Here is a 56,511-nt window from a genome sequence, read left to right as displayed (position 1 = left end):
GCCCGATCGCCAGGTCGGAGGCCCCGCCCTGCACGATGCTGCCGCCGCCCAGACCGATCGAGAACACGTCGGGCATGCGGAAGTTGGTGCGCACGCCGCCCACGTCGACGACCGTCGAGGCCTGCCGCGGGAAGCCGTGCTGCAGCGCGCCGACATCGGTGGTGGTGCCGCCGATGTCGATCACGATCGCCTCCTTCACGCCGGTGAGGAAGGCGGCGCCGCGCATCGAGTTGGTCGGCCCCGAGGCGAAGGTGAGCACCGGGAAGCGGCGCACCATCTCGGCGCCCATCAGGGTGCCGTCGTTCTGGGTCACGAAGAAGGGGCAGGTCAGCCCGGCCTCGGCCAGCGCCGCGCCGAAGGCGTCGACGGTGCGGTCCGACAGGCCCAGAAGGGCCGCGTTCATGATCGCCGCGCTCTCGCGCTCGAGCAGGCCGATCCGGCCGATCTCGCTCGACAGCACCACCGGCAGCTCCGGGCAATGCGCCTGCAGGATCTCGCGGGCGCGCTCCTCCATGCCGCGGTTGATCGGCGAGAACACCGAGGAGATCGCGGCGGCGCGGATGCCCTTCTCGGCGATCTCGCCGGCGATGCGCACCAGCTCGTCCTCGTCGAGCGCGGCGATCTCGCGGCCGTCGAACTCGTAGCCGCCGCGCAACAGGTAGCGGTGGCCGCCGACCATCTCGACCAGGTCCTCGGGCCAGTCGACCATCGGCGGCAGGCAGGCGGTGGCCGGCAGGCCCAGCCGGATCGCCGCCACCGGGTCGAGCCCGCGCCGCTCGATCACGGCGTTGGTGAAATGCGTGGTGCCGATCATCGTCACGTCGATCTCGTCGCGCCCGATGCCGGCCTTGGCGATCACCGCCTCCAGCGCCGCGCTGATGCCGCCGATCACGTCCTCCGTGGTCGAGGCCTTGACCCCCGCCAGCACCTCGCGGTCGCGCAGGATCACCGCGTCGGTGTTGGTGCCTCCCACGTCGATGCCGAGTCTCACCACCATGTCTCTCTCCTTCCAGCTCATGCCGCCGAGGGCACGAGAAAGCGTTGTTTCTCTTCGAGTGTGACGCGCGGCTTAGCGGCCTCCTCGGCGTCGGTGACGACCGGGATCGCCGCGATCAGCGCGCGGGTATAGGGATGGGCGGGCGCGCCGAAGACCTCCGAAGGCGTGCCCTGCTCGACCAGCTCGCCGCGCAGCATCACCGCGATGCGCGAGCAGAAATTTCGCATCAGCGACAGGTCGTGGCTGATGAAGAGATAGGTCAGCCCCAGCTCGTCGCGCAGCTCCTCCAGAAGCGCGATCACCCGCTTCTGCACCGCCACGTCGAGCGCCGATGTCGGCTCGTCGAGCACGATCAGCTTCGGGTCGGCCGCCAGCGCCCGGGCGATCGCCACGCGCTGCTTCTGCCCGCCCGACAGCTCGTGCGGGTAGCGGCTGGCGAAGTGGCGCGGCAGCCCGACCCGCTCGAGCAGCGCCTCCGAGCGGCGCGACCCCGCGCGCCCGTCATGCCCGGCGAAGCGCAAGGGCACCTCCAGCGTCTGCGCCACGGTGCGCTTGGGGTTCAGCGAGGTGCCGGGGTTCTGGTAGACGATCTGCGCCATCGCGCGGTCGGCCCGCCCGCCCTGCATCTGGTCGAGCGGCACGCCGTCGATCGTGACCCGCCCCGCGCTCGGGCGCATGATCCCCATGACGATCCGCGCCAGCGTGGTCTTGCCCGACCCGCTCTCCCCCGCGAGACCCATGATCTCGCCCTTCGCGATGTCGAGATCGACCCCCTTCACCGCCGCCACCTCGCGGTCGGGGCGCAGAAGCCGCTTCTCGGTGAAGCTCTTGGAGATGCCCTCGAGCCGGACCAGAGACCCGCCGCCCGAGACCGGCTGGTCCTTGACGCCTTCGCCGTAAAGCGGCGGAATCGCCCCGATCAGCTCGCGCGTGTAGTCGGTCTTCGGCGCCTCGAAGATCTCGGCGATCGGCCCGTGCTCGACCACCTCGCCGCGGTTCATCACGTAGACGTAGTCGGCCGTCAGCCGCACCACCCCGAGATTGTGGGTGATCATCAGAAGCGACAGCCCCTCCTCGCGCACCAGCCGGTTGATCAGCGCCAGGATCTCGTCCTGCGTGGTGACATCCAGCGCGGTGCCCGGCTCGTCGGCGATCAGAAGCGCCGGCCGGTTCATCAGCGCCAGCGCGATCAGCACCCGCTGGCGCATCCCGCCCGAAAGCTGCGCCGGGTAGGCCCGCATCACGCGCTCGGGCTCGGCCAACTGCACCTTGCGCAGCACCTCGGCGATGCGCCGCGCCCGGTCGGCCCGGCTCGCGCGGCGCCCGGCGCGGCGGTCGGCCCAGTAGAGCACGTCCTGCAGGTGCCGGCCGATGGTGAAGACCGGGTTGAAGGAGGAGAGCGGGTCCTGCATGACCACCGACATCTCGATGCCCTTGAGCCCCTCGCGCGCCGCCTCGCTCTTCTGCAGCAGGTCCTCGCCGCGCCACAGGATCTCGCCGCCGGTGACGCGGGCATTGCCGGGCAGCGTGTTCAGCACCGCCTTCGACGTCACCGACTTGCCCGAGCCGGTCTCGCCGATCAGCGCCACGCGCTGGCCCTCGGCGATCTTCAGCGACACGTCGCGCAGCACGCTCTGGGTGCGGCCGTAGCTGGTGAAGGAGAGGTCGAGATTGCGGATTTCCAGTAGGCTCATCGCTCAGACCTCCACGTCGAACATGTCGCGCAGCCCGTCGCCGAGCAGGTTGAAGCCGAGCGTCGCGAAGAAGATCGCGAAGCCCGGGGCGAGCACGCCCCACCAGTGCTCGGGCAGGAACTGCCGTCCGTCGGCGACCATGGTGCCGAGATCGGGCGTCGGCGGCTGCACCCCGAGCCCGAGGAAGGACAGCGTCGCGCCGAACAGGATGATGAAGGCCGCGTCCAGCGTGGTCTTGACCGAGATCACCGCGATGCAGTTGGGCAGGATCTCACGGCACAGCACGTGCAGATGCGAAGCGCCGGCCAGCCGCGCCGCCTCGACATAGTCCTCGGCGGCCACGGACTTGGCGACCCGGTAGACCAGCCGCGCGTGCCAGGTCCACCACAGCAGCGCGATGGCGATCATCGCGTTGGTCAGGCTCGGGGTAAGCACGTTGCCCACCGCGAGCGCCATGACCAAGGGCGGGATCGCCAGCATGACATTGGTGAAGCCGGTGATCAGCGTCTCGACCCAGCCGGTGAAGTAGCCGGCCAGAAGGCCCAGTATGCCGCCCAGCGGCACCGCGATGGCCAGCACGCCGCCGACCAAGAGGAGCGAGACCCGGAAGCCGTAGATCACCCGGCTCAGCACGTCGCGCCCGACCTTGTCGGCGCCCAGCAGGTAGGTGCCGTCCGGGGCGGCGTGCTTGTTGCGGAAGTCGATCACCGCGCCGGCATGGTCGGGAAAGGGCGCGATCAGCGGCGCGAAGATCGCCGCCAGCACCACGGTCGCGACCATCAGCGCGCCGATCACCGCCACCGGGTTGGCGCGGAAGCGCAGCCAGGCCATGCGGCGCGCCGAGAGGATCTCGACCTGTTCCTCGACGATGGCGGCCATCAGCGGCTCTCCTTGATGCGGATGCGGGGGTCGATCAGGCCGATCACCACGTCGATCACGAGGTTGGCCACGACGAAGAAGCCGCCCGAGACCAGCACCACCGCCATCACCGTGTTGAGGTCCTTCTGCAGGATCGCCTCGAGCCCGGCCGAGGCGAAGCCGCCCCAGGAGAACACCATCTCGACCACGAAGGCGTTGCCGATCAGCGAGGCGAACTCGAGCCCCATGATCGTCAGCGGCGCGATCGCCGAGAGCTTCAGAAGGTAGCGGAAGGTGACCACCCGCGCCGGCACGCCGAAGCTGCGCAGCGTCTGGACGTGGTCGCGGCGGCGATGCTCGATCATCGCCGAGCGGGTGATGCGCATGATCTGCCCGATGCCGGACATGGCCAGCGCGATGGCCGGGAAGGCGAGGTGGCGCAGCGCGTCGGCGGCGATGTCGAACCGGCCGGTCAGCACGCCGTCCAGCACAAGAAGCCCGGTCGGCCCCTCGAAGCCCGCGAAGTCGCGCGACAGCCGCCCGAGGATCGGCCAGTCGGTCAGCCAGTAGGCGGCGCCCAGTTGCAGCAGGATCGCGAAGAGAAAGCTCGGCATGGTGACGCCCACCAGCGACACGATCCGCAGCACCGCGTCGAAGGCGCTGTTGCGGTAGCGCGCCGCCAGCACGCCGAGCGGCACGCCCAGTGTCAGCATGATCACCAGCGTGACCAGCACCAACTCCAGCGTCGCGGGCAGCAGCGCCGCGATCTCCTGCGCCACCGGCTGGCCCGAGATCAGCGAGTTGCCGAAATCGCCGCGGATCGCGCCGCCGAGGAAATCGACGAACTGCATCGGCAGCGGGTCGTCGAGCCCCATCTCGTCGCGCAGCTGTTCCACCTGCTCGGCCGAGGCGGTCGGCCCCAGCGCGATCCGCGCCGGATCGCCGGGCACCACCCGCGCCAGCACGAAGATCATCAGCGCCAGCACCAGCAGCACCCCGGCAAAGCCGGCCACGCGCCTGAGCATGAACTCCAGAAATCCCGCCGCCATGCAGCCCTCCTCGTGTTGGACGCAGGCTGCCGCAAGGTCGCCCTGCCGCGACAGCCGGCAGGGGGATAGGTTTTCGACGAAGAGGGATAGGTTTCTACCCGGGCAGGTGCCCCAGCCGCCGCGCCTCGGCCACCGCCGCCTGCCGCCCGCCGACCCCGAGCCGGGCATAGAGGTTGCGCAGGTGGAACTTCACTGTCGGCAGGCTGACCCGCAGCTGCCGGGCGATCTCCTTGTTGGGGCAGCCCTCGGCCAGCAGCAGCAGGCAGCGCCACTCCTGCCCCGAGAAGCCGCCCGAGGGTGCCGCCGGCACCGCGCCGCGCCGCACCGCCTCGGGCACCCGCACCCGCCACGCCGCCGCGCCGCCCAGCCGCCGGTCCTCGATCAGCGGCATCAGGAAGCCGCGCTCCTCCAGCGCCGGGGCCCAGTGACGCCGCCGTTCGCTGGTCTCCAGCATCTCCGCGATCGTGGACCTGGCGGCGGCCAGCGCGCCGGTCCGCCGCGCCGCGAAGCCCGCCCAGATGTCGAGGCAGAGCCGGTCGCGCGCCGACAGCGTCGGGTTGTCGCGCAGCGCCGCGAGCCGCGGCATCAGCGCCGGGTCGCGCGGCCGCTCATAGACCTGCTGGCGCATCCAGATCGTCGCCTGCCGCAGGTCCTCCAGCGCGCGCAGATCGGCGAGGTTCTCGCCCGAGCTGTCCATCCACAGCCGGCCGATCCGCATCGCCATCCCCTCCAGCCGCAGCCGCGCCTCGCGCCAGCGCCCCGCGCCCTGCAGCAGCGCCACCTCGCGCTGCTCGATCAGGATCTGGAACCGCCGGGTGCGCCAGGCCTGCACGCGCCAGCGCTCGAGGTAGCCCGTCGCCGCCTCCAGCCCGCGCAGCTGCATCAGCGCCTCCGCGCCATAGGCCAGCGCCATCGCGGCGATCGAGGGCCAGATCTCCCCGAAGGCGAAATCCCGCGCCCGCCGCTCGGCGAACCGCGCCATCGGCCCCGGATCGCCGGTCTCGTAATCCGCCACCGCGCGCAGCAGCTCGAGAAAGCGCCGGTCCTGCGGCACGTCGAAGCGTAGCTCCGCCAGCGCCGCCGCCGCCCGGTCGAGATGCGGCGCCGCCTCACCCGGCCGGCCGTCGCGCAGCACGATCACCGCGCGGTGCACGTGGATGTAGAAGCTGAGGTAAGGCGCCCCCGCCTGCTCGTAATGCGCCAGCGCCCGCGCCGCCATCTCCACCGCCTCGCGATGCGCGCCGGCGCGGATCTGCAGCTCCAGCACCGCGTTGTAGATGCCGCCGCGCAGCAGCAGTTGATCGGGGGCCACCGCCCCCAGAAGCGCCGAGGCCTCCGAGAGGATATGCTGGCGCACCGTGTCGCTGCGGTAGATCGCCAGCATGATCCGACAGAAGCCCAGCTGCGGCGCCACCGGCGGCCCGCTCAGCGGCCGCGACAGGTCGATCAGCCCCGGCGGCCCGGCCTCCGCCAGAAGATGCGCCGCCCGCTCGACATGCCCGGCCTTGGCGGCGGCGAGGAAGGCGAGCCCGACGAGGTCCGGGTCCGGCCGGTCGCCGCCGCCCAACCCCGCCAGCACCCGCTCGGCCGCCTCCGGCCCGTGCAGGTGCAGAAAGAACAGCCCGCCCTCGGCCCTGAGCTGCGCCAGCGCCGCGCCCGGCCCGCCGATGGCGAGCGCGGCCAGCACCGTCTCGGCCGCGCCGCCGCCCTCGGCCGGCGCGTCCGGCCGCCCGGCCAGCGCCGCGGCCAGCAGCCGCCGCAGCGTCGCGGTCCGGACCATCCAGCGCCCGCCGCGCGGCTCCGCGAGCGGGTCGAGCCAGGCCAGCACGGCGCGCGCCGCCACCCCCTGCCCCGCATCCTCGAGCCCGGCTTGCGCCCGCGCCAGCCGCCCCAGCACCGCCCGCACCGGCCCGGGCAGCGGCGCCAGAAGATCGCGCAAGAGCGCCACCGCCCCCGCCTCGTCGCCCGGCGCGGCGGCGAAGTGCCGCGACAGCGCCGGCCAGCCGCCGCTCTGCTCGAAATGCGGGTCCTGCTCCACCCGCAGGAACAGGTCGCGATTGCCGATCTCGGCCACCCGGCCGTCGCGGCGCAGAAGGTCGAGATCGGCGATCTGCTCGGGCCGCGCCCGCAGGATCCCGGTCGCCTCGCCGACGCGCAGCGGCGGATGCGCGTCCGGCAGGTCGACCGGCCCGGCCGAGGGCCAGACCGTCCCGACCGCCTGCCCGCCCGCGAAGGCCCGCATCAGCCGCCCTGCCCCGCTGCCCGGCAGCGCATGCACCCAGATCAGCTGCGCCGGCGCGCGCAGCAGATGCGCGACCAGCCGGCGATGCGGGCGGTCCGGGTCGAGGCTGTCGGCATCGAGGCTCTGGCACATGCCTTGTTGTGCCGCCCGCCCGGCCGGGTTTCCAGCCCCGGCCGCGCACTGGACCGCCCTGCCCGCGCCCCGGCAAGCGAAACGGCCGGCGCCATCGCTGGCGCCGGCCGCGGGCAAGGCCCCGGAAGAGGCCCCCGGCCTTACCGGTCGAGCAGGTTCGACAGCCGCGCGCGCGCCTCGTCGTTCAGCCACTCGGCCCAGACGTCCTTGTTGTTGGCGAGGAAGTAGGCGGCGGTCTCCTCGGTGGTGGCGTTGGTCTCGCCCTTCCACGCCAGCAGCGCGCTCATCTCGTCGGTCTCGAAGCTGATGTTGCTCATCAGCTCGGCGACCTCGGGGTTCTCCTCGACGAAGCGCGTGGTGGCGACGGTGTAGACCAGGCTCGGCGGGTAGGCGCTGGGTTCGGGGTTGGCGACGCCCTCGTCGAGATTGGCCTCGTGCGCCTCGAGATCGACGCCGCCGATATCGACCTTGGTCATGTCGAAGCGCCCCATGATCGCGGTCGGCTCCCAGTAGTAGCCGAACCACGGCTCGCGCGCCTCGTAGGCGGCCGAGAGGGAGGCCGCCAGCGTCTCGCCGCCGCCATGGTCGAACACCTCGATCCCGGCCTCCTCGAGCCCGTAGGCGCGCGCGATGTTGCGGTTGATGGTGCTGCAGACCCAGCCGCCGCTGGGGCAGTTGTTGAAGCGGTTGCCCACCAGCTCGGGGTTCTCGAGGATGCCCTCGATCGTGGCCAGCTCGGGGTGCTCCTCGACGAGGTAGGTGGGGATCCACCACGCCTCGATGCCGCCCGGCTTCAGCACCTCGGTCAGGTCGGTGATCACGCCGTCGGCCTTGAGCTTGTCATAGGCCGCGCCGGCCGAGTTCACCCACAGCTCGGTGACGATGTCGGGCTCGCCGTTCTCGGCCAGAGAGGTCAGCGCCGGGATGGTGTCGGAGGGCACGCGCGTCACCTCGCAGCCATAGCCCTGCTCCATCAGGAAGGTCGCGATCTCGGTGGTGATGATGGCCGAGGAGAAGCTCATCTCGGTGATGCTCACCTCGCCGCACTCCGCGGCCGCGACGCCGGGGGCGGCGGCAATGGTGGCGAAGGCCGTGGCGGACAACATGCGCTTGATCATGGTCGTGTCTCTCCCTGTCGAAACATTATTGCTGTTGGCTGCGTGACATAGCGCAAACCCGCCCCGGATTGAAACCGCCGCACCCGGCGGCCCGGCCCGCCGTTGGTTCTCCGGGTCGCGCCCCCCGCCCGCCGTGCACCCGGCCCGCGCGCAAAACGGGCGGCACAGCCCCCTGCCCTGCCCGACCTGTTGCGCAGCATCCGGCGATGCATCCGGGCCACCCACCGGTCCCACCCGCCCCACGTCCCGGCCGTGCCCATTGACTTGCGGTGACATGTAGATAGACCGGTCTACCTATACTCAGGGTGCCCGACATGACCGATAGCGCGACACCACGCGACCGCAGCGCGCGCGACCGGCTGCTGCACGCCGCGGCCGAGCTGTTCTACGACGACGGCATCACCGCCACCGGCATCGACGCCATCATCCGCCACGCCGGCGTGGCGCGGCAGAGCCTCTACAACAACTTCGCCTCGAAGTCCGATCTGGTGGCCCGCTATGTCGAGATGCGCCTTGCCGAATGGCGCGCCCTCCACGCCGCCCGCGACGCGGCGGCCGAGGGCCCGGCGCAGAAGATCCTCGCCGTCTTCGACGCCCATGCCGACCACGCCGCCCGCCTCGGCCAGCGCGGCTATCGCGGCTGCGCCCTGCTGAACGCCGCGACCGAGCTGGCCACCGACGAGCCCGCCCGCGCGGTGGTGCTGCGCCACAAAGCGGAGGTCGAGGCGATCATCGCACACCAGCTTCAGGAGATGCTGCCCGAAACCCCCGACCGCGCCGCGTCCCTCGCTGCGCATCTGGCCATGCTGCTGGAGGGCGCCCTGGCCCGCGCCGGTCTCGAAGCCGACCCCGCGCGCCTGCGCCACGCCCGCGCGCTGGCCGCCGGGATGCTGGCCGCGCCCTGACGGCCAGTCGTCGGTCTCGCGCTGCCGCGCTGCCAAGCCGTGGCGGGTTGCCGACCATTCGCTCCGGAGTGCCGACCTTTCCGGTCGTCACCGGTTCGCCCGGTCTTCTCGGTCTCGCGGCTTCAAGAACGCGATCTCTTCAATGCACCTCATCAGTGCTGCACTGATCCGGCCAACGATGTCGAATGCGCTCTGTCCGGCGCTCGACCTTCGACCTTGCTCGGAACCGGAGCCTGATGCGCTGGCCCGCAACCTCGCTCAGCGTGCGTGTGACGCCATCGCGAATTTCATGCTGCGCGCCACTCGGCCGATAGGACCGTCGCCGTCTCTGCCGGCGCGAGGAAGCTGCCCTCCGCGACATCCGGCTCAATTTGGCGTCCGGCGATTTGAGGCTGCCGGGTCGGCGGAGGTCTTGTAGGACCGCGTTCCGTCCCGGAGTGGAAGCAATGTCTCGGAGGTCGTCGCGATAAAGGCGCCTCAGCATGCCGCCCTGTTTCAGGTTCCTAGCCGAGCGTGTTTCCGAGGCATTCCTCGCGCGCTCGCCCGGTTAACCGCTTCTTCGTCGAGACAGGCGATAAATGTGCTTCGATCAAAGCCGAGGGGGTTATCTTGGGACGAAGCGGGATGTCGCTGCGCAGAATTACTTGTTTCAGGGGAGACCGGGCATCAAGTGTCGCAAGTCCTGCCGTCCTAGCGTTCCATTCAGAGCATATGCTCTAGTCCGACGACCGCATCCCGTCAGACTTTCTCCCCGAGTTCACAGTTGTGAACTTCTGATTTCCGAGCCGCGAAGACCTGCGGCGAACCAAAAACCGCGATCTCCGGAGAACCATCGGCGCGGTTCGGCACTGCCGCACGACCCAGCCAGCCACACCCCGAGTTCACAACTGTGAACTCTCAAGTCGGCGATGGAGTGAGGGCCATGATCATGCGGGTCGGCGAGAACTTCCCATCCCGCGCACAGGCGACGAGCTTGCGCAGGTAACCGCCCGGATTGCGGATCTCCGAGAACCGCTGTAGCATCGCGGAAAGCGCCGCCGCAGCCTGACCCGCACCCATGATGCTCTTGGCCTCGTGCCACATGGCATCCGAAATCCCGGTCATCGGACGTATCTTGTCCGTCGCCCGGATCAGGCTCGGCCAGTCGTGGATCGGGTCCGGGGTGAATACTGCGATCTCGGTGCAGGCATTCTGCACGAGGCGGAACGGCGGAAGAGGCGCTTCGATCTTCTTCGCATCTTCCTGCGGACCGGAGATGTCAGAGACCGGCGAAGGCGTCTCTTCGAGCATGGCCACCTGGTCCGATTCAGAATCCAGAGATTCTTTTTTTGATTTCTGTTGGTGCTGCTCATTTTGGGCGTCGCTGGTGCTCGGATCGTCTGACTCGAAGCCGAGCATCTGGCGCGCCGTGGCGATCGCGTCGCTCAGAACGGCCTCGATCCGGGCGAGCGTTTCGCGGTCCAGCCTGCGGCGCAGCGCGCGGGCGGTGGAGGTGGCGAGGTCGGCGAGGGGGGACCAGGCGGGGTCCGAGGGGGCCTCCTGCGCGGCCAGGTCGAGCAGGGCGACGAGGTCGCGGCGCTGCAGGCTGACGGTCTCGCGAAGGGCCGCGCGTTCGGCGGCCTCGGCACGGCAGGCTTCGGCGGCGCCGGCGATCTCGGCGGCGCGTTGGGCCAGCGGGCGGAGGTCGAAGCCGAAGGCGATCTTGGTGCCGGCGAGGCGGCGGGCGTAGCGCTTGCCGTTCGGGCTGTCGCGGCGGGCGATGAGGCCGGCGGCGACCAGCTTGGCGAGGTGGCGGCGCATGGTGGAGCAGGGCATGCCGTTGGCGCGGGCGCAGATCGTCTCGTTCGAGGGGTGGACGATCAGCGGGCCGGATGCGGCGTCGAGACGGGTCTCGGGGTGGCAGCTCAGCAGCGCCTGCAGCACCGTCATGTCGCGGTCCGACAGCTCGAATCGCGCGCGGCCGGCGGTGAGGTCGCGCAGCAGCTGCCACTTGTCGACCGGGGCCTGCATTTCGGCCGGCCGGGCAGGGGTGCGCAGCGCGGCGCGGACAGCCTCGGCCGTTCGCCCGAAAGGCGTGAGAGATTGATAACCCATGTCTTTTCACGAAGACAAAGACGTCCCGCTCCGCAAATCGATATCGACTTGCAGAGGACGATCCGGGAGACTAACTTGAAGGTGCTAAGATCAAGTGAGGGTCTCGTGGAGCTTCGGCTTTGCGGGGCTCTTTCTTTGTCGGGCTCGTGCCTCCTTCAGTTGCGGTTTGCGGTGTTCAGTCCTTCGCGCGGGCGGTCCAGCGCGCGTGAAGCTCCTCGATGACCGATTGCGCCTCGGCCTCGAGCCAGTCGGCGAAACCCTGATCCTCCAGTTGCAGATCGACCCCCCTGGCGGTGCGCTTGAGCGAGCCGGCCTTGCGGCCGCCGATCTCGAGCCGTTGCCGCGACGGCGCGGCGGCGGGCTTGCGCCTCGGGGCAGGGGCGGGGGCCACGCGCTTCATCACCGCCTCGAAGGCGGCGGCGGAGACGTCGTCGCCGGGGTCCTCGCCGCGGGTCATCGCGACCTGCGCGGCGGTGTGCACGTCCTCGGCCAGGTCGGCCAGGGCGGTGCGGTCGGCGCCGCTGGCCTCGATGGCGCGGGCCAGCGCCTCCCAGCGGGGGCGGCCGATGCCATGCGCCGGCCCGATCGCGAGGGCGAGGTCGCGGCCGATGATCTCGGCCACGGAAAGCGCCATGGAGACCGAGGATTTCGACACGGTCAGCACCTCGGCCACGCGGCTCTGGTTTCCGAAACCGGTCTCGATCAGCTCCTGCGCGAAGAGCGCCTTCTCGATGTAGGAGAGGTCGCGCCGCGCCATGTTCTCGGAGATCTGCGCGGTCATCGCGTCGCGCTCGTCGAGCGTGGCGATCAGCGCGCGGACCTTCTCGACCTTGTCGGAGCCGCGCACCGCCTCGAGCCGGCGGCGGCCATAGACCAGCAGGTAGCGGCCGGGCTTCTCGGGGTGGCGGCGCACCAGGATCGGCACCGCCTGGCCGTTGGCCTCGATCGCGTCGCGCAGGTCGATCACGTCGGTCGGGTCGAGCCGGTCGCGGGTGCGCAGGTCGTCGACCATCTCGGGGTCGAGCTCCCAGACGCGGTGGCTGTCGACGGCGTCGCGCGCCGAGCGCAGCGCCCGGTTGCCCGACATCGCCGGCGTGCCGTTCTGGGCCCCGGCCGAAGCGAGGCTGTCGAGCATCGACATGCGTTTCTTGCGGGTGTCGCTCATCGTCTCTTTCTTCTCAACGGCCCCAGGTGGTCTGGATCAGCTTGGCGATCTCGTCGTTGACCGCGTTCATGCTTTCGAGCGCGCGGTCGTAGGTGGAGCGGGTGAAGGCGCTGCGGTCGACCTCGTAGAGCGTCTGCTTGGTCAGGCCGGCATCCGAGATCGCGGTGGATTTCAGCATCGGCGCGTTCAGCACCGTGTCGCCATACATGGTGCGCAAAAAGGCCACGACGCGGTTCTGCGGCGCGTCGGTCGGCTCGTAGCGGGTGAGCAGGTAGCGCATCCAGTCGTGTTTCATGTCGGCGCCGCTTTCGGCGATCACGTCCATCAGGTCGGCGGTCATGCGCAGGAACTGCGACATCGACATCACGTCGAGCATCTCGGGATGGATCGTGACCAGCACGCCGGTCGCGGCGGAGAGCGCCGACATGGTCAGGAAGCCCAGCTGCGGCGGGCAGTCGATCACCACCACGTCGTAGCGGTCGTCGACCTGCGACAGCGCCTCCTTGACGCGGAAGAAGAACAGGCCGGCCTGGCCCTGCGCCAGAGCGCGCGGCGTCTCGTGCTCGAACTCCATCAGCTCGAGATTGCCGGGGATCAGGTCGAGGCCGGGGATGTAGGTGGGGCGGATCACCTCGGCGATCGGCACCGGGCTGTCGTAGCGGATCGCGTCGTAGAGCGTGCCGCCATTGAGCAGGTCGAACTCGGGCTGCACGCCGTGCAGCGCGGTGAGCGAGGCCTGCGGGTCGAGGTCGATGGCCAGCACGCGGTGGCCCAGCAGCGCGAGGCGCTGCGCCAGGTGCGCGGCGCTGGTGGTCTTGCCCGAGCCGCCCTTGAAGTTCATCACGCCGATGACCTGCAGGTGGTCGCCCTCGCGGCGGCCGGGCAGGTAGTCGCCGGGGCGGCGGGCGGTCTTCTCGAGCAGCACGCGCAGCGCGTGCAGGTCGTGCACCGAGTAGAGCCGGCGGTTGCCCGGCGTCAGCTCGGGCGAGGGGCCCTTGCCGTCGAGATGCAGCTTGCGCAGGTAGGAATCGTTGACCTTGAGCAGCGCCGCCGCCTCGCCGGAGGTGAACTTGCGCATCTCCTTCGCGGCGTCGGGCGGGAACAGGCTCTCGGCCTGCGCGTGCAGCTGCGCGGTCAGCCGCTCGGAATGGTCACGGATGACGGCGTTGAGGTCATCGTCGTGTTGGAGGTCCTGCATCTGCACGGTTCTTGCCCACTGTCCTTCCCCGGCGCCCCCGAGTGCGTTGTCGTGTTCACGGTTTCTGGCGTTTTCCGGTATCGTTTCGTGACTATTGGCCGGGAGACGCGAGTCGCGCAAGACGATTCCTGAGATTGTTTGCACGCGCAGGGCGCGCGCGGCCGATCCCGCGGGGCGGCGTGGCCGCGAGGGCACGCCCGGCCGATCGTCGCCCGGGACGCGGTGTCGGGGCAAGGCCCCGACGGGGGAGGGGGGGCGTCAGCCGGCGGCGGCGGCGCGGATGCCCTCGACCAGCAGGTCGAGCGTGTCGACGGCCAGCGCCTCGGACGCGACCGCGTCGGCGATGAGCGAGAACTCGGTGCAGGCCACGAGCTGCAGCGTCGCGCCGCGGGAGAGCAGATCGCTCGAGGCGGCGCGCAGCGCGGCGCGGCTGATCGGGTCGGGGCCATGCGCCTTGATGGCGCGGATCGCGGCCAGCAGCCCGGCCTCGTCGCCCGGGTGCACGAGGTCGAGCCCGGCCGCGGCGCAGGCGCGGTCGTAGAGTTCGATCCGGCGCAGCGCCGGCGAGCCCAGCAGCCCGACCCGGCCGCCGGGGCCGGCGCGCCGCGCGGCATGGGCGACCGAGAGCGCGACCATGTCGATGAAGGGCACCGAGACGGCGGCGCGGATCTCGGGCGCGTAGTGATGCGCGGTGTTGCAGGGCATGGCGAGCGCGGTGGCGCCGGCCGCCTCGAGCCCGCGCGCCATGCCGGCCAGCACCGGGCCGGGATCGGCGCCGCGCCCCTCGATCAGCCGGGCGATGCGCGAGGGCACCTGCGGGTTCATGTCGACCAGCAGCGGGACATGATCGGCATCGTCGCGCGCCGGGGTGGCGGCGATCAGGCGCTGCATCAAGAGCACCGTCGCCTCGGGGCCCATGCCGCCGAGGATGCCGATCCGCCGCAGGCTCACTCCGCCGCCATCCGGCCGCCGGTGGCGCCCTCGAGCACCGCGTCGTAGCCGAACAGCGCCGCGGCGCCGCCGGTGTGCAGGAAGACCACGCGCTCGCCCTTCCTGAAGCGGCCCTTGCGGATCTGGTCGATCAGCCCGGCCGCGCCCTTGCCGGAATAGACCGGGTCGAGAAGGATGCCCTCGAGTTCGGCGAACATGCGGATCGCCTCGATCGTGTCGTCGCGCGGGATGCCGTAGCCTTCGCCCACGTAGTCGCAGTTGGCGACCACGTCCTCACGCGCGACCACGTCGGGGCAGCCGAGCTTCTCGGCGGTGAGGCGGGCGAGCTTGAAGACGTTGTCCTCCTGCTTGTCGCGCGGGGCGCGCACGCCGATGCCCAGGAGCGGGATCTGCGCGTTGATCGCCTTGAGGCCGGTGACGAGACCGGCCTGCGTGCCGGCCGAGCCGGTGGCGGTGACGATGTGGTCGATCAAGAGACCACGGTCGTTCGCCTGTCCGACGAGCTCGAACGCACAATTGACATAGCCGAGCGCGCCCGTCGCGTTGGAGCCGCCGCCGGGGATGGTGTAGACCTTGGCGCCGTCCTGGCGGAAGCGCTCGGCCACCGCCTCCATCTCGGCATGCATGTCGAGATCGGGGCCGCGGGTCTCGGTGGTGGCGCCGTGCAGGTGATCGAGCAGCACGTTGCCGTTGCGGTTGTAGTTGTGGTCCTTGGAGCCGGTGCGGTCCTCGAGCAGCAGGTGGCAGCGCAGGCCGAGCTTGGAGGCGAAGGCGGCGGTCTGGCGGGCGTGGTTCGACTGGGTCGCGCCCTGGGTCATCACCATGTCGGCGCCCATCGCCTGCGCCTCGGCCATCAGGAATTCGAGCTTGCGGGTCTTGTTGCCGCCGGTCGACAGGCCGGTGCAGTCGTCGCGCTTGATCCAGATCTCGGGGCCGCCGAGCTCGGCGCTGAGCCGGTCGAGCCGCTCCAGCGGGGTGGGCAGATGGGCGAGGTGGACGCGGGGAAACCGGGCCAGATGCATGTGACGCTCCCATTCGATATGTCTCGATGCGCAGATTGCGGCCGGGAAAACCGCTATGCAAATGCGAATGTCGCATTGTAACATGCACAGGTTGCAACTTGCGGGGGGCGGGCGATGCGGCTGGAATGGCTGGAGGACCTCGTCGCGGTGGCCGAGACCGGCTCGTTCAGCGAGGCGGCGGAGCGCCGCGCGCTGACCCAGTCGGCCTTCTCGCGCCGGATCCGGCAGATCGAGGAGCATGTCGGGGTCGAGCTGTTCGACCGCAGCCGCAAGCCGGTGCAGCTGCAGCGCACCACCGCGGCGCAGCGCGAGCGGATCGTGCAGATCATCGCGGCGCTGCGCCGGCTCACCGCCGATCTGCGCAGCGGCAGCCAGCTGATCGACAACACCGTGGTGCTGGCCAGCCAGCACGCGCTGACCACCTCGCGCACGCCGCGGCTGCTGCAGATGGTGCTGGCGCGGCACGAGGGGCTGAGCGTGCGGCTGCTCTCGGCCAATTTCGACGAATGCTACGGGCAGCTGCTGTCGCGCCGGGCCGACATCGCGCTGGTCTACCGGGTCGAGGGGATCATGCCCGAGGTCGAGGCCGACTACCTCGAGACCGCCGGGATCGGGCGCGACCGGCTGATCCCGGTGCATGCCGCGGCGCGGCGGGCCGAGCATCTGGCCGATCTGGCGGCGGGGCGGCTGCCGATCGTCTGCTACCCGGACGAGGTGTTTCTGGGTCAGGTCATGACCCGGCTGATCCTGCCGCGCCTGCCCGAGACCCTGCAGCCGGTGCCGCGGGTGGAGACGGCGCTGACGCTGGCGGCACAGGAGATGGCGCAGGCCGGGATCGGCAGCGCCTGGATCCCCGAGAGCCTGGCGCGCGGGCGGATCGCCGAGGCCGGGCTCGTCGACCTGTCGGACACGTTGCCGAGCTGCGCGCTGAGCATCACCGCGATGCGGCTGACCGGCCCCAAGCGCCCGGCCGAGGAGGCCGTCTGGGCGGAGCTGGTCGCGAGCGCGGCGGCGGGGGAGGGGTAGCCGCGGGGCGAGGGTGTCGCGCCGCCGGTGTCGGAACCGCCGGGGCCACGTGGCGCGATGGGGTCGGGGACATGAGTGGCGGCCCGCGCGATCCGCGCGCCGGCCGGGCCCTGCGATGTTTCGCGGTGCGGGCGGGGGGGAATCGGCGTAGCAAGGGCGCGACCGCAGACAGAATGTAGGAACCGCATGACCCAGCGCAGCAGAACCGCCATCGTCACCGGGGGGCTTTCGGGAATGGGGCTGGCGATCGCACGCCGGCTGATCCGCGACGGCGTGGACGTGAGCATCGGCGCGCGCCGCGGCGGCGAGGCCGAGACCGCGCGCGCCATTCTCGAGCCGCACGGCATCGCGCCGCATGTCGCGGCGCTCGACGTGCGTTCGAGCGACAGCGTGGCAGGTTTCGTCGACGAGGTGGTGGCGCGGCGCGGCGGCGTCGACATCCTCGTCAACGCCGCCGGCGTCTATGTCGAGGCGCCGATGACCGACCATTCCGACGCCGCATGGGACGACCAGATCGACACCAACCTGTCGGGCACCTTCCGGATGATCCGGGCGGTGATGCCGCACATGGTGGCCGCCAAGCATGGCCGGATCGTCAACCTCGCCTCGGTCGCCGCGCACCAGGGCATGGCGAACAACGCCGCCTACTGCGCCTCGAAGGCGGGGCTTCTGGGGCTCGGGCGCTGCGTCAGCCTCGAGGGCGCGGCGCATGGCGTCACCTGCGTCTCGATCAGCCCCACATGGGTCGAGACCGAGATGCTCAAGCGCTTCATGGATGCCGACATCGAAGCGACCGGCCGGCCGGCCGAGGAGATCCGCGCCGAATACGCGGCGTCGAACCCCCAGAACCAGCTGGTCCAGCCCGAGGAGGTGGCCGAGCTGGCCGCCTTCCTCGTGAGCGAGGCCGGCCGGGCGATCACCATGGAGGATGTTCAGGTCAACGCCGGCTCGCTCTGGTAGGCCGCGCGCCGGCGCGCCAGCAGCGCGCCGGCGTCGCAGATCGCCGCGAAGGGCGCGTCGGAGACCCGCGCCCACGCGGCCCTTGCGGCCGCGGTCTCGAACCCCGCATCGACGGTGAGCGTGTCGGGCGCCTCGGCCACGACGCGGGCGATGCCGGCGGGCAGATCGACCGTGGCGAGCCAGTCGCGCGCCGTCAGCGGTGTCGCCGCCTCCGGCATCACGCGGGCGTCCGGGATCAGGTTGTAGACCGGCGCATCCGCCCCCGTGACCGGGCCGAGCAGGAGCGCGGCGGCGGCGGTGACGTCGGTCATCGGGAACCGCATGCCTTGCGGGACCGCCCCGGCGGCGAAGGCCGCGGCGAGCAGGATCTCGCAGATGTCGCGCGGGTTCGGCGCGTCGAGATCGTAGAGCGAGGGCAGGCGGATGATGGCGGCGGGCAGGCCGGAGGCGGTGATCGCGGCCTCTGCCGCGATCTTGGCGGCGCCGTAGCCGGTGCAGCCGTCCCAGGGCGCGGCCGGGCCCTCGGGCCAGGGGCCGCCGCGGTCGGGGAAGACCGCGCTCGACGAGCTGAAGCGCAGGTCGGCGCCGGCGGCGCGGCAGAAGGCCAGCACCGTCTCGATGCCGCGGGCCGACCAGTCGCGCATCTCCTCGCGCCCGACCGCCATGTTGACCAGCGCCGCGCAATGCACGACCGAGCGCACCGATGCGGCCAGCGCGTCATGCGCCGACCGGTCCAGCCCGAAGCGCGGCGCGTCGAGCGTGCCGGGTACCATGACGTAGCGCCCCTCCGGCACGCCGTGCCGGCGCGCGGTGTCTTCGAGCCGGTCGCGGGCGTCGCGGCGCTTGTCGCGCACGAGGCAGTAGATCACCTCGCCCGGCGGCAGGTCGCGCGCGGCGCGCGCCAGCACGTGGCCGCCGAGAAAGCCGGTGGCGCCGGTCAGCAGGATGCCGGGGCGGTCGAAATCGGGGGCGGCGGCGCAGGGCTCGGCCGCCGAGAGCAGCCGTTCGAGCCGTTGCAGCGGCACGTTCATTGCCAGCTCAAAATCGACGGGGCGGTCGAAGGCGCGCTCGAGGTCGAGGATCAGGCTCACGCACATCAGCGAGTCGCCGCCCTGGTCGTGGAAGCTGAGCGCCGGGTCGATCGTCTCCGCGCCGCAGCCCATCGCGCGGGCGGCGGCGGCGATCACCGGGCTTGCGGCCGCGCCGCTGTCGGGGGCCGCGTCGTCCGTGACCGGCGGCAGGGCGCGCAGGTCGGCCTTGCCGGAGACCGGGTGCAGCGGGATGGTGTCGAGCTGCACGAGGAAGGCGGGCAGGCAGTAGGCCGGCAGCACCGCGCGCAGATCCTCGGCCAGCGCGGCGGGCAGGCGGTTGGTGCCGGGCGCGAGACCCCAGCGCCGGGCGTTGTCGCGCGCCTGCGCGGCGTCGGCGGCGTAGTAGAAGACGAGGCTCTGGCCGCGGACGCCGATCTCGGCCACGCGCGGCACGGCCTGCCAGAAGCCGAGCCGCTCGGCCAGCGTGTCGGTCAGTTCGCGGGTCTGGATCGAGTGGCCGCGCAGCTTCAGCATGTGCGCGATGCGGCCGATGATGTGCAGCGCGCCGTCCGCGTCCACCCAGGCCTGGTCGCCGGTGTCGTAGAGCCGCGCGGCGCGGCCCTCGAGCGTGAGCTCGCGGAAACGCAGGGCGGTTTCCTCGGGGCGGTTGACGTATCCGGGCCCCAGCATGCGCGGTCCCTCGAAATGCAGCCGGCCGGGGGTGCCGGGCGGGCAGGGGGCGTCGGCCTCGTCGAGGATCACCGCGCGCAGATGCGGCATCGGCACGCCGACCGAGGCGGCGGCTTCGCCCGACGGCTCGGCGAGCCGGGACATGCAGATGTCGTGGGTCTCGCAGATGCTGTAGAGGTTCCACAGCTCCGCCTGTGGCAGCTTGTCATGCGCCGCGCGGGCGAGCGCGTCGCCCACCACCTCGCCGTTCAGCACGACGCGCCTGAGCGGCAGCGCGCGGGCGGTGTCGCGGTCGAGCGCGCTGAGGAAGGTGTCGAGGAAGGAGGGGGTGAACAGCATCTCGTCGATGCGGTTCTCGGCCAGGAAGGCGGCCAGCCCGCGCGGCGCCATCAGCGTGTTGGCGGCCGGGAACAACAGCTCGGCGCCCATGCGCAGCGGGCGGAACATCTCCCAGATCGCGAAGATGTAGATCCCGACCCGCAGGCCGGGCGCGTAGGGCGTGTGCGCGTCGCGCCAGTCATAGGAGAGCTGCGCCGCCTCCTGCGTGACGGGGATGCATTTGGGCCGGCCGGTGGTGCCGGAGGTGGCCACGAGGTAGATCGGGTCGCCCGGCGCCACGGGGGCGGCGTGCAGCGGGGCGTCCGGGGCGGCGGCGTCGAGATCGTCGAGCAGCGGCGGCGTGTCGAGCGCCGGGCAGGCGGGCGGCAGCTGGCCCGGGGCGGGCGGCTGGCAGGTGAGCACGAGCGAGACGCCGAGCTCGGTGACGATGCCCTCGAGCACCGATTGCGGCATGGCCGGGTCGAGATGCACGAAGGGCCGGCCATGGATCACGCAGGCGGTGGCGCTGGCCGCCATGGCGAGGCCGGGCGCGCCGAAGACGCCGACCGCGCCCGCCCCGGCGAGATCCGGCGCGAGCCGCGCGGCGAAGCGGCCGAGCTGGCCGTAGGAGAGGCGGCGCGCCTCGTCGGCCATGGCGGGACGCGCGTCGTGCCGCGCGATGGCGCGGACCAGCTCGGCGGCGACGGAGGGGGCAGGGGGCATGACAACGGCTTCCTCAGGGTGGGGCGCCCTCGCGACCGGGCCTGACCGGCCGGCCGGACGAACGGCATCGTCTCGGCGCCGGACTGGCGGGACCATGTGAGAGAAACGCGCGGGTTACAACATGGCCGGAACGGGGGCGGCCGGGGGCGGCGGGTTTCGCCGATGCGCCGGGGGCGGCGGCGAGTCGGGCGGGGGCGGGGCCGGAAGGGCCGGCGCGACCGGGCGGGGCCGGTGGCGCGGGGCGGATGTCGTGGTGCCGCGATTGCGCAGGAGATCTTTGAAAACAAGGGGCTTGGGCCAATACGGCGCGCCTCGGCGGCGGCGCGGACCAAAGCCCGAAGACGGCTGGATCGAGAATCTTCTTGACCGGTTTGGATCGTTCCAAGTAGAACTCGTTTGGAACGATCCAATCCGAACTGGAAACGGGTCAGAGGAACAGGGAGGACGCCATGCGTTGGGCGCTGCTGGGGGCGAGCCGGATCGCCTCATCCTATGTCATCGACGCGATCCGGGCGCAGCAGGGGGCGGAGATCGTCTCGGTGCTCAGCTCGGACGCCGGGCGCGGCCGCGCCTATGCGGAGCGGCACGGCATCGCCGGGAGCGTCACCGATCTCGACGCGGCGCTCGGCGCCGAGGGCGTCGAGGCGGTCTACATCTCGACCACCAACGAGAAGCACCACCCGCAGGCCATGGCCGCGATCGCGGCGGGCAAGCACGTGCTGTGCGAAAAGCCGCTCGCGACCGAGCTGTCGCAGGCGGTGGAGATGGTCACCGCGGCGCGCGAGGCGGGCGTGGTCTTCGCCACCAACCACCACCTGCGCAATGCCGGCGCGCATCTGGCGATCCGCGAGGCGGTGGCCTCGGGCCGGATCGGCCGGGTGCTGAGCATGCGGGTGTTCCACGCGGTCAGCCTGCCCGAGGAGCTGCGCGGCTGGCGCGTCGCCGATGCGGCGGCGGGCGGTGGCGTGATCCCCGACATCACCGTGCACGACGCCGACACCGTGCGCTTCCATCTCGGCGAGGACCCGGCCACGGTCGTGGCGCGGGCCGGCGAGAGCGGGCTGGGGCAGGGCGTCGAGGACAGCGTGATGTCGGTCTGGTCGATGCCCTCGGGCGCGATGGTGCAGGCGCATGAGAGCTTCACCCACCCCCATGCCGGCACCGGGCTCGAGATCCACGGCACCGAGGGCTCGATCGTCGCGCGCGGCGTGATGACCCAGGAGGCGGTCGGCGAGGTCTGGATCGAGGATGCCGAAGGCCGCCACGCGCTGAAATTCGAGACCCACAACCTCTATCACCGGGCGCTGGGGCTCTTCACCGCCGCCGCGCGCGGCGAGGGCCGCCCCTCGGCCGACGGGGTGGACGGGGTGAAGTCGCTCGCCGTGGCGCTGGCGGTGCGCGAGGCGGCCCGCAGCGGCCGCGCGGTCGACGTCGATTACGGGGGGCTGTGAGCATGGCGCGGATCGTTTCCGCGGCCGAGGCCGCGCAGCGCATCGGCGACGGCGCCGTCGTCACCGTCTCCTCCTCGTCGGGGCTGGGCTGCCCCGACTCGGTGCTCGCCGCGATCGGCGCGCGCTTCGAGGCGGAGGGCCACCCGCGCGCCCTGACCACGCTGCACCCGATCGCCGCGGGCGACATGTACGGCATCAAGGGCATCGACCACATCGCCCGCGACGGGCTGCTGTCGCGGATCATCGCCGGCTCCTACCCGTCGGGGCCGTCCTCGCTGCCGATGCCGGGGATCTGGAAGATGCTGGTCGAGAACCGGGTCGCGGCCTACAACGTGCCCTCGGGCATCCTGTTCGACATGCATCGCGACGTCGCCGCGCGCCGGCCCGGCGTGCTGACCAAGGTCGGGCTCGACACCTTCGTCGACCCGGTGCGCGAGGGCTGCGCGATGAACGCCGCCGCCGCCGAGGCGCCGATCGTGGCGCGCCACGAGATGGGCGGCGAGACCTGGCTGCACTTCCCCAACATCGTGCCCGACGTGGCGATCATCCGCGCCACCACCGCCGACGAGCGCGGCAACCTCACCTACGAGCACGAGGGCGCCTATCTGGGCGGGCTCGAGCAGGCGATCGCGGTGCGCAACCATGGCGGGCTGGTGATCGCGCAGGTCAAGCGGGTCACGGCGGCGGGCTCGCTCAGGCCGCATGACGTGCGGGTGCCGGGGCACCTCGTCGACCTCGTCGTGGTCGATGCCGAGCAGCGCCAGACCACCGAGACGCTCTACGACCCGGCGATCTCGGGCGAGATCATGCGGCCCTGGTCGAGCTTCAGCGCCGCGCCGCACGGCGTCGAGAAGGTGCTGGCGCGCCGCGCCGCGCTGGAGCTGTCCGGCGGCATGACCGCCAATCTCGGCTTCGGCATCTCGGCGCTGGTGCCGCGCATCCTGCTCGAGGCCGGGCATCCCGACGCGGTGACATGGGCGATCGAGCAGGGCGCGACGGGCGGCATGCCGCTTCTCGACTTCGCCTTCGGCTGCGCCTCGAACGCCGATGCCTACATGCCCTCGCCGCAGCAGTTCACCTATTTCCAGGGCGGCGGCTTCGACCTGTCCTTCCTGTCCTTCCTCGAGATCGACCGGGCGGGCAACGTCAACGTCTCCAAGCTCGGCAAGAAGCCGTATCTGACGGCCGGCTGCGGCGGCTTCGTCGACATCACCGCCCATGCCCGCAAGATCGTCTTTTCCGGGCTGTTCGAGGCGGGGGCCGATCTCGACCTGTCGGAGGACGGGCTCAGGGTCCGCGCGCCGGGCAAGTTCACCAAGATGGTCGACGAGGTCGAGCATGTCACCTTCTCGGGGGCGCGGGCGCGCGAGACCGGGCAGGAGGTGCTCTACGTCACCGAACGCTGCGTGATCCGGCTGACCGAGGCCGGGCTGGTGGCGACCGAGATCATGCCCGGGATCGAGCCCGAGCGCGACATCGTCGCGGCCTCGGAGGGCCGGGTGACGGTGGCCGAAAACGCGACCCTGATGCCGCGTGCGCTCTTGGCCGAGGCGCCAATGGAGCTGAAGCTGTGAGCGGGCTCGATCTCATACGCCACGGCGCGGTGGCCGAGCTGCGGCTCGACAACCCCGGCAAGCTCAACGCCTTCACGCCCGACATGCTGGCCGCGCTCGAGGCGCATTGCGCCGCGATCGAGCGCGACGGCGCGCTGCGCGCGGTGGTGGTGACAGCCGCGCCTGCGCGGGCCTTCTGCGCGGGCGCCGACATCGCGGCGTGGTCGGGGCTGGCCCCGGCCGAGTTCGCCCGCCACTGGGTGCGCGACGGCCACCGGGTGTTCGACCGGCTGGCGCGGCTGTCGGTGCCGAGCGTCGCGGCGATCGGCGCGCATGCCTTCGGCGGCGGGCTGGAGCTGGCGGCGGCCTGCGACGCGCGGGTGATGGCGCCGGGCGCGACGCTGGCGCTGCCCGAGGCCGGTGTCGGCATCGTGCCGGGCTGGTCGGGCACGCAGCGGCTGGTCCGGCTGATCGGCGAGCCGGTGGTCAAGGAGATGGCGCTGTTCGGCCGCCGCATCGACGCAGGCCGCGCCCATGCCATGGGCTTCGCCTGCGAGGTGGCCGAGGAACCCGACGCCGCCGCCTTCGCGATGGCCGAGCGGCTGGCCGCGGTGTCGCCGCGCGCCGTCGAGGTGGCGAAATACATGATCCACGCCGCCGTGGGCGAGGACCGCGCCGCGATGATCGAGGCCCTGGGCGGCGGCATGGCCGGCGCCACGGCCGACCGCGACGAGGGCGTGGCCGCCTTCGCAGAGAAACGCAAACCGAACTTCCCCGGGAGCTGAGCATGACCGAGCTGACCGTGATCTCCGCCGCCGCCGCGACGCCCGGCGACGCCCCCTACCACGCCCGCCACCTGATCGGCGGCACGCTGCGCGACAGCGCCGGCGGCGCCCGGTTCGAGCGCCGCTCGCCCGCGCATGGCACCGTCGCCAGCACCGCCGCGCGCGGCGGGCCGGCCGAGGTCGACGCCGCCGTCGCCGCGGCGCGCGCCGCCTTCGACGCGGGCGACTGGTCGCGCCGCGACGGCAAGTCGCGCGCCGCGCTGCTTCTGAAGGTGGCCGACCTGATCGAGCGCGACATCGAACGCATCGCCCGGATCGAGACGCTGGAATCGGGCAAGCCGATCTCGCAGGCGCGCGACGAGATCGCCGGCGCCGCCGATCTGTGGCGCTACGCCGCGGCGCTGGCGCGGACCATGCATGGCGAGAGCCACAACACGCTCGGCCCCGACATGCTGGGCGTGGTGCTGAAGGAGCCGATCGGCGTCGTCTCGGTGATCACGCCGTGGAACTTCCCCTTCCTGATCGTCAGCCAGAAGCTGCCCTTCGCGCTGGCGGCGGGCTGCACGGCGGTGGTCAAGCCCTCGGAGCTGACGCCGTCGAGCACGGTGATGCTGGGCGAGCTCTTGCTCGAGGCCGGTCTGCCGGACGGGGTGGTCAACATCGTGCTGGGCTACGGCGACCCGGTGGGGGCGGCGATGACCACCGACCCGCGGGTCGACATGGTGACCTTCACCGGCTCGACCGCGGTCGGCAAGGCGATCACCGCCGCGGCCTCGGGCACGCTGAAGAAGGTGTCGCTCGAGCTCGGCGGCAAGAACCCGCAGGTGATCTTCCCCGACGCCGATCTCGACGCCGCCGCCGACGCGATCGCCTTCGGGGTCTATTTCAACGCCGGCGAATGCTGCAATTCCTCCTCGCGGGTGATCGTCCACGAGGACGTGGCCGAGGCGCTGATCGGGAAGGTCGTGGCGCTGTCGCGCGCGGTGCCCTTCGGCGACCCGCTCGACCCCGTCACCAAGGTCGGCGCGATCATCTCGCCCGAGCACCAGGGCAAGATCGACGCGCATGTGCAGGCGGCGGTCGCCGGGGGCGCGGAGCTGCGGCTCGGCGGCGCGGCGCTGCAGGTCGCGGGGCTCGAGGGCCAGTTCTACCAGCCGACCGTGCTGTCGGGCGTGCGCCCCGAGATGCCGATCGCGCGCGAGGAGGTGTTCGGCCCGGTGCTGTCGGTGCTGCGCTTCTCGGAGTTCGACGAGGCGGTGCGGCTGGCCAACGACGCGAGCTACGGGCTCTCGGCCGGGGTCTGGAGCGAGAGCGTGCACACCTGCCTCGACTTCGCCCGCCGGGCGCGGGCCGGCACGGTCTGGACCAACACCTGGATGGACGGATTTCCGGAGATGCCCTTCGGCGGCATGAAGGAGAGCGGCCAGGGCCGCGAGCTGGGCCGCTACGGGCTGGAGGAATTCCTGGAGGCGAAGACGGTGACGATGCGGATCGGCCGCGCGTCGCGGGCGCCCTGGGTCGAGACACCCGGGCGGTCCTGAGGCCGCGGATCACGGGACGGATACGCAACAGGGAGGAGAACCATGCGTAGACTGACGGCAACCATGACGGCGCTCGCCGCGCTCGGCACCGCGACGATGGGCCAGGCGCAGGATGTGGAGGTCCTGCACTGGTGGACCGCCGGCGGCGAGGCCGCGGCGCTCAACGTGCTCAAGGACGATCTCGGCGGGCAGGGCATCGGCTGGCAGGACATGCCGGTCGCCGGCGGCGGCGGCACCCAGGCGATGACGGTGCTGCGCGCCCGCGTCACCTCGGGCAACGCGCCGACCGCGGTGCAGATGCTGGGCTTCGACATCCAGGACTGGGCCGCCGAGGGCGCGCTGGCCGATCTCAACCCGATCGCCGAGGCGGCGGGCTGGAACCAGGTCATCCCGGCGGCGATCCAGCGCTTCGCCACGCATGACGGCCAGTGGGTCGCGGCGCCGGTGAACGTGCATTCGACCAACTGGGTCTGGGCCAATGCCGGCATCCTCGACGAGCTGGGCCTCGAGCCGCCGCAGGACTGGGACGGCTTCGTCGCCGCGCTCGACGCGGCCAAGGCGGCGGGCTACGTCGCGCTCGCCCATGGCGGCCAGCCCTGGCAGGACGCGACCGTGTTCGACGCGGTGGCGATGGCCACCGGCGGGCCGGAATTCTACCAGAAGGCCTTCATCGAGCTCGACGAGGAGACGCTCGGCTCCGACACCATGCGCGAGGTCTTCGACCGCATGGCGGTGCTGCGCGGCTATGTCGACGACAACTTCTCGGGCCGCGACTGGAACCTCGCCACGGCGATGGTGATCAACGACGAGGCGGCGTTCCAGCTGATGGGCGACTGGGCCAAGGGCGAGTTCCTCAATGCCGGCGAGACGCCGGGCGAGGACTTCCTGTGCTTCCGCTTCCCCGGCACCCAGGAGCAGGTGATCTTCAACTCCGACCAGTTCGCCATGTTCGACCAGGCCGGCGCGGTCTCCGACCAGCAGGCGGCGCTCGCCGAGGCGATCCTGTCGCCCGAGTTCCAGATCGCCTTCAACAAGGTGAAGGGCTCGGTGCCGGCGCGCACCGATCTCGAGGCGGACGCGCTCGACGCCTGCGGCCAGCAGGGCTACGCCGAGTTCAAGGCCGCGGCCGAGACCGGCAACCTGCTGGGCTCCTTCGCGCATGGCCACGCCAACCCGGCGGCGGTGAAGAACGCGATGTACGACGTCGTCACCGCGCATTTCAACGGCGAGTATGACGGCGAGGTCGCCGTCGAGGAGCTGGTGACCGCGGTGCAGATCAACCGGTGACACACACCCCGGGGGCGGCCCCGCGCCGCCCCCGCCCCAGCCAGCAACCGGGAGAACCGCCATGTCCATCTCCGAGACGGCGCGCCGGCCCGGCGCGGCCGACCGGCTGCGCGACGCCCTGCCGAAACTCGTCCTGAGCCCGACCGTCGCGATCGTCGCGGTCTTCGTCTACGGCTTCATCGCCTTCACCTTCTACCTGTCCTTCACCGACAGCCGCATCCTGCCCTCCTTCGGCTGGGTCGGCTGGCAGAACTACGAGAACCTGTTCCGCATCCGCGCCTGGGACACGGCGGTCGCCAACCTGGCGATCTTCGGGCTGCTCTACATCGCGATCTGCTGCGCGCTGGGGCTGATGCTGGCGATCCTGCTCGACCAGAAGATCCGCGCCGAGGGCGCGATCCGCACCATCTACCTCTACCCGATGGCGCTGAGCTTCATCGTCACCGGCGTCGCCTGGAAGTGGTTCCTCGACCCGGGCATCGGCCTCGAGGCGGTGATGCGCGGCTGGGGCTGGGAGAGCTTCAGCTTCGGCTGGATCAAGGACAGCGACATGGCGATCTACACCATCGTCATCGCCGCGGTCTGGCAGACCTCGGGCTTCGTGATGGCGATGTTCCTCGCCGGTCTGCGCGGCATCGACAGCGAGATGCTGCGGGCGGCGCGGATCGACGGCGCCACCAACTTCGCGCTCTATCGCCGGATCGTCATCCCGCAGCTGCGCCCGGCCTTCATGTCGGCCTTCGTGGTGCTCGCCCACATGGCGATCAAGTCCTACGACCTCGTCATCGCCCTGACCGGCGGCGGCCCCGGCACCGCGACCGAGCTGCCGGCGACCTTCATGTATTCCTACACCTTCACGCGCAACCAGATGGGGATCGGCGCGGCCTCCGCGGTGATCATGCTGATGACCATCGCGGCGATCATCGTCCCCTATCTCTGGTCCGAACTCAGGGAGAAGTCGTGATGGCCACCGCACCCACCTCAGAGGCGATCCTGGCCGGCACCGGCGCGCCGGCGCGGTCGGGCGGCCGCTCGCGGCTCGCCGCGCATCTGCCGCGCTTCGTGCTCTACGCCGTGCTGACGCTGTTCTGCCTCTACTACCTGCTGCCGCTCTACGTGATGCTGTCGAACTCGCTGAAGCCGCTTTCCGAGATCACGGCGGGCGGGATGATGGCGCTGCCCGGCGAATGGACCACCGCGCCCTGGAGCGCCGCCTGGTCGAGCGCGCAGGTCGGCGTCGAGGCCACGGGCCTGCGGCCCTACTTCGTCAACTCGATCCTGATGGTGGTGCCGGCGGTGGCGCTGTCGACCATCGCGGGGGCGCTCAACGGCTACGTGCTGACCAAGTGGCGCTTCCGCGGCGCGACGCTGGTGTTCGGGCTGCTGCTGTTCGGCTGCTTCATCCCGTTCCAGATGGTGCTGATCCCGATGGCGCGGATGCTGGGGCTGATGGGGCTCGCCGGCAGCGTGCCGGGGCTGGTCTTCGTCCACTTCGTCTACGGCATCGGCTTCTCGACGCTCTACTTCCGCAACTACTACGCCGCCTTCCCGACCGAGCTGGTGCGCGCGGCGCAGATCGACGGGGCGGGCTTCTTCCGGATCTTCTGGCGCATCCTTCTGCCCTCGTCGGGGCCGATCGCCGTGGTCTGCATCATCTGGCAGTTCACCAACATCTGGAACGACTTCCTGTTCGGGGCCTCGTTCTCGGATTTCGACAGCCAGCCGATGACCGTCGCGCTCAACAACCTGGTGCAGTCCTCGACCGGCGTGAAGGAATACAACGTCCACTTCGCCGGCGCGATCATGGCCGCGCTTCCCACCCTGTTCGTCTACGCCGTCGCCGGCCGCTTCTTCGTGCGCGGGCTGATGGCGGGTTCCGTGAAAGGATAATCCCATGGGCTTTCTCGACATCAAACGGGCCACCAAGTCCTACGGCGCGGTCAAGGTGCTGCACGAGACCGACATCTCGATCGAGGAGGGCGAGTTCCTGGTGCTGGTCGGCCCCTCGGGCTGCGGCAAGTCCACGCTGCTGAACATGATCGCCGGGCTCGAGGAGGTCAGCTCGGGCGACATCGCGATCCGCGGCCGCAGCATGAACGGCGTCAAGCCGGCCGAGCGCAACATCGCCATGGTGTTCCAGAGCTACGCGCTCTACCCGAACATGACGGTGCGCGGCAACATCGCCTTCGGCATGGAGATGCACGGCATCCCCAAGCCCGAGCGCGAGCGCAAGATCGGCGAGGTGGCGCAGCTTCTGCAGATCGAGCCGCTTCTCGACCGCAAGCCCGGCCAGCTTTCGGGCGGCCAGCGCCAGCGCGTCGCCATGGGCCGGGCGCTGACCCGCGACCCGGACGTGTTCCTGTTCGACGAGCCGCTGTCCAACCTCGACGCCAAGCTCAGGGTCGACATGCGCACCGAGATCAAGAAGCTGCACCAGAAGCTCGGCACCACCATCGTCTACGTCACCCATGACCAGATCGAGGCGCTGACGCTCTCGACCCGGATCGCGGTGATGTATGGTGGCCATGTGCAGCAGCTCGGCACCCCTAAGGAGATCTACGACAACCCGGCCAACATGTTCGTGGCGGGCTTCATGGGCTCGCCCTCGATGAACCTGTTCCCGGCGAAGGTGACCGGCCATGAGGGCCGGCCCGCGGCCGAGATCCGGCTCGGCGACGGCAGCCTGGCGCGGCTGCCGTTCGCGCAGGGCTTCGAGGGGCAGGAGGGGCGTGAGATCATGCTCGGCATCCGGCCCGAGGCGATCACCGACCGCGACGGCGCCGACCGCAACGCCCGCGCGCTGCAGGTGATCGACGCCCGCGTCGAGGTGACCGAGCCGGCCGGGTCCGACATCTTCGTGGTGAGCCAGATGGGCGGGCGCGACGTGACCGGCCGCTTCCGGGCCGACGTGCCGGTGCGGGCGGGCGAGCACTTCCCCTTCGCGATCAACATGGACAAGGCCGTGGCCTTCGATCCGAAGACCGAGATGCGGATCTCCTGAGGCGACATGGCACCCAGACCGGACATCGTGGTGATCGGCAGCGGCATGGGCGGGGCGAGCCTGGCCGCCGGCCTCGCGCCGAGCGGCGCGCGGATCGTGATCCTCGAGCGCGGCGCGCCGATCGCCGACGACGCCCCGGCGCGCGACCCCGAGCGGGTGCATGGCAACAGCGCCTTCCGCTCCGACGAGACATGGCTCGACGGGGCGGGGCGGCGCTTCTCGCCGGGCAACTACTACAATGTCGGCGGCAATTCGAAGTTCTACGGCGCGGTGCTGATGCGCTACCGGGCCGAGGATTTCGGCGCGCTGCGCCACCATGACGGCGTCTCGCCGGCCTGGCCCTTCGGCTATGACGAGCTGGCGCCGCATTACGACCGGGCCGAGGCGCTCTACCGGGTGCGCGGCGCCGCCGGGGAGGACCCGACCGAGCCGCCGCACGCCGCGGCCTACCCGCACCCGCCGGTGCCCGACGAGCCCGCGATCGCGGCGGTGCGCGCGCGGCTGGAGCGGGCCGGGGCCCGGCCCTTCAGCCTGCCGCTCGGCGTCGATGTCGAGCGCTGGCTCGCCGCCGGGCGCACCGGCTGGGACGGCTATCCCGACCAGCGCTGCGGCAAGATGGACGCCGAGACCTGCGGGCTGGCCGCCGCGTTGGCGCATGACAATGTCGAGTTGGTCACCGGCGCGCGGGTCACGGCCCTGCGCACCGGGCCGGACGGCCGCCGGATCGCGGAAGTGGTCTACGAGAAGAACGGCGAGGCGCACAGGCTCGCGCCGCGCATGGTGGCGCTCTGCGCCGGGGCGGTGCAGTCGGCGGCGCTGATGCTGCGCTCGGAGATCGGCAACGACCAGGTCGGGCGCTGCTTCATGAACCACAACGCCAGCGCGCTGATCGCGATCGACCCGCGGTTTTGCAACGACAGCACCTACCAGAAGACCTTCGGGATCAACGACTGGTACCTGTCGGACGGGGCGGGCGGGCCGCCCTTGGGCAACCTGCAGCTGCTCGGCCGGGTGGTGCCGGAGATCCTGAAGATCCAGGCGCCGCGCCTGCCGCGCGCGGCGGCGCGCTGGATCTCGGGCCACGCGGTCGACGCCTACGTGATCTCGGAGGACCTGCCCGACCCCGAGAGCCGGGTGACGCTGTCGGGCGGCGAGATCCGGCTGAACTGGCGCCGCTCCAACATGACCGCGCATCGCCGGCTGGTGGCGAAGGCGCGCGAGACCTTCCGCGCCGCCGGCTTCCCGCTGGTGCTGTCGCGGCTGTTCGACGGGCGCGTGCCCTCGCATCAATGCGGCACGCTGCGGATCGGCGACGATCCGGCGCGCTCGGTCGCCGACCCCGAGGGGCGGTGCTGGGACCACCCCAACCTCTTCATCGCCGATGCCGGCGCGCTGCCGACCTCGGCCGCCGTGAACCCGGCGCTCACCGTGGCCGCGCTGGCGCTGCGCGCGGCCCGCACCATCGAGAAGGATCTCGCAGCATGACCCGCGTCGCATTGATCACCGGCGGCCAGAGAGGCATCGGCCTCGGCATCGCCGAAACCCTCGCCCGCGCCGGCTTTGCCGTGGCGCTGGCCTCGCGCAGCCCGGCCGAGCACGCCGACGTGCAGGCGGCGCTGGAGCGGCTGGGGCCGGGGGCGCGCTACTACGCCCACGACCTGCAGGCGATCGAGGGCCATGCCGGCCTCATCGACCGGATCGAGGCCGATCTCGGGCCGGTCGACTGCCTCGTCTCGAACGCCGGCGTGCCGGCCAAGGCGCGCGGCGACATGCTCGACCTCGCGCCCGACAGCTTCGACTTCGTGCTGGGCGTGAACCTGCGCGGCGCCTTCTTCCTCGCGCAGGAGGTGGCGCGGCGGATGCTGGCGCGGCCGGCCGGGGCCTACCGCTCGATCAGCTTCGTCACCTCGGTCAGCGCCGAGATGGTGTCGGTCGAGCGGGCCGAGTACTGCATCTCCAAGGCCGGGGCGGCGATGATGTCCGAGCTCTTCGCGGTGCGGCTCGCGCCGCATGGCATCGGCGTGTTCGAGATCCGCCCCGGCATCATCGAGACCGGCATGACCGCCGGCGTGAAGGACAAGTACGACAGCCGCATCGAGGGCGGGCTGGTGCCGGCGGCGCGCTGGGGCCGGCCCGAGGACATCGCGGAGGTGGTGCTGCCGATCGCCGAGGGCCGGATGGCCTTCGCCACCGGCAGCGCGATCCGCGTCGATGGCGGCCTGTCGATCCCGCGACTCTGAGGACCCACCATGGCAGACGGCTACGACTTCATCATCATCGGCGGCGGCAGCGCGGGCTGCGTGCTCGCGGCCCGGCTCTCGGAGGATCCGCAGGTGCGGGTGCTGCTGCTGGAGGCGGGGGGGCGCGACCGGCACCCCTTCTACCACCTGCCCGCGGGCTTCGCGAAGATGACCAAGGGCATCGGCAGCTGGGGCTGGAGCAGCGTGCCGCAGGCGCACATGCAGGGCCGGGTGTTCCGCTACACACAGGCCAAGGTGATCGGCGGCGGCTCGTCGATCAACGCGCAGATCTACACCCGCGGCAACCCGCTCGACTACGACGAGTGGCGCCAGAAGGGCTGCACCGGCTGGGGCTATGACGACGTGCTGCCCTATTTCCGCAAGGCCGAGGACAATGACAGCTTCGAGGACCGCTACCACGGCAAAGGCGGGCCGCTGGGCGTGTCGCAGCCGCGCGCGCCGCTGCCGGTCTGCCAGGCCTATTTCGAGGCGGCGGCCGAGCTCGGCATCCCGCGCAACCACGACCTGACCGGCGCCAGCCAGGACGGGGTCGGCTTCTACCAGCTGACCCAGCGCGACGCGCGGCGATCCTCTGCGGCGATGGCCTATCTCGCGCCGAACCGCGACCGGCCCAACCTCACCGTGCGCACCGGCGCGCAGGTGCGAAGGATCCGGGTCGAGCGCGGCCGCGCGCGCGGCGTCGAGATGGTCGACGGCAGCCGCATCGACGCGACCTGCGAGGTGATCCTGTCGTCGGGCGCGATCGGCTCGCCGCGGCTGCTGCAGCTGTCGGGGATCGGGCCGGCCGACGCGCTGCGCGAGCTGGGGATCGAGCCGGTCTACGACCAGCCCGGCGTCGGCGCCGAGCTGCAGGACCATCTCGACCTCTACTGCATCTGCGAGCTGACCGGCCCGCACAGCTACGACCGCTACGCCAAGCCGCACTGGTCGGTGCTGGCCGGGCTGCAATACCTGATCTCGCGCAGCGGGCCGGTGGCCTCGAGCCTGTTCGAGACCGGCGGCTTCTGGTACGCCGACCCGGACGCGCGCTCGCCCGACCTGCAGTTCCATCTCGGGCTCGGCACCGGCATCGAGGCCGGCGTCGAGGCGATGCCCGACGGCGGCGTCACGCTCAATTCCTGCTACCTGCGGCCGCGCTCGCGCGGCTCGGTCCGGCTGCGCAGCGCCGACCCGGCCGAGGCGCCGCTGATCGACCCGAACTACCTCGCCGATCCGCGCGACCGCGAGATGTCGATCCGCGGGCTGAAGCTGACGCAGGAGATCATGGCGCAGTCGCCGCTCGCCCCCTTCGTCCGGGCCGAACGGCTGCCGGGGCCGGAGGTGCGCAGCGACGACGAGTATTTCGACTTCATCTGCCGGCACTCCAAGACCTCGCACCACCCGGCCGGCACCTGCCGGATGGGCAGCGACCCGGCGGCGGTGCTGGACCCGCGGCTGCGCTTCAACGGCATCGAGGGGCTGCGCGTGGCCGACGCCTCGATCATGCCGAACCTGATCTCGTCCAACACCAACGCCGCGGCGATCATGATCGGCGAGAAGGCCGCCGACATGATCCGCGAAGATCACGGGGTGCCCGCATGATCCGCCACATCGTCCTCGTCCGCTTCGCCCCCGGCACCGGGGAGGCCGAGATCGCCGCGCTCTGGGAGGAGCTGCACGCCATCGAGGGCCGGGTGCCGGGGCTCTTGTCGATCGCCTCGGGCCGCAGCGAGAGCCCGGAGGGGATCGAGCGCGGCTACCTGCACGGCTTCACCGCCGATTTCGCCGATTGGGACGCGCTCGCCGCCTACCAGGCGCATCCCGACCATGTCCGTTTCGGCCAAAACCTGACCGCCCATGCCGAGGGCGGGCGCGACGGCATCCTCGTCTTCGACCTGCCCGTCGCCGCCCGCTGACCCATCTTCCGGAGAGATCCATGCTGAACCTGCCCACCCCCGACCACCGGCTCGAACCCTATGCGCTGAGCGGCGAGCCGCTGGTGCCGCGCGCGCCCGCGCTGCCGCTGACCCGCACCGCCTTTGCCGCGGCGCATGTCGTCTCCGACCCGCTGCGCGAGCGCGACCCCTGGGTCGGCGCGCCGGCGGTGGACTGGGAGAACACGCTGCGCTTCCGGCACTGGCTCTGGGACCAGGGGCTGGGGCTGGCCGAGGCGATGGACACCGCGCAGCGCGGCATGGGCACCGACTGGCCGACCGCGCGCGAGCTGATCGCCCGGACCATGCGCGAGGCCAAGGCGCATCCGCTCCGGCCCCGCGTCGCCTGCGGCGCGGGCACCGACCAGCACCCGCCCGAGGCGCTGCGCGACGAGGCGGCGATCGTCGCCGCCTATGCCGAGCAGATGGAGGCGATCGAGGCCGAGGGCGGGCAGGTGATCCTGATGGCCACCCGCGCGCTGCCCGCGATCGGGGCCGATGTCGAGACCTACGCGCGCGTCTATGGCCGGTTGCTCGAGCAGGCGGCTGAGCCGGTGATCCTGCACTGGCTGGGCGAGATGTTCGACCCGGCGCTTTCGGGCTACTGGGGCACGCGCGACGTCGCCGCCGCCTCTGACGCGGTGCTGGCGATCATCGCGGCGCATCGCGACAAGGTGGACGGCATCAAGATCTCGCTGCTCGACCAGGCGCATGAGGAGGCGTTCCGGGCCCGCCTGCCCGAGGGGGTGCGGCTCTATACCGGCGACGATTTCAACTACGCGCCGTTGATCGAGGGCGACGGGCGGCACCATTCGCACGCGCTGCTCGGGGCCTTCGCGGCGATCGCGCCGGCGGCGAGCCAGGCGCTCGAGGCGCTGGCGCGCGGCGATGTCGCGACCTACCACGCGCTGCTCGAGCCGACCGTCCCGCTCTCGCGCGAGATCTTCAAGGCGCCGACCCGCTTCTACAAGGCGGGCATCGCCTTCCTCGCATGGCTGAACGGCGCGCAGTCGCATTTCGTCATGCCCGGCGGCTTCCAGTCCTCGCGCGAGATCACCCATTACGCCGCGCTCTACCGGCTCGCCGACCGGGCGCGGCTGCTGGCGCGGCCCGATCTGGCCGAGGACCGGATGGGGCTGCTGCTGAAGCTGCACGGTCTGGGCTGAGCGCGGTGGGCCGGCGCGCCACGATCCGCGATGTCGCCCGGCGGGCGGGGGTGTCGAAATCCACCGTCTCGCTGGTGCTGCAGGACTCGCCCTTGGTGCGCGACAGCACCCGCGCGCAGGTCGAGGCGGCGATGGCCGAGCTGGACTACGTCTACAACCGCGCCGCGGCGGGCCTGCGCGGCGCGGCCAAGGGGCTGGTCGGCCTCGTGATCAACGACCTGCGCAACCCCTTCTTCACCGAGTTCGCGGCCAGCGCGCAGATGGGCTTCGCCGAGCGCGGCTTCGCCACGGTGATCGCCAACACCGACGAGGATCCGGTCTTGCAGGCGCAGGTGATCGACTCGATGATCGAGCATGGCGTCTCGGCCATCGTGATCTCGCCGGCCTATGGCGACGCGACCGGCTTCGACCGGATCGCGCGCGCGGCCATCCCCTGCATGCAGGTGCTGCGCCGGGTCGATCCGCGGACCGAGCTGTTCCCCTTCGCCTCGCTCGACTACGGCGAGGGCGGCCGGCTGGCGACGCGCCACCTCGTCGAGGCCGGGGCGCGCAACATCGCCTTCGTCGGCGGGCTCGAGGACCGGCCGATCACGCTCGAGCGGATGGCGGGCTATGCCGACGTGATGGCGGCGGAGGGGCGCGCGCCGCGGGTCTTTCCGGGCCGGCCCTCGCGCGGCTTCGGCCGCGAGCTGGCACTGGAGCTGGCGCGGGCGCATCCCGAGATCGACGCGGCGGTCTGCTTCAGCGACCTCGTGGCGCTCGGGATGCTGTCGGGCTTCGCCGAGGCCGGCGTGGCCCTGGGCGAGACGTTCCGGCTGGTGGGCTTCGACGACATCGAGGAATGCTCGCTGGTCTTCCCGCAGCTGAGCTCGGTGCGTTGCGACACCGCCCGTTTCGGCCGCGACGCCGCGGCGACCCTTCTGGACTGGATCGACACGGGCCGGCGGCCGCCCGACAGCCGGCGCCTGCCGGTGGAGCTGGTGGCGCGCCGGTCGAGCCTTGGAGTGACGCGATGACCCCTTCCCCCGAAGAGTTGCTGCGCTCGCTGTTCGACGCGGCGGTGGCGGCGGCCGACCCGATGCGCTGCCTGCCGGCGGCCCTGCCGCCGCGGCCCGTGGGGCGGCGGCTGGTGGTCGGGGCCGGCAAGGCCGCGGCGCGCATGGCCGAGGCGGTCGAGCAGGTCTGGGGGCCGTGCGAAGGGCTGGTGATCACCCGCGACGGCTACGAGCGGCGCTGCGCGGGGATCGAGATCGCCTCGGCCGCGCACCCGGTGCCGGATGCGCGCGGCCGCGCGGCGACGCGGCGGATGCTGGATCTGCTCGGGGGGCTGGGCGAGGCCGACGAGGTGCTGGCGCTGGTCTCGGGCGGCGCCTCGGCGCTGATGGTGGCGCCGGCCGGGCGGGTCACGCTGGAGGAGAAGCGCGCGATCAACGCGGCGCTCCTGGCCTCGGGCGCGCCGATCGAGGCGATGAACACGGTGCGCAAGCATCTGAGCGCGGTGAAGGGCGGCCGGCTCGCCGCCGCCGCCTGGCCCGCGCGGATGACCGCTCTGGTGATCTCGGACGTGGCGGGCGACGATCTCGCCGCCATCGCCTCCGGCCCGACGGTGGGCGACCGCTCGACCCCGGCCGAGGCGCGGGCGATCCTCGACCGGCACGGCATCGCGGTGCCGGCCTCGGTGGCCGAGCTGCTCGACGGGCCGTCGGGGGTGATCTCGCCGGATGACGCGCGGCTGTCGCGCTGCGAGACCCGGCTCGTGGCGGCGCCCTCGCAATCGCTCGCCGCCGCCGCGGCGGCCGGGCGGCGCGCCGGCTGCCGGGTCGAGATCCTCGGCGACGCGATCGAGGGCGAGGCGCGCGAGGTCGCGGCGGAGCAGGCGCGGCTGGCGCGCGCGCGGCAGGCGGAGCTGCGTCCCGGCGACGCGCCGCTGCTGCTGCTGTCGGGCGGCGAATGCACGGTGACCCGGCGCGGCGAGGGCAGCGGCGGGCCGAACGCCGAGTATGCGCTGGCGCTCGCGCTGGCGCTGCGCGAGCAGCCCGGCATCGACGCCATCGCCTGCGACACCGACGGGGTGGACGGGGCGGCGGAGGTGGCGGGCGCGATCGTCGGGCCGCGCACGCTGGCGCGCGCCCGCGCGGCGGGCCGCTCGCCCGAGGCGGCGCTGGCCACGAACGACGCGCATGGCTTCTTCGCGGCGGTGGGCGGGCAGGTGGTGACCGGCCCGACGCTGACCAACGTCAACGATTTCCGCGCGATCCTCGTGCGGGCCTGAGCGCCGGGGTGCGGGGCTCAGCCCGCGCCGCGCGGGCTGAGATGCAGGCCGGCCAGCATGCAGCGCACCGATCCGCCCGCCATCTCGATGGTCGGGATCTCCAGCGGCAGCAGCGCCGCGTGGCGGGAGATGCGCTCGCGCTGCTCGGCGTCGAGCGCCGCCAGCGCCCGCGCCGAGAGCGCCAGCCGCGGGCCGTCCGCGCCCTCCAGCTCGATCGCGTTGCCCGCGAACTCGGCGATCTGCGCCTGGCTCAGCGCGATCACGTCGCGCCCCTGCGCGCCGAGCCGCGTCAGGATCTCGGCGCGGCGGGCCGGATCGGCGATGCAATCCGCGCCGACCAGCGCGAAGCGGGTGGCCACGCACATCAGAACGTTGGTGTGGTAGATCGGCGTGCCGGTCTCGTCCGCCGCGTCGAACACCACCGGCTCGAAGTTGAAATGGGTGCAGAACCGCTCCAGCAGCACCTCGCTCGTGCGCTTCGAGCGGGCCGCGTAGGCGACGCGCTCGACATGGTCGAGCACCATCGCGCCGGTGCCCTCGAGAAACAGCCCGTCGGGCTCCAGCCCCGAATAGTCGATCACGTCCTGCACCCGGTACTCGGCCTTCAGCATCTCGATCACGTCGGGCCGCCGCTCGGCGCGGCGGTTGGGCGCGTGCATCGGGTAGAGCGCGACATGGCCGCCGGCATGGGTCGAGAACCAGTTGTTGGGAAAGACCGAGTCCGGCGTGTCGCGGCCCTCGTCCTCGAACAGGTGCACCCGCAGCCCGGCCGCGGCGAGCCGCTCGGCGGCGCGGCTCACCTCATGATGCGCGCGCGCCGCCACGGTGGCGGCCTCGGCCGCGCCGGGCAGGGACTGGAACCGGTTGTCGGCCGCAGTCTGGGCGTTGGGGGCGAAGTGATGCGGGCGGATCATCACGACCGCGCGCGGGGCCTGGGGCGATGGCATGGGCTGGGCTCCGTCAGGTTTCGACATGGGCCAAGGCCTAGCCGCCCGGTATTTCATGATGTATGGGCAAGTTGCGCGATCCGGGTGCGAAGTTCGACCAGATTGCGCAGGAAGGACGCGAGATCCGCATGCATGTCTTCGACGAGCTCGACCGCCGGCTGATCGCGCAGCTGCGCGAGGACGGGCGCGCGCCCGTCTCCAAGCTCGCCACGCTCCTGGGGGTGACGCGGGCCACGGTGCAGGCGCGGCTCGACCGGCTGCTCGACAGCGGCGCGATCCTCGGCTTCACCGTGCGGGCGCGGCAGGATCACGGGCCGGACGGGGTGCAGGCGATCATGATGATCGAGGTCTCGGGCCAGTCGACCACGGCGGTGATCCGGCGGCTGCGCGGCCTGCCGGAGCTGCGGCAGCTGCACTCGACCAACGGCAAGTGGGATCTCGTGGCGCATCTCACGGCCGAGAGCCTGACCGATTTCGACCGGGTGCTGCGCGAGGTGCGGGCGGTGCAGGGCATCACCAACAGCGAGACCAGCATCCTGCTCAGCTCGGTCTGACGGGCTCCGTCGCGCCGGCCCCCGGCGCCCCGCAGGACTCGCGGACCACCAGCCGGGTCGGCAGGATCGTCTCGGGCGGCACCGCCTCGCCGCCGATCCGCGCCAGAAGCGCCGCGGCCGCGGCGCGGCCGAGATCGTCGATCCGCACGTCCACCGTGGTCAGCGGCGGCGCGTGATGCGCGGTCTCGGCGACGTTGTCGAAGCCGGTGAGCGCGATGTCGCGGCCGATCCGGAGCCCCTGCGCCCGCAGCGCCCCGCCCGCGCCGAAGGCGACGATGTCGTTGTAGCCGACGAAGGCGGTGGGCCGGTCGCCTTCGCGCGCCGCCGCGAGCACCTCCAGCGCCGCCGCGTGCCCGCCGCTGCGCGAGGGCAGCGCGTCATGCACCGTCACCGCCCGGTCGGGGTCGAGCCCGGCGGCGGCGAGACCGGCGCGCAGCCCCGAGAGCCGTTCATGCTGGGTCGACATGCCGGTGGTGCCGCCGAGGAAGGCGAGCCGGCGATGGCCGAGGCCGTGCAGATGCGCGGCGATCCGGCGGGCGCCGTCGGCATTGTCGGGGCCGACATAGGGCAGCGCCGGGTCGGGCGCGCTGGCCGGGCGGCGCATCATCGTCACGATCGGCAGGCCGAGCCCGGCGAGATCCTCGGGCGGGGTGCCCTGCGCGGGGCTGATCATCACCCCGGCGGCGCCGTGCTCGCGCATCGAGCGCATGAGGTCGCGCTGCCGGTTGGGCGAGTCGTTGGTGTTGGCCAGGAGCGGCACGAAGCCGCGCGCCGAGAGCGCCTCTTCGACCGCGACGGCGAGCTGGGCGAAGAACGGGTTGACGAGGTCGGGGATGACCAGCGCCACGAAGGAGCTGGTGGCCGAGCGCAGCGCCGCCGCGCCACGGTTGTAGACGTAGCCGATCCGCTCGGCCGCCGCCTCGACCCGGTCGCGGGTCTCGGCATTGACGAGGGAGGAGCCGCGCAGCACCAGCGAGACGGTGGATTTCGAGACGCCGGCCTCGCGCGCGACGTCGAGGATGGTGATCCGGCGCTGGGATCTGTCGGGCATCGGGGCTCCTTGGGTCTCGGGCTGCGTCGCGCCAGTATGGAACGTTCCGACCCGGTCCGACAGGGGGCGCGAGAGGAACGGTGCCGAGATGTCGCTTCCCGCGGGGGTTGCGGCCGCGGCGATCGGCGCGGGCGGCGTCAGCCGAACTTGCCGCGCAGGTAGCCCAGATAGTCCGTCGGGTCGTCGGCCGGGCCGTCCAGTTCGGCCTGCAGCTCGGCCCGGCTCTTCGAACGGCCGTGCCGCCAGACCAGCTGCCCGAGCGCCGCGCGCAGCGGCGCGGTGTCGCCGCGATCGGCCGCCGCGCGGAGGCCCGGCGCGCTTTTGTCGAGATGCGCCATGATCCGGGCCGCGGTGAGGTTGCCGATCGTGTAGGTCGGGAAGGAGCCGATATAGCCAGACGACCAGTGCACGTCCTGCAGGCAGCCGCGCGCGTCGTCGGGCACCGATAGGCCCAGATCCTCGCGCATCGCCGCGTTCCAGGCCTCGGGCAGGTCGGCCACGGCGAGCGAGCCGTCCATCAGCGCCATCTCGATCCGCACCCGCAGTATGACGTGCAGGTCGTAGCTCAGCTCGTCGGCCTCGACCCGGATCAGCCCGGGCTCGACCCGGTTGATGGCGGCGACCCATTCGGCCTCGCTCACGTCGCGAAGCTGCTCGGGGAAGGCGTCGCGCAGCCCCGCGAACTGCGCCGACCAGAAGCCGGGGCTGCGGCCGACATGGTTCTCGAGCAGACGCGACTGGCTTTCATGCATCCCGAAGCTGGTGCCGCCGACGGCGTAGAGGCCGACGAGGTCGGTGGCGTGGACGCCGCGGGTGTGGGCCGGATCGACCCCCATCTCGTAGAGCGCGTGGCCGGTCTCGTGGATCGTGCCGAAGATCGCCATCGGCAGGTAGTCGGGCCGCCAGCGCGAGGTGATGCGCACGTCCTCGCGGGTGAAGCTGATCTCGAAGGGATGCACGGCGGTGTCGAGCCGGCCGCGGCCGAAATCGTAGCCGAGATCGCGGGCGAGGCCGGCGCAATAGGCCTGCTGCGTTTCGGGCGGGTAGTGCCGGTAGAGGAAGTCGGTGCGCGGCGCGGGGCGGCCGCGCGCGGCGTCGAGGATCGGCAGGATGCCCGCGCGCAGCCGGTCGAACAGCGCCGAAAGGCTGGCGGCTGTCTCGCCCGGCTCGAACACCTGCACCATCGGGTCGTAGGAATGGCCGTCATGGCCGAGCGCGTCGGCCGTCTCGCGCGCCAGCCCGACCACCGCCTCGAGATGCGGGCGGAAGATCGAGAAGTCGGAGGCGGCGCGCGCCTCGGCCCAGGCCGCGCCGGCCAGCGCCGAGCGTTCGGCCTGCATCCGCAACAGCTTGGCGGGGATGCGCGCGTGGTGGTCGATCGCCTGCAACACCGCCTCGGCGCCGCGCCGGCGGACGGGGTCGTGGGCCGCCTCGTGCTCGGCCAGGGCGAGGTCGCGCAGCGCCGGGTCGAGGATCGCCTCGCGGGCGAGGCCCTTCAGCGTCGCGACCTGGTGGCCGCGCGTCTCGGCGCCGCGCTTGGGCATGGTGACGCGGGCGTCCCAGTTGAGCAGGTTGACCGTGCAGAGCAGGTCGTTGATGCGGGCGACGCGGTCGGCGAAGGCGTTCATGCCGCGACCTCCGCGCCGGTGCCGCCATGTTCGAGGTGGCAGGCCACCGCGCGGCCCGGCCCGGCGGGGCCGAGCGCCGGCACTTCCGTGCGGCAGCGCGGGCCGGCCATCGGGCAGCGCGGGTGGAACGGGCAGCCCGGCGGCGGGTCGAGCGGCGAGGGGATCTCGCCCTCGATCGGGTGGAAGGCGCGGCGGCCGCGGCCGATCTCCGGCACCGAGGCGAAGAGCGCGGCGGTGTAGGGGTGCTTCGGCGCGGCGTAGAGCTCCTCGGCCGGGGCCAGCTCGACCAGACGGCCGAGATACATGATCGCCACCCGGTCGCAGACATGGCGCACGACCGACAGGTCGTGGCTGATGAAGAGCGCGGTGAGGCCGAGATCGCGGCGCAGCTGGAGGAAGAGGTTGAGCACCTGCGCCTGGATCGACACGTCGAGCGAGGCGACCGCCTCGTCGAGCACCAGAAGGTCGGGCCGCATGGCGAGCGCGCGGGCGATGGCGATGCGCTGGCGCTGGCCGCCCGAGAACTGGTGCGGCAGGCGGTTGGCATAGGCGCCCTCGAGCCCGACCTGCGCCATCAGCGCGCGCACCATGGCCGGGATCTCGGCGGGCGGGGTCAGGCCGTGCTGGCGCGGGCCCTCGGCGATGGTCTCGCCGACCTTCATGCGCGGGTTGAGGCTGGCGAAGGGATCCTGGTGGATCATCTGCACATTCGGGGTGAGCTTGGTCACGTGGCCGCCCCGATCCCGCGCGACCGGCTGGCCGGCGAGCGTGACGCGGCCCTCGCTCGGGGCGTGGATGCCGGCCACCATGCGGCCCAGCGTGGACTTGCCGCAGCCGCTTTCGCCGACCACGCCCAGCACCTCGCCGCGCGCCACCTCGAGCGTGACGTCGGTGACGGCGTGCACCGTCTCGTCGCGGGCCGGGCGGCCGGTGATCCGCCCGGCGAGGCGCTCGGCCAAAGCGGGGCGGCGCGAGAACCGCTTGGAGACGGCCTCGATCTTCAGCAGCGGCTCGGTCATGCGGCCTCCAGCGGGTGATGGCAGAGCACCTCGCGCCCGTCCGATCCGCGCGCGGGCGGGGTGGTGCGGCACAGGTCGGTGGCGCGCGGGCAGCGCGGCCGGAACGGGCAGCCGGCGGGCAGGTTGGCGAGCTGCGGCGTCGAGCCGGGGATCTGCGGCAGCGGCTGGCCCGGGGCATGGCCGCTTGGCACGCTGTCGAGCAGGCCGCGGGTGTAGGGGTGGCGCGGCGCGGCGATCACGGCCTCGGCCGGGCCGCGCTCGACGATGCGGCCGGCATACATGACGCAGATCTCGTCGGCGAGGCTGGAGACCACGGCGAGGTCGTGGGTGATCCAGACGATGGCGGTGCCGGTCTCGTCGGCCAGGCGGCGGATCTCGGCCAGGATCTGGCCCTGGATCGAGACGTCGAGCGCGGTGGTCGGCTCGTCGGCGATGATCACGCCGGGGCGGTGCAGGAGCGCCGTGGCGATCGCCACGCGCTGGCGCATCCCGCCCGACAGCTGGTGCGGATAGGCCATCAGCCGTTCCTCGGGGGCGGGGATGCCGACGGTGGCGAGCGCGTCGCGCGCCCGCGCCCAGGCGGCGCGCTTCGACATGCGCTCGTGCACGCGCACCGCCATCGCCATCTGGTCGCCGACCCGCAGCACCGGGTTCAGGGTCATCATCGGGTCCTGGAACACCATCGCGACCTTGCTGCCGCGCATCCGGCGCATCGCGGCGGGGGCGAGCCCGCGCAGCTCGGTGCCGGCGACGCGGATCTCGCCGGCCGCGACCTCGCCGGGCGCGTCGATCAGTCCGAGGATCGAGAAGCCGGTGACGCTCTTGCCCGAGCCGCTCTCGCCCACGAGGCCGAGGATGCGGCCGGGCTCGACCGAGAAGCTGATGTCGTTGACGGCGGTGACGAGCCCCGCGCGGGTGTCGAAGCGGGTGGTGAGCCCGCGCACGTCGAGAGCGGCGGTCATCGGCTGTTCCTCGGGTCGAGCACCGTGCGGACCTGGTCGCCGACGAGGTTGATCGCCACGACGGTGACCATCAGCGCCACGCCGGGATAGATCGACAGCCAGGTGCGGTCGGTGTGGATGTACTTGAAGCCGTTCGAGATCAGCGATCCGAGCGACGGTTCGGTGAGCGGCAGGCCGACGCCGAGGAAGGACAGCGTCGCCTCGAGCGCGATGGCGCTGGCGACCTGCACGGTGGCGACCACGATCAGCGGCGGCATGACGTTGGGCAGCAGGTGGCGCAGCAGCACCCGGTGGGTCGGCAGCGGGGTGGAGCGCGCGGCCTCGATGTAGTCCTTGCGCCGCTCGGCGGTGGCGGCGCCGTGGGTGGTGCGGGCGAAATAGGCGTATTGCGCCACCACCAGCGCCAGCACGATCTGCGCCACGCCCTGGCCCAGCACCGCCACCAGCACCAGCGCCAGAAGGATCGCCGGCATCGAGAGCTGCAGGTCGACGACGCGCATCAAGAGCGCCTCGACCCGGCTGCCGAAATAGGCGGCGGTGAGGCCGACCGAGATGCCGAGCGCCAGCGCCAGCGCGCCCGCGCTCAGCCCGATCACGAAGCTGGTCTTCAGCCCGTAGAGGATGGCCGAGAGCATGTCGCGGCCGGCATTGTCTGTGCCGAGCAGGTGCACGTAGCCGCCGCTGCCGGTCTCGCCGGGGCGCAGGAAGGCGTCGGCATAGTCGAGCGCGGCCATGTCGTAGGGGTCCTGCGGCGCCACCAGCGGCGCACCGAAGGACAGAAGCAGCATCAGCACGACGAGGCCGAGCGCGGCCACGGCCATCGGCGCGCGGCGGTAGTCGTCCCAGAAATGGCGCAGCCGGGTGGCGCGAGTCTCGGCCGGTGGCGCGGAGGGCACCGGCACCGGGCCGCCCTCGCTCAGGGTGGTGTCGGACATCAGGCGCCCCCCTTCAGGCGGACCCGCGGGTCGAGGCGGGCATAGATCAGGTCGACGACGAGGTTGATCAGCACGAAGAGCACCACGACCATCACGAGGTAGGAGACCATCACAGGCCGGTCGAGCTGCAGGATCGAGTCGATGATCAGCTTGCCGACGCCGGGCCAGTTGAAGACGCTCTCGGTCACCACCGCGAAGGCCAGCGTCGAGCCCAGCTCGAGGCCGAACACGGTGACCAGCGGGATCGAGATGTTGCGCAGCACGTGGCGGGTGACGATCTGGTGGTCGGGCAGGCCCTGGGCGCGGGCGAAGCGGACGTAGTCGGTGCGCATCGCCTCGACCATGCCGGCGCGCGACAGCCGGATCATCAGGCCCATCTTGAACAGCGACAGGTTGATCGCCGGCATGATGACGTGGCTCCAGCCGTCGGCGGTGGCGAGCGAGGTCTCGAACCACAGGAGCTGGCCGAGATCGCCGCGCCCGCCGGAGGGCAGCCAGCCGAGCTGCACCGCGAAGGTCATGATCAGCAGCATGCCGATCCAGAAGGTCGGCACCGAGAAGCCCAGCACCGACAGCGCCATGATGGCGCGGGCCGAGAGGCTGCCGGGGTGGTAGCCGGCCCAGATCCCGGCCGGGATGCCGATGCCGGCGGCGATGGTCACCGAGACCAGCACCAGCTCGAGCGTGGCGGGCAGGCGCGAGAAGACGAGGTCGACGACCGGCACGTTGTAGACCATCGAGGTGCCGAGATCGCCGCGCACGACGTTGCCGACGAAGGCGAAATACTGGCGCCAGAGCGGCTGGTCGAGGCCGTATTGCGCGATCAGCTTGGCGCGGATCGCCTGGTCGGCGCCGGGGTCGATCAGCACGTCGATCGGGTTGCCGATCGCGAAGACGCCGGTGAAGACGATCACCGACATGGCGACGATCACCGCGGCGGCCTGCATCAGGCGCTGGAGGAGGAAGCCGGTCATGCGGGTCCTTCGGAAAACGGGGTGGGGACCGCCCCGCGCGGGCGGGGCGGTCCGGGTCGGGTCACTCGGCCGGGCTGATCTTGTAGGCCAGCGTTTCCTGGTCGGTGCGCGGCGTGAAGCTCAGCGTGTCGGCCTCGGCGGCCCAGACCGTCTGCAGGATCACCGTCGGGATCAGCGCCCGGTCCTCCATGGCGATGAAGGAGGCCTGCTCGAACAGGTCGCGGCGCTTGGCCTCGTCGAGGGTCATCTGGCCCTCGTCGAACAGCGTGTCGAACTCGGCATTGGCGTAGCCGGTGCGGTTGAACGCGCCGAGGCCCAGCTCGTCATCCTTGGAGTGGGTGAGCGAGCCGTAGGTGTAGCTCGCCTCGCCGGTGAGCGTGCCCCAGGCCGACATGGTCATGGTGTATTCCTCGCGCGCGGCGGCGGGGAAGAACACCGTGCCGTTCAGCGCCTGGGCGTTCACCTTCAGCCCCAGCTTGGACCACATCTGCGCCAGCGCCTCGCAGACCACCGCGTCGCCCGGCACCCGGTTGTTGGTGCAGGTGAAGTCGATCTCGAAGCCGTCGGGGTAGCCCGCCTCCGCCATCAGCGCCTTGGCCTGCTCGAGGTCGTATTGCCGCTCGCCCAGCTTGTCGGAATAGCCGAAGAAGCCCTCGGGCATCAGCTGGTTGGCCGGCGTGCCGAGGCCCTCGAGCACGACCCGCACCAGCGTGTTGCGGTCGATCGCGAGGTCGAGCGCCTTGCGCACCCGCAGGTCCTGCAGCGGGTTGCCCTCGACTTCCTTGCCGTCGATCGTGATCGGCTGCGGCTCCTCGTCCTTCACCGACGGGGCGATGTTGAGGATGTAGACCGAGTCCGACACGAAGGTGTCGAGGTCGGGGTTGCCCTGCATGGTCAGGTAGTCCGAGGCGGGCACGTAGTTGATCAGGTCGACCTGGCCCGACTGCAGCGCCGCGACGCGGGCGGCGTCGTCGGCGATCTCGCGGCGGATCACGGTCTGCCAGTGCGGCGTCTCGCCCCAGTAGCCGTCGAAGCGCTCGAGCTTGAGGTCGCCCTTGGGCTCCCAGCTGACATATTCGTAGGGGCCGGTGCCGATCGCCTTCTCGCCGGAGTTGAACTCCTCGTTGCCGGCCTCCATGCCGGTCGAGGCGGGCACCACGAAGAGGCGGATGAAATCGTTGGGCAGCGACGGCGCGGTGCCGTTGGTATGCACGTGGAGCGTGTTGTCGTCGATCACCTCGACGTCCTTCACGCGCTTGGTGTAGATCGTCATCGACATCGGGCCGGTGACGGCGGGGATGCGCTCGATCGAGAACTTCACGTCATGGGCGGTCAGCGTCTCGCCGTTGTGGAACTGCACCCCCTCGCGGATCTTGAACTCCCAGGTGTCCTCGTCGATCGGCTCCCAGCCGGTGGCGAGGCCGGGGATCAGCTGCAGGTTCTCGTCGACGCCGACCAGCGTGTCGAAGACATGGCGCAGCGCCTCGGCCTGGCTGCCCAGCGTCGACCAGTGCGGGTCGATCGAGTCGGGGCCGGCGCGCAGGCCGATCACCAGTTCCTGAGCCATCGCGCCGGGCGCCGCGGCCCAGAGCGCCGCGGCGGCGATGCCGCCCTTCAGTAGGGTCTTCAACATTGTTACGCTCCCTGTGTTACACTTTTCTGATACACTAGGATCGGAAAGATTTGCCGGTCAACCCATATATTTGCGGGACCCGGATTCTCGTTTTGCCCAAACAAATGGCTTGAGTGCCCAAGTGTTATGATGCAGTGATACATCATGACACGACAGGACACCGATCTCGAAGCCACCATCGACCGGATCGCCCGCGCCATCGATCGCGGCGCCTCGATCCCGGTCTCGGTGCAGCTGCGCGGCGCGCTGGAATACGGCATCGGCACCGGCGACGTCGCCGCCGGCACGCGGCTGCCCTCGGTGCGGGCGCTGGCCGCGCGGCTCGGCCTTTCGCCGGTCACGGTGAGCGGCGTCTATGCCGGCCTGCGCGAGGCGGGCTACATCGAGGGCCGGGTCGGCTCGGGCACCTTCGTGACCGGCGGCGACGCGGCCGGCCCGGCGCGGCGCGCCGGGCTGCAGGAGCTGGAGCGGCGCATCGCCGAGCTGGTGCGGCTCGGGCAGGGGCTCGGGCTGAGCCCGGCCGAGATCGCGCTCCGCGTGTCCTCGGCCGGTGCGTCGCCCGAGGTGGCGGGCGCGCGCCGGCTGCGGCTGCTGATGCTTGGCACCTTCCGCGACGCGACCGCCTTCTACGCCGAGGAGATCCGCCCGCATCTCGCCCCCGGCGACACGATCAGCGCGCTGACGGTCGAGGAGGCGGGGGCCACGCCGCCCGGCGGGTTCGACCTCGTGGTCACGCCGCGCACCCTGACGGGCGAGGCGCGCACGCTGTTTCCGGACCTGCCGGTGGTCGGCATCACCATGATCCCGACCGAGACCACGCGGGTGGCGCTGGCGACGCTGCCGCCCGAGGCGCAGGTCGCCGCCGTGTCCTATTTCGACGATTTCCTGACCCTGATGAAGACCGGGATCATGCGCTTCGCGCCGCATGTCACGCAGGTCGAGGCGCTGGTGCGCAGCGACCCGGAGCTGGCGGCGCGGCTGGCCGAGGCCGACGTGCTGATCCACTCGACCGGGGCCGAGTACCTGCGCGCCGGGCTGCGCCCGGACCAGACCGCCATCGAATACCGCCACACCCCGGATGGACGGGCGATCCGGGCCGAGCTGCTGCCCGCCATCGCCGCCTGCCGGGCGGGCGAGCCGCAACAGGAGGAGACCCGGCTTGAGGATCACCGATAGCAACTGGTTCGAGGTCGAGAGATACCTCGAGACCGACGACCGCGCCGTGCTGCCGCTGGGCAGCACCGAGCAGCACGCCCATCTCAGCCTCTCGGTCGACTCGATCCTGTCGGAGAAGGTCGCGGCCGACGCCGCGGCGCCCCTGGGCGTGCCGGTCTTCCCGGCGGTGGCCTACGGGCTCACCCCCTATTTCATGGCCTATCCGGGCAGCGTCTCGCTGAAGCTCGCGACCTATGCGGCGCTGGTGCGCGACATCCTCGACAGCCTCTACGCCACCGGCTTCCGCCGCATCCTCATCGTCAACGGCCATGGCGGCAACAGCCCGGTGCAGCCGGTGACGATGGAATGGATGGAGGCGCATGAGGGCGCGCGCTGCCGCTTCCACGACTGGTGGAAGGCGCCGCGCACCTGGGACTGCGTGCAGCAGATCGACCCGGTGGCGAGCCACGCCTCCTGGATGGAGAACTTCCCCTGGACCCGGCTGCCGGGCCGCGAGATGCCCGCGGAGCAGAAGCCCTTCGTGCCCTTCGACCGGCTGCGCGACCGCAACGCCGCGGGCGTGCGCGCGCTGATCGGCGACGGCAATTACGGCGGCTACTACCAGCGCCCCGACGCCGACACCGACCGGCTCTGGGCCGTCGCGGTCGAGGAGACCCGCGCCCAGCTCGAGGGCGACTGGGCATGAGCGCGCCGGTGCTGATCTGGGGCGCCGGCGCGATCGGCGGCATCCTCGGCGCCTGCCTCGCGCGGGCGGGCCACGCGGTGCAGATGGTCGACATCGTCGAGGACCACGTGCGCGCCATGCGCGACGACGGCCTCGCCATCAAGGGGCCGGTCGAGCGCTTCGTGCAGCGCCTGCCGGCGGCCACGCCGGACGAGCTCGAGGGCCGCTACGAGCGGGTGTTCCTCTGCGTGAAGGCGCATCACACCGAGGAGGCGCTCGACATGCTGCTGCCGCATCTGGCGCCGGGCGGCCACGTGATCTCGGCCCAGAACGGGCTGAACGAGATGATGATCGCCGAGCGCATCGGCGTGGAGAACACGGTCGGCTGCTTCGTCAATTACGGCGCCGACTGGATCGGGCCGGGCCGCATCCTCTACGGCAACCGCGCCGCGGTGGCGGTGGGCGAGCTCGACGGCGAGATGACGCCGCGCGTGGCCGAGATCCACGCGCTTCTGCGGCTGGTCGAGCCCGACGCGGTCGCGACCGACAACATCTGGGGCTATCTCTGGGGCAAGCTCGGCTACGGCGCGCTGCTCTTCGCCACGGCGCTGACGCCGGATTCGATGAGCGACGCGATGGACCGCGCCGCGCACCGCCCGGTCTACGAGGCGCTGGGGGCGGAGGTGATGCGGCTGGCGCGGGCGCGCGGGGTGCGGCCGCTGGGCTTCAACGGCTTCGACCCCGACGCCTTCGCGCGGCAGGACGCGGGCGCGATGCGCGCCTCGCTCGACGCGATGGTCGCGCACAATCGCAAGACCGCGAAGACCCATTCGGGCATCTGGCGCGACCTCGCGGTGCGCCGCCGCAAGACCGAGGTGGACGCGCAGATCGGAGTGCTGGTCGAGATGGCGGGCGCCGACGGCATCGCGGTGCCGGCGCTGACGCGGCTGCGCGACCTGATCCACGAGATCGAAGCCGGGCGGCGGGCGCAGTCGGCGGCGCTGCTCGACGAGATGGTGCCGCTATGCGCGTGACGCTGGAGGGGCAGGTCTTCGCCGTCACCGGCGCGGCGCAGGGCATCGGCGCGGCGATCGTGGCGGGACTGGGCGCGGCCGGGGCCACGGTCGCGGCGATCGACATCGACGGCGCGGGGCTCGAGCGGCTGGCGGCGGGCGTGAGCCGCCACCCCGCCGATCTCGGCTCGCGCGAGGCGACGCACGAGGCCCTGGGCGAGATCGCGGCGCGTCACGGCCGGATCGACGGCCTCGTCTGCGCCGCCGGCGGCGTGCGCGGCCAGGCCGGCCGCCCGGTCGAGGAGATCGGCGAGGCCGACTGGCGCGCGATCTTCGCCGCCAATGTCGACGCCGCGATGTGGTGCGCCCAGGCCGTGGCGCCGGGGATGAAGGCGCGCGGATCGGGGCGGATCGTCACCATCTCCTCCGGCGCGGGGCTGCGGCCGAGCCTGACCGGCATCCAGGCCTATGCCGCGGCCAAGCACGCGCTGGTCGGGCTGACCAAGCAGCTGGCGCTGGAGCTCGGGCCGCATGGCGTCACGGTGAACTCGGTCGCGCCGGGCTTCGTGCTTTCCAACCCCTCGACCGAGCGGCAATGGCAGGCCTTCGGTCCCGAGAAGCAGCGGCAGGTGATCGAGGGCACCCACATGCGTCGCCTCGGCCGGGCCGAGGACATCGCGGACGCGGTCACCTTCCTCGCCTCCGCGCAGGCGGGCTGGATCACCGGGCAGGTGCTGTCGGTCGACGGGGGCCACGCGTGAGCGCGCCGCTGTTGCCGCCGCAGACCCCGCCCGCCGAATGGGACGAGCCGACATGGCGCGGGCTGGTGCAGCGGCTGCGCGCCGGGCGCAGCCTGCGGCCCGCCTCCTGGCCGGGCGGCGCGCGCTGCGCGGTGGCGCTCTCCTTCGACAGCGACCACGAGACCAACGAGCTGCGCGACGGCGCCAATTCGCTGGCGCGGCTCAGCTGGGGCGAATACGGCGCCCGGCGCGGCATCCCGCGCATCCGCCGCGCGCTCGACCGGCACGGCGCGAAGGCGAGCTTCTTCGTCCCCGCCGTCTCGGCGCTGCTGCATCCCGAGGAGCAGCGCGCGCTGGCCGATGACGGCCACGAGATCGCGCTGCATGGCTGGATCCACGAGCTGAACACCACGCTCGCGCCGGCCCGCGAACGCGAGCTGATGCTGCGCGCGGCCGACACGCTCGAGCAGGTCACGGGCCGCCGCCCGGTGGGGATGCGCACGCCGTCGTGGGACTACAGCCCCGCCACGCTCGGCATCGCGCGGGAGATGGGGCTGATCTACGACAGCTCGATGTTCTCGGACGACGATCCCTACGAACTGGTCGAGAACGCCGCGCCGACCGGGCTGGTCGAGCTGCCGGTGGAGTGGATCCGCGACGACGCGGCCTATTTCATGATGAACCGCCACGGCGCGCAGCGGCCCTACACGCCGCCCGAGGCGGTGCTCGACATCTTCCTGCGCGAGTTCGAGGGCGCGCGGGACGAGGGCGGGCTGTTTTTGCTGACCATGCACCCGCACGTGATCGGCTATCGCAGCCGCATCTTCATCCTCGAGGAGCTTCTGTCGCGGATCGCCGAGGCGGGCGATTGCTGGGTCGCGACGCATGAACAGATCGCCCGGCACTGCGCCCAGTCCGCCGGGCTGGAGGGTTCGCCATGACCAGATTCTCGCTCGCGCTGCATGGCGGCGCCGGCACCATCCTGAAGTCGCGCATGACGCCGGAGCTGGAGGCGCGCTACCATGCCGGGCTGCGCCGCGCGCTCGAGGCCGGGCACGCGGTGCTGGCCGATGGCGGCGCGGCGCTCGACGCGGTGACGGAGGCGGTCTGCGCGCTCGAGGACGAGCCGCTGTTCAACGCCGGGCGCGGGGCGGTCTTCACCTCCGAGGGGCTGCAGGAGATGGACGCGGCGGTGATGGAGGGCGCGACGCGGCGCGCGGGCGCCGTGGCCGGCATCTTCGGGCCGCGCAACCCGGTGCGCGCCGCGCGCGCGGTGATGGAGCGCACCGACCACGTGCTGCTGATCGGGCCGAACGCGATCATGGTCGCGCGCGGGGCCGGGCTGCCCTTCGAGGAGAAGCCGTATTTCTTCACGCAGGCCCGCTGGGACGCGCTGAAAGAGACGCTGGCGCTGCGCGAGCAGGGGCTCGAGACCGACGACCCGGCGCGCCGCCACGGCACGGTGGGCGCGGTGGCGCGCGACGCCCATGGCCATCTCGCCGCCGCCACCTCGACCGGCGGCATGACCGCCAAGGCGCCGGGCCGGGTCGGCGACACGCCGATGATCGGCGCGGGCAGCTATGCCGACGACGCGACCTGCGCGGTCTCGGCCACTGGCCATGGCGAGATCTTCATCCGCTGGACCGCCGCCGCCGAGATCGCCGCGCGGATGCGCCACGGCGGCGAGACGCTGGAGCAGGCGGCGACCCACGTGGTCGAGCGCGACCTTGCGCCGAACGACGGCTCGGGCGGGGTGGTGGCGGTGGATGCCGAGGGCCGCATCTCGATGCCGTTCAATTGCGAGGGCATGTATCGCGGCCGCGTCACCGAGGCCGGCGATTTCGAGACCTTCATCTACCGCTAGGCGGAAGCGCCTGCGCCGGGTCTACCGGGCCTGCGCGGCGGCGGCCGGGCGGTCGGCGCGGCGCACCAGCAGCATCCCCAGCACCACCACGGCGCCGCCGAGCGCCAGCGAAGGGCCGGGGCGGTCGCCGAAGACGATCCAGCCGGCCGCGGTGGCCAGCAGGATCGACAGGTAGCCCAGCGGCGCGAGGCGGCTGGCCTCGCCGAGCGCGTAGGCCCGCAGGAAGCAGTACTGCCCGGCCTGCGCCAGAACCCCGATGCCGATGAGCGGCCACAGGTCGGCGCGGCCGACCGGCGCCCAGTCGAGCGCCGCGAGCGGCGCGCTGAGCACGGCGAGGCCCAGCGTGTAGAACAGCATCATCACCACGAGACTCTCGCCGCGCAGGGCGCGGGTCTGGATCGCCGCCATCGCGCCGAACAGCACTGACAGCGCCGCCGCCGCCAGCCCGGCGGCGGGCAGCGCCCCGCCCGATCCGTCGGGCGCGATCATCAGGAGCACCCCGGCCAGCGCCACCGCCGCCCCGGCCCAGTGCAGCCGGCGCACGGTCTCGCCCAGAAGCAGCGCCGCGAGGCCCATCGCGACCAGCGGCCGGGTGAAGGAGATGCCGGTGACGACGGCCAGCGGCAGCAGCGTGAGAGCGGTGAAGTTCATTCCAAGCGCCACGGCGTTGCAGGCGACCCGGCCGGCGTTGCGCCAGGGCGCGCGCATCCGGGCGAAGTCGCGGCGGTGACGCCAGACCAGCGGCGCGATCAGAACGAGGCCGATCGCGGCGCGCAGGAACACCATCTGCGCCACCGGCCGCGACTGCCCCTCGAGCTTGACCAGCACCGTGACGCCGGTGACGAGGGTCATGTCGAGCAGCAGCCAGGCCGCGGCGGCCGTCGCCGGGGCGGGACGGCGCATCGGCGTCAGGCGGGCTGGACGAGGTTGGCCAGCAGGCGGAAGGCGCCGGGCACCATGCGGTCGAGCTGGTGGTGCAGCACGAGGGCGCAATGGGTGTGGCGGCCGCGACCGACCGGCGCCGAGACCAGCGCACCGTCGAGCGGCGCCTCGCCCGGGTCGGACATCTTCAGGAGCGCCTCGTAGGCCGGGTCGCGGCGGGCGGCGAAGTAGAGGCCGCGCTCCTTGTCCCAGCCGTCCCAGTCGCGCGGGCCGATCCGGTTCGGGCCGGAAAGCAGCGGGTGCTCGGGCCGCAGCATCGTCACAGGCGCGGCCTCGTCGGTGGTGCGCCAGCGCAGCGAGGGCGTGCCGATCTCGAGTGGCAGCGGCGGCGTGGTCTCGGCCTGCCAGCCCTGGTCTGGGCGCTGGTAGAGGGTCACGAGATGCCCGCCTGCCCGCACGAAGCGGTGCAGCGCCGGGGTCGCGGCGGCAAGGTCGGCGCGGGCGCCGAAGGCGACGATGCCGATGAGCACGGTGGTGAAGCCCGACAGGTCGGTGTGCGGCTCGATCCGGTCGAGCGTCACCGTCTCGACGCCCATGCGCCCGAGCCAGCGGCCGACATTGTCGCCGCCGCCGCCGAGATAGGCGACGCGCGCGCCCTCGGGCAAGGCGAGGTCGAGCGAGAGCACCCGCAGCTCGGCCGGGGCGTGGTGCAGGAAGGGGCCGGTCTGCGGATGGTCGTAGGCGCTGCGCCCCAGCGCCGGGCGGCCGTCGAGCCGCGGGCGCAGTACGGTCAGGCCTTCGGGCAGGTCGGCAGGCGGCGTGACGACGGCCTCGGCCGGCGAGAGATCGGCGCTCCAGCCCTCGGGCATGTCAATCTCGACGCGGCCCTCGGGGGTGCCGAGGCCAATGCGCAATGGCTCTGGTGCATGGCCGCGGCGCAGCAGGACGGCCTCGGGCTCGATCTCCAGCACCTCGCGCGGGCCGATCTCGAGCGGGTGCGACAGGTCGGCGGCGAGGCGGACCGGACGGCCGGCGATGGTGCCGGTCAGCCGCAGCGCGCCCGGCCCGTTGCCGCCGAGCGCCGCCCAGCCGGGCCGGAAGGCGGCGGGGAAGGGCGCGCCGGGCGCGGCGGAGACAGCGAGGCGGGCGGTGTCGTCGGGGGCGAGGTCGACCGGGGCTGCCGAGAGGCCCTCCGGCAGATCGGCATCGGCGGTGAGGCGCAGCGGCGTGTCGGCGAGCGGCGCGGCGAGGCGGATGGCGATCTCCGCGGTGCCGCCGGGGGCGAGCAGCGCGGGCGCGGGGCGGGCGTCGATCTCGAGGCCCGCCGCCTCGAACAGCGCCGCCGAGAGTTCCTGCCGCTTGCGGTCGAGACGGTGGCCATGGGCGGCGGCGAAGCCGGGCTCGGCGGCCTCCTGCGCGGCGGCGATGGCGGCATCGGCGGCGGCGAGCGCGTCGAGCAGCAGCGCCCGGTCGGGGAAGGCGCGGCGCGCGGCCGCGACCGCGCGCGCCGCGTCGGTGAGCGCCTCGGCGGCGGGGCCGGCCAGCGCGGCCAGCTCCTCGAGCGTGGCAGGCAGGCCGGCGGTGATCGTGGTCTCCGCCGGGCCGTCGACATAGTGCAGGTTCCACGACCGGGCCGGGACCTCGTGCCAGCGGCCCATGCCCTGCGAAGCGTGGCGGGCGCGGGACCATTCGCCGATCCGGGCGTAGTCGGCCCCGGTGGCGGGGTCGCGCCCGGCGACGGTCTCGGTCAGCGTGGTCTGGGGCGGGGGCAGCTCGTCGTCATAGGTGCCGCCGCCGCCGGACCAGGCGGGGAGGTAGAACTTCGCGACCCGCCACGGCGCGAGGCCCTGCTCGGGGAAGGCCTCGGGATCCGCGGCGAGCGCCAGCGCGGTCCGCGCGGCGCGGGTCATCGCGCGGTGGTGGCCGTGCTGGCCGGGCACGTCGAGGAAGGTGGGGATGACGATGTCGGGGCGGGCGGCGCGATAGGCGCGGACCAGCCGCTCGACGATGCGCTCCTCGCCCCAGCGGGCGAAGGTGTCGTCGCCGTCCTTGGAGAAGCCGAAATCATGCACCGGGTCGTCCGGGCCGTGGCCGAGCCATGCGACATCGGCGTCGAGCACGCGGGCCGCCTCCTCCATCTCGCGGCTGCGCAGCAGGCCGAGCGCCGCGCCGCGCGCGCCGTCTAGGATGTTCTGCCCGCCTTCGCCGCGGGTCGAGCAGGCGACGGTGACGCGCAGGCCGCGGCCGAAGCGCAGCCATGCGAGCAGGCCGGACTGCTCGTCGTCCGGGTGGGCGCCGGTGTTCATCACGTGCAGCACGGAGTCGAGCCGCGACAGGCTGCGATGCAGGCGCAGGAGCGCCGGGGCGGCCTCCTGTCGGGCGAGGTGGCGCGAGGCGGTCATGCGGTCTCTCCGGTGACGAATGGATCTTCCGGGTCCTGCGACAGCTCCAGCCGCGGCGTGATCGCGGCGTGGAAGGGCAGGGCGGCGGCGCCGAGGGCGGCGGCCATCGGCCCGGCGCGGCCGCGGATCACCCGCGGCACGGCCCGGTCCGAACGCGCCGCGACCGAGGGCGCGAAGCCGATCCGGGCGATGATGGCGTCGAGGATCGGCGCCGGCAGGGCGCCGCCGAGGATGATGGTCTCGGGGTCGAGCACGTTTTCGAGGATCGCGACCATCGGCGACAGATGCGCGGCGGCCTCGGCGATCCAGGTCATCAGCACCGGCTCCTGCCCGGCCATCATCCGGTCGAGCGCGGCGTGGTCGCCGGCCAAGCCGGCGGCGTCGAGCGCCTCGCGCAGCGCGTGCAGCGAGGCGTAGCGTTCGAGGCAGCCGCTCTGGCCGCAGGGGCAGGCGCGGCCGCCCGGCGCCACGACGATGTGGCCGACCTCGCCGGCATTTCCGAAGGCGCCGCGCACCGGCCGGTCGTCGGCGATCAGCCCGAGGCCGAGACCGGCGCCGAAATAGACCACCGCGAAGCTCGACAGCGCCTGTCCCGAGCCGAACAGCGTCTCGCCGATCGCGGCGGCGTTGGCGTCGTTCTCGACGCTGACCGGCACGCCGATGC

At 72.1% G+C, this 56,511-nt stretch carries 48 protein-coding genes (2 of these 48 running past the window's edge); 25 read left to right on the top strand and 23 right to left on the bottom strand.

Annotated elements, in window-relative coordinates; all coding sequences use genetic code 11:
* From BLT43_RS13680 to BLT43_RS13655, 6 genes are all read right to left on the bottom strand, one after another.
* Positions 1-997 carry the 5' portion of a hydantoinase/oxoprolinase N-terminal domain-containing protein gene (locus BLT43_RS13680; RefSeq protein ID WP_242652301.1) on the bottom strand. Its footprint begins 560 nt before the window's first position, so the window shows 997 of its 1,557 coding nt (coding positions 1-997); its start codon is at positions 995-997; its stop codon lies off the left edge, out of view.
* Between the two features lie 17 nt (positions 998-1,014).
* The gene (locus BLT43_RS13675; RefSeq protein WP_090113693.1) at positions 1,015-2,691 is read right to left on the bottom strand and encodes a dipeptide ABC transporter ATP-binding protein; all 1,677 of its coding nucleotides are present in this window, start codon (positions 2,689-2,691) and stop codon (positions 1,015-1,017) included.
* A 3-nt stretch (positions 2,692-2,694) separates the two neighbouring features.
* Positions 2,695-3,570 carry an ABC transporter permease gene (locus tag BLT43_RS13670; protein ID WP_090113692.1) on the bottom strand — a complete coding sequence of 292 codons (876 nt, stop codon included), beginning with the start codon at positions 3,568-3,570 and terminating at the stop codon, positions 2,695-2,697.
* Entirely contained in the window at positions 3,570-4,598 is a 1,029-nt protein-coding gene (locus BLT43_RS13665; protein ID WP_090113691.1) for an ABC transporter permease, read from the bottom strand. Before BLT43_RS13665 ends, BLT43_RS13670 begins: the two co-directional genes overlap by 1 nt.
* Positions 4,599-4,692: 94 nt before the next feature.
* Entirely contained in the window at positions 4,693-6,972 is a 2,280-nt protein-coding gene (locus BLT43_RS18720) for a helix-turn-helix domain-containing protein (protein WP_110559021.1), read from the bottom strand.
* 140 nt (positions 6,973-7,112) lie between these two features.
* Entirely contained in the window at positions 7,113-8,090 is a 978-nt protein-coding gene (locus tag BLT43_RS13655; RefSeq protein WP_341349847.1) for an ABC transporter substrate-binding protein, read from the bottom strand.
* A gap of 314 nt (positions 8,091-8,404) precedes the next feature.
* Between BLT43_RS13655 and BLT43_RS13650 the strand changes: the two genes are divergently transcribed.
* Entirely contained in the window at positions 8,405-8,995 is a 591-nt protein-coding gene (locus tag BLT43_RS13650; RefSeq protein ID WP_090113690.1) for a TetR/AcrR family transcriptional regulator, read from the top strand.
* A gap of 897 nt (positions 8,996-9,892) precedes the next feature.
* Here BLT43_RS13650 and repC read toward each other — a convergent pair.
* The 5 genes from repC to cuyA form a co-directional block, all read right to left on the bottom strand.
* A complete protein-coding gene (gene repC, locus BLT43_RS13645) occupies positions 9,893-11,089 on the bottom strand; it encodes a plasmid replication protein RepC (RefSeq protein ID WP_090113689.1) in 1,197 nt (398 codons plus the stop codon).
* A 175-nt stretch (positions 11,090-11,264) separates the two neighbouring features.
* Entirely contained in the window at positions 11,265-12,254 is a 990-nt protein-coding gene (gene repB / locus BLT43_RS13640; RefSeq protein WP_090113688.1) for a plasmid partitioning protein RepB, read from the bottom strand.
* 13 nt (positions 12,255-12,267) lie between these two features.
* Complete coding sequence (gene repA / locus BLT43_RS13635; RefSeq protein ID WP_090113687.1) at positions 12,268-13,452, bottom strand: plasmid partitioning protein RepA; 1,185 nt, start codon at positions 13,450-13,452, stop codon at positions 12,268-12,270.
* 258 nt (positions 13,453-13,710) lie between these two features.
* Positions 13,711-14,403, bottom strand: a complete 693-nt coding sequence (cuyB, locus tag BLT43_RS13630; RefSeq protein ID WP_090113686.1) for a cysteate racemase — start codon at positions 14,401-14,403, stop codon at positions 13,711-13,713.
* Positions 14,400-15,425, bottom strand: coding sequence for a D-cysteate sulfo-lyase (cuyA, locus tag BLT43_RS13625; RefSeq protein WP_090113685.1), 1,026 nt, complete (start codon positions 15,423-15,425; stop codon positions 14,400-14,402). Before cuyA ends, cuyB begins: the two co-directional genes overlap by 4 nt.
* 114 nt (positions 15,426-15,539) lie before the next feature.
* Between cuyA and BLT43_RS13620 the strand changes: the two genes are divergently transcribed.
* Positions 15,540-16,451 carry a LysR family transcriptional regulator gene (locus BLT43_RS13620; protein WP_090113684.1) on the top strand — a complete coding sequence of 304 codons (912 nt, stop codon included), beginning with the start codon at positions 15,540-15,542 and terminating at the stop codon, positions 16,449-16,451.
* A 186-nt stretch (positions 16,452-16,637) separates the two neighbouring features.
* A complete protein-coding gene (locus BLT43_RS13615; RefSeq protein WP_090113683.1) occupies positions 16,638-17,411 on the top strand; it encodes an SDR family NAD(P)-dependent oxidoreductase in 774 nt (257 codons plus the stop codon).
* On the opposite strand, the gene BLT43_RS13610 is transcribed toward BLT43_RS13615, so the two are convergent.
* Complete coding sequence (locus tag BLT43_RS13610) at positions 17,384-20,173, bottom strand: AMP-binding protein (protein WP_090113681.1); 2,790 nt, start codon at positions 20,171-20,173, stop codon at positions 17,384-17,386. The genes BLT43_RS13615 and BLT43_RS13610 overlap by 28 nt on opposite strands.
* Positions 20,174-20,622: 449 nt before the next feature.
* Here BLT43_RS13610 and BLT43_RS13605 point away from each other — a divergent pair, with 449 nt between their 5' ends.
* From BLT43_RS13605 to BLT43_RS13535, 15 genes are all read left to right on the top strand, one after another.
* Positions 20,623-21,624: a Gfo/Idh/MocA family protein gene (locus tag BLT43_RS13605; RefSeq protein WP_090113679.1), complete on the top strand. Its 1,002-nt coding sequence runs from the start codon at positions 20,623-20,625 to the stop codon at positions 21,622-21,624.
* Between the two features lie 2 nt (positions 21,625-21,626).
* Positions 21,627-23,198, top strand: a complete 1,572-nt coding sequence (locus BLT43_RS19260; protein WP_090113678.1) for an acyl CoA:acetate/3-ketoacid CoA transferase — start codon at positions 21,627-21,629, stop codon at positions 23,196-23,198.
* A complete protein-coding gene (locus BLT43_RS19255; RefSeq protein ID WP_207497554.1) occupies positions 23,195-23,962 on the top strand; it encodes an enoyl-CoA hydratase/isomerase family protein in 768 nt (255 codons plus the stop codon). Before BLT43_RS19260 ends, BLT43_RS19255 begins: the two co-directional genes overlap by 4 nt.
* Positions 23,963-23,964: 2 nt before the next feature.
* Positions 23,965-25,503, top strand: a complete 1,539-nt coding sequence (locus BLT43_RS13590) for an aldehyde dehydrogenase family protein (protein WP_090113676.1) — start codon at positions 23,965-23,967, stop codon at positions 25,501-25,503.
* Between the two features lie 42 nt (positions 25,504-25,545).
* Positions 25,546-26,790 carry an ABC transporter substrate-binding protein gene (locus tag BLT43_RS13585; RefSeq protein ID WP_090113675.1) on the top strand — a complete coding sequence of 415 codons (1,245 nt, stop codon included), beginning with the start codon at positions 25,546-25,548 and terminating at the stop codon, positions 26,788-26,790.
* A 61-nt stretch (positions 26,791-26,851) separates the two neighbouring features.
* Complete coding sequence (locus tag BLT43_RS13580) at positions 26,852-27,754, top strand: carbohydrate ABC transporter permease (protein ID WP_207497553.1); 903 nt, start codon at positions 26,852-26,854, stop codon at positions 27,752-27,754.
* Positions 27,754-28,680, top strand: a complete 927-nt coding sequence (locus tag BLT43_RS13575) for a carbohydrate ABC transporter permease (RefSeq protein WP_090113673.1) — start codon at positions 27,754-27,756, stop codon at positions 28,678-28,680. Before BLT43_RS13580 ends, BLT43_RS13575 begins: the two co-directional genes overlap by 1 nt.
* A 4-nt stretch (positions 28,681-28,684) precedes the next feature.
* A complete protein-coding gene (locus BLT43_RS19250) occupies positions 28,685-29,791 on the top strand; it encodes an ABC transporter ATP-binding protein (RefSeq protein ID WP_090113671.1) in 1,107 nt (368 codons plus the stop codon).
* Between the two features lie 6 nt (positions 29,792-29,797).
* On the top strand, positions 29,798-31,276 hold the full coding sequence (locus BLT43_RS19245; RefSeq protein WP_090113670.1) for an FAD-dependent oxidoreductase: 1,479 nt from the start codon (positions 29,798-29,800) through the stop codon (positions 31,274-31,276).
* Positions 31,273-32,031: a 3-ketoacyl-ACP reductase gene (locus BLT43_RS13560; RefSeq protein WP_090113668.1), complete on the top strand. Its 759-nt coding sequence runs from the start codon at positions 31,273-31,275 to the stop codon at positions 32,029-32,031. Before BLT43_RS19245 ends, BLT43_RS13560 begins: the two co-directional genes overlap by 4 nt.
* A 9-nt stretch (positions 32,032-32,040) precedes the next feature.
* A complete protein-coding gene (locus BLT43_RS13555; RefSeq protein ID WP_090113666.1) occupies positions 32,041-33,633 on the top strand; it encodes a GMC family oxidoreductase in 1,593 nt (530 codons plus the stop codon).
* A complete protein-coding gene (locus tag BLT43_RS13550) occupies positions 33,630-33,947 on the top strand; it encodes a Dabb family protein (protein ID WP_090113665.1) in 318 nt (105 codons plus the stop codon). Before BLT43_RS13555 ends, BLT43_RS13550 begins: the two co-directional genes overlap by 4 nt.
* A 20-nt stretch (positions 33,948-33,967) precedes the next feature.
* Positions 33,968-35,131 (top strand): dihydrodipicolinate synthase family protein, encoded by a 1,164-nt coding sequence (locus BLT43_RS13545; protein ID WP_090113663.1) that lies wholly within the window; start codon positions 33,968-33,970, stop codon positions 35,129-35,131.
* A gap of 5 nt (positions 35,132-35,136) precedes the next feature.
* Positions 35,137-36,147, top strand: coding sequence for a LacI family DNA-binding transcriptional regulator (locus tag BLT43_RS13540; protein WP_090113661.1), 1,011 nt, complete (start codon positions 35,137-35,139; stop codon positions 36,145-36,147).
* Positions 36,144-37,403, top strand: coding sequence for a glycerate kinase type-2 family protein (locus tag BLT43_RS13535; protein WP_090113659.1), 1,260 nt, complete (start codon positions 36,144-36,146; stop codon positions 37,401-37,403). Before BLT43_RS13540 ends, BLT43_RS13535 begins: the two co-directional genes overlap by 4 nt.
* A 17-nt stretch (positions 37,404-37,420) precedes the next feature.
* Here the strand turns inward: BLT43_RS13535 and ctlX are convergent, their stop codons facing one another.
* Entirely contained in the window at positions 37,421-38,350 is a 930-nt protein-coding gene (gene ctlX / locus BLT43_RS13530) for a citrulline utilization hydrolase CtlX (protein WP_090113658.1), read from the bottom strand.
* A gap of 62 nt (positions 38,351-38,412) precedes the next feature.
* Here ctlX and BLT43_RS13525 point away from each other — a divergent pair, with 62 nt between their 5' ends.
* Positions 38,413-38,904, top strand: coding sequence for an Lrp/AsnC family transcriptional regulator (locus tag BLT43_RS13525; protein ID WP_341349846.1), 492 nt, complete (start codon positions 38,413-38,415; stop codon positions 38,902-38,904).
* Here BLT43_RS13525 and BLT43_RS13520 read toward each other — a convergent pair.
* The 7 genes from BLT43_RS13520 to BLT43_RS13490 all read right to left on the bottom strand — a co-directional run bounded on the left by BLT43_RS13520 (position 38,891) and on the right by BLT43_RS13490 (position 47,106).
* Positions 38,891-39,955, bottom strand: coding sequence for a LacI family DNA-binding transcriptional regulator (locus BLT43_RS13520; protein ID WP_090113656.1), 1,065 nt, complete (start codon positions 39,953-39,955; stop codon positions 38,891-38,893). The genes BLT43_RS13525 and BLT43_RS13520 overlap by 14 nt on opposite strands.
* Positions 39,956-40,092: 137 nt before the next feature.
* Positions 40,093-41,583, bottom strand: coding sequence for a gluzincin family metallopeptidase (locus BLT43_RS13515; protein WP_090113654.1), 1,491 nt, complete (start codon positions 41,581-41,583; stop codon positions 40,093-40,095).
* Entirely contained in the window at positions 41,580-42,602 is a 1,023-nt protein-coding gene (locus BLT43_RS13510) for an ABC transporter ATP-binding protein (RefSeq protein WP_090113652.1), read from the bottom strand. The genes BLT43_RS13515 and BLT43_RS13510 overlap by 4 nt, the downstream gene beginning before the upstream one ends.
* Entirely contained in the window at positions 42,599-43,564 is a 966-nt protein-coding gene (locus BLT43_RS13505; RefSeq protein WP_090113650.1) for an ABC transporter ATP-binding protein, read from the bottom strand. Before BLT43_RS13505 ends, BLT43_RS13510 begins: the two co-directional genes overlap by 4 nt.
* Complete coding sequence (locus tag BLT43_RS13500) at positions 43,561-44,499, bottom strand: ABC transporter permease (RefSeq protein WP_090113648.1); 939 nt, start codon at positions 44,497-44,499, stop codon at positions 43,561-43,563. Before BLT43_RS13500 ends, BLT43_RS13505 begins: the two co-directional genes overlap by 4 nt.
* The gene (locus BLT43_RS13495) at positions 44,499-45,473 is read right to left on the bottom strand and encodes an ABC transporter permease (RefSeq protein WP_090113646.1); all 975 of its coding nucleotides are present in this window, start codon (positions 45,471-45,473) and stop codon (positions 44,499-44,501) included. The genes BLT43_RS13500 and BLT43_RS13495 overlap by 1 nt, the downstream gene beginning before the upstream one ends.
* A gap of 61 nt (positions 45,474-45,534) precedes the next feature.
* Complete coding sequence (locus tag BLT43_RS13490) at positions 45,535-47,106, bottom strand: ABC transporter substrate-binding protein (protein ID WP_090113645.1); 1,572 nt, start codon at positions 47,104-47,106, stop codon at positions 45,535-45,537.
* Between the two features lie 144 nt (positions 47,107-47,250).
* Here BLT43_RS13490 and BLT43_RS13485 point away from each other — a divergent pair, with 144 nt between their 5' ends.
* Genes BLT43_RS13485 through BLT43_RS13460 form a run of 6 tightly spaced genes read left to right on the top strand, consistent with a single transcriptional unit; the run spans position 47,251 to position 52,563 of the window.
* Positions 47,251-48,282 carry a GntR family transcriptional regulator gene (locus tag BLT43_RS13485; RefSeq protein ID WP_090113643.1) on the top strand — a complete coding sequence of 344 codons (1,032 nt, stop codon included), beginning with the start codon at positions 47,251-47,253 and terminating at the stop codon, positions 48,280-48,282.
* Positions 48,266-48,967, top strand: coding sequence for a creatininase family protein (locus BLT43_RS13480; protein ID WP_090113642.1), 702 nt, complete (start codon positions 48,266-48,268; stop codon positions 48,965-48,967). Before BLT43_RS13485 ends, BLT43_RS13480 begins: the two co-directional genes overlap by 17 nt.
* Positions 48,964-49,980 carry a ketopantoate reductase family protein gene (locus BLT43_RS13475; RefSeq protein WP_090113640.1) on the top strand — a complete coding sequence of 339 codons (1,017 nt, stop codon included), beginning with the start codon at positions 48,964-48,966 and terminating at the stop codon, positions 49,978-49,980. Before BLT43_RS13480 ends, BLT43_RS13475 begins: the two co-directional genes overlap by 4 nt.
* Entirely contained in the window at positions 49,971-50,720 is a 750-nt protein-coding gene (locus BLT43_RS13470) for an SDR family NAD(P)-dependent oxidoreductase (protein ID WP_090113639.1), read from the top strand. Before BLT43_RS13475 ends, BLT43_RS13470 begins: the two co-directional genes overlap by 10 nt.
* Positions 50,717-51,640, top strand: coding sequence for a polysaccharide deacetylase family protein (locus BLT43_RS13465; protein ID WP_242652300.1), 924 nt, complete (start codon positions 50,717-50,719; stop codon positions 51,638-51,640). Before BLT43_RS13470 ends, BLT43_RS13465 begins: the two co-directional genes overlap by 4 nt.
* Positions 51,637-52,563, top strand: coding sequence for an isoaspartyl peptidase/L-asparaginase family protein (locus tag BLT43_RS13460; protein WP_090113637.1), 927 nt, complete (start codon positions 51,637-51,639; stop codon positions 52,561-52,563). The genes BLT43_RS13465 and BLT43_RS13460 overlap by 4 nt, the downstream gene beginning before the upstream one ends.
* 21 nt (positions 52,564-52,584) lie before the next feature.
* Here BLT43_RS13460 and BLT43_RS13455 read toward each other — a convergent pair whose 3' ends face one another.
* The 3 genes in view from BLT43_RS13455 to BLT43_RS13445 are tightly spaced (at most 5 nt apart) and all read right to left on the bottom strand, a layout consistent with a single transcriptional unit that may run on beyond the window.
* On the bottom strand, positions 52,585-53,466 hold the full coding sequence (locus BLT43_RS13455) for a DMT family transporter (protein WP_090113635.1): 882 nt from the start codon (positions 53,464-53,466) through the stop codon (positions 52,585-52,587).
* A gap of 5 nt (positions 53,467-53,471) precedes the next feature.
* Positions 53,472-55,847 (bottom strand): PIG-L family deacetylase, encoded by a 2,376-nt coding sequence (locus BLT43_RS13450; RefSeq protein ID WP_090113634.1) that lies wholly within the window; start codon positions 55,845-55,847, stop codon positions 53,472-53,474.
* Positions 55,844-56,511: the 3' portion of an ROK family transcriptional regulator gene (locus BLT43_RS13445; protein WP_090113633.1), read on the bottom strand. The gene runs 571 nt beyond the window's last position; 668 of the gene's 1,239 nt are visible here — the last part of the coding sequence; its start codon lies beyond the right edge, outside the window; the stop codon is at positions 55,844-55,846. Before BLT43_RS13445 ends, BLT43_RS13450 begins: the two co-directional genes overlap by 4 nt.

The organism is Limimaricola pyoseonensis (genome assembly GCF_900102015.1).
GTDB lineage: Bacteria > Pseudomonadota > Alphaproteobacteria > Rhodobacterales > Rhodobacteraceae > Limimaricola > Limimaricola pyoseonensis.
The sequence above is the reverse complement of the archived record's forward strand: the minus strand, read 5'-3'. Positions and strand labels throughout refer to the sequence as shown.

Coding starts and splice junctions, on each gene's coding strand:
- BLT43_RS13675 (WP_090113693.1), bottom strand. CDS start 2,691: ATGAGCCTACTGGAAATCCGCAATCTCGACCTCTCCTTCACCAGCTAC.
- BLT43_RS13670 (WP_090113692.1), bottom strand. CDS start 3,570: ATGGCCGCCATCGTCGAGGAACAGGTCGAGATCCTCTCGGCGCGCCGC.
- BLT43_RS13665 (WP_090113691.1), bottom strand. CDS start 4,598: ATGGCGGCGGGATTTCTGGAGTTCATGCTCAGGCGCGTGGCCGGCTTT.
- BLT43_RS18720 (WP_110559021.1), bottom strand. CDS start 6,972: ATGTGCCAGAGCCTCGATGCCGACAGCCTCGACCCGGACCGCCCGCAT.
- BLT43_RS13655 (WP_341349847.1), bottom strand. CDS start 8,090: ATGATCAAGCGCATGTTGTCCGCCACGGCCTTCGCCACCATTGCCGCC.
- BLT43_RS13650 (WP_090113690.1), top strand. CDS start 8,405: ATGACCGATAGCGCGACACCACGCGACCGCAGCGCGCGCGACCGGCTG.
- repC (WP_090113689.1), bottom strand. CDS start 11,089: ATGGGTTATCAATCTCTCACGCCTTTCGGGCGAACGGCCGAGGCTGTC.
- repB (WP_090113688.1), bottom strand. CDS start 12,254: ATGAGCGACACCCGCAAGAAACGCATGTCGATGCTCGACAGCCTCGCT.
- repA (WP_090113687.1), bottom strand. CDS start 13,452: ATGCAGGACCTCCAACACGACGATGACCTCAACGCCGTCATCCGTGAC.
- cuyA (WP_090113685.1), bottom strand. CDS start 15,425: ATGCATCTGGCCCGGTTTCCCCGCGTCCACCTCGCCCATCTGCCCACC.
- BLT43_RS13620 (WP_090113684.1), top strand. CDS start 15,540: ATGCGGCTGGAATGGCTGGAGGACCTCGTCGCGGTGGCCGAGACCGGC.
- BLT43_RS13615 (WP_090113683.1), top strand. CDS start 16,638: ATGACCCAGCGCAGCAGAACCGCCATCGTCACCGGGGGGCTTTCGGGA.
- BLT43_RS13610 (WP_090113681.1), bottom strand. CDS start 20,173: ATGCCCCCTGCCCCCTCCGTCGCCGCCGAGCTGGTCCGCGCCATCGCG.
- BLT43_RS13605 (WP_090113679.1), top strand. CDS start 20,623: ATGCGTTGGGCGCTGCTGGGGGCGAGCCGGATCGCCTCATCCTATGTC.
- BLT43_RS19260 (WP_090113678.1), top strand. CDS start 21,627: ATGGCGCGGATCGTTTCCGCGGCCGAGGCCGCGCAGCGCATCGGCGAC.
- BLT43_RS13590 (WP_090113676.1), top strand. CDS start 23,965: ATGACCGAGCTGACCGTGATCTCCGCCGCCGCCGCGACGCCCGGCGAC.
- BLT43_RS13585 (WP_090113675.1), top strand. CDS start 25,546: ATGCGTAGACTGACGGCAACCATGACGGCGCTCGCCGCGCTCGGCACC.
- BLT43_RS13580 (WP_207497553.1), top strand. CDS start 26,852: ATGTCCATCTCCGAGACGGCGCGCCGGCCCGGCGCGGCCGACCGGCTG.
- BLT43_RS13575 (WP_090113673.1), top strand. CDS start 27,754: ATGGCCACCGCACCCACCTCAGAGGCGATCCTGGCCGGCACCGGCGCG.
- BLT43_RS19250 (WP_090113671.1), top strand. CDS start 28,685: ATGGGCTTTCTCGACATCAAACGGGCCACCAAGTCCTACGGCGCGGTC.
- BLT43_RS19245 (WP_090113670.1), top strand. CDS start 29,798: ATGGCACCCAGACCGGACATCGTGGTGATCGGCAGCGGCATGGGCGGG.
- BLT43_RS13560 (WP_090113668.1), top strand. CDS start 31,273: ATGACCCGCGTCGCATTGATCACCGGCGGCCAGAGAGGCATCGGCCTC.
- BLT43_RS13555 (WP_090113666.1), top strand. CDS start 32,041: ATGGCAGACGGCTACGACTTCATCATCATCGGCGGCGGCAGCGCGGGC.
- BLT43_RS13550 (WP_090113665.1), top strand. CDS start 33,630: ATGATCCGCCACATCGTCCTCGTCCGCTTCGCCCCCGGCACCGGGGAG.
- BLT43_RS13545 (WP_090113663.1), top strand. CDS start 33,968: ATGCTGAACCTGCCCACCCCCGACCACCGGCTCGAACCCTATGCGCTG.
- BLT43_RS13535 (WP_090113659.1), top strand. CDS start 36,144: ATGACCCCTTCCCCCGAAGAGTTGCTGCGCTCGCTGTTCGACGCGGCG.
- ctlX (WP_090113658.1), bottom strand. CDS start 38,350: ATGCCATCGCCCCAGGCCCCGCGCGCGGTCGTGATGATCCGCCCGCAT.
- BLT43_RS13525 (WP_341349846.1), top strand. CDS start 38,413: ATGGGCAAGTTGCGCGATCCGGGTGCGAAGTTCGACCAGATTGCGCAG.
- BLT43_RS13520 (WP_090113656.1), bottom strand. CDS start 39,955: ATGCCCGACAGATCCCAGCGCCGGATCACCATCCTCGACGTCGCGCGC.
- BLT43_RS13515 (WP_090113654.1), bottom strand. CDS start 41,583: ATGAACGCCTTCGCCGACCGCGTCGCCCGCATCAACGACCTGCTCTGC.
- BLT43_RS13510 (WP_090113652.1), bottom strand. CDS start 42,602: ATGACCGAGCCGCTGCTGAAGATCGAGGCCGTCTCCAAGCGGTTCTCG.
- BLT43_RS13505 (WP_090113650.1), bottom strand. CDS start 43,564: ATGACCGCCGCTCTCGACGTGCGCGGGCTCACCACCCGCTTCGACACC.
- BLT43_RS13500 (WP_090113648.1), bottom strand. CDS start 44,499: ATGTCCGACACCACCCTGAGCGAGGGCGGCCCGGTGCCGGTGCCCTCC.
- BLT43_RS13495 (WP_090113646.1), bottom strand. CDS start 45,473: ATGACCGGCTTCCTCCTCCAGCGCCTGATGCAGGCCGCCGCGGTGATC.
- BLT43_RS13490 (WP_090113645.1), bottom strand. CDS start 47,106: ATGTTGAAGACCCTACTGAAGGGCGGCATCGCCGCCGCGGCGCTCTGG.
- BLT43_RS13485 (WP_090113643.1), top strand. CDS start 47,251: ATGACACGACAGGACACCGATCTCGAAGCCACCATCGACCGGATCGCC.
- BLT43_RS13475 (WP_090113640.1), top strand. CDS start 48,964: ATGAGCGCGCCGGTGCTGATCTGGGGCGCCGGCGCGATCGGCGGCATC.
- BLT43_RS13470 (WP_090113639.1), top strand. CDS start 49,971: ATGCGCGTGACGCTGGAGGGGCAGGTCTTCGCCGTCACCGGCGCGGCG.
- BLT43_RS13460 (WP_090113637.1), top strand. CDS start 51,637: ATGACCAGATTCTCGCTCGCGCTGCATGGCGGCGCCGGCACCATCCTG.
- BLT43_RS13455 (WP_090113635.1), bottom strand. CDS start 53,466: ATGCGCCGTCCCGCCCCGGCGACGGCCGCCGCGGCCTGGCTGCTGCTC.
- BLT43_RS13450 (WP_090113634.1), bottom strand. CDS start 55,847: ATGACCGCCTCGCGCCACCTCGCCCGACAGGAGGCCGCCCCGGCGCTC.